Annotated in this window: 58 protein-coding genes and 1 tRNA gene (2 of these 59 cut by a window edge); 30 read left to right on the forward strand and 29 right to left on the reverse strand. The window is 69.8% G+C overall.

From position 1 onward, the window contains the following. The 5 genes in view from SB754_RS18225 to SB754_RS18245 are tightly spaced (at most 55 nt apart) and all read left to right on the forward strand, a layout consistent with a single transcriptional unit that may run on beyond the window. Positions 1-190: the 3' end of a helix-turn-helix domain-containing protein gene (locus tag SB754_RS18225; protein ID WP_410783816.1), read on the forward strand. 533 nt of this gene lie to the left of the window's left edge; the window shows 190 of its 723 coding nt (coding positions 534-723); the start codon falls outside the window, past its left edge; the stop codon is at positions 188-190. 55 nt (positions 191-245) lie between these two features. Then, on the forward strand, positions 246-1064 hold the full coding sequence (locus tag SB754_RS18230) for an alpha/beta fold hydrolase (protein ID WP_410783817.1): 819 nt from the start codon (positions 246-248) through the stop codon (positions 1062-1064). 1 nt (position 1065) lies between these two features. Continuing rightward, complete coding sequence (locus tag SB754_RS18235) at positions 1066-1629, forward strand: dihydrofolate reductase family protein (protein WP_410783818.1); 564 nt, start codon at positions 1066-1068, stop codon at positions 1627-1629. A gap of 26 nt (positions 1630-1655) precedes the next feature. Next, positions 1656-2771, forward strand: a complete 1116-nt coding sequence (locus SB754_RS18240; RefSeq protein WP_410783819.1) for an epoxide hydrolase family protein — start codon at positions 1656-1658, stop codon at positions 2769-2771. A gap of 35 nt (positions 2772-2806) precedes the next feature. Further along, a complete protein-coding gene (locus tag SB754_RS18245; protein ID WP_410783820.1) occupies positions 2807-3319 on the forward strand; it encodes an AAA family ATPase in 513 nt (170 codons plus the stop codon). 308 nt (positions 3320-3627) lie between these two features. Here SB754_RS18245 and SB754_RS18250 read toward each other — a convergent pair whose 3' ends face one another. From SB754_RS18250 to SB754_RS18265, 4 genes are all read right to left on the reverse strand, one after another. Beyond that, positions 3628-4002 (reverse strand): VOC family protein, encoded by a 375-nt coding sequence (locus tag SB754_RS18250; protein ID WP_410783821.1) that lies wholly within the window; start codon positions 4000-4002, stop codon positions 3628-3630. 61 nt (positions 4003-4063) lie between these two features. Then, the gene (locus SB754_RS18255; protein ID WP_410783822.1) at positions 4064-4714 is read right to left on the reverse strand and encodes a hypothetical protein; all 651 of its coding nucleotides are present in this window, start codon (positions 4712-4714) and stop codon (positions 4064-4066) included. Positions 4715-4733: 19 nt separating this feature from the next. Continuing rightward, positions 4734-5180, reverse strand: coding sequence for a hypothetical protein (locus SB754_RS18260; RefSeq protein ID WP_410783823.1), 447 nt, complete (start codon positions 5178-5180; stop codon positions 4734-4736). Beyond that, the gene (locus SB754_RS18265; RefSeq protein WP_410783824.1) at positions 5177-6208 is read right to left on the reverse strand and encodes a glycoside hydrolase family 6 protein; all 1032 of its coding nucleotides are present in this window, start codon (positions 6206-6208) and stop codon (positions 5177-5179) included. The genes SB754_RS18260 and SB754_RS18265 overlap by 4 nt, the downstream gene beginning before the upstream one ends. Positions 6209-6435: 227 nt before the next feature. Here SB754_RS18265 and SB754_RS18270 point away from each other — a divergent pair, with 227 nt between their 5' ends. Both SB754_RS18270 and SB754_RS18275 read left to right on the forward strand, forming a co-directional pair. Next, complete coding sequence (locus tag SB754_RS18270) at positions 6436-6906, forward strand: hypothetical protein (RefSeq protein ID WP_410783825.1); 471 nt, start codon at positions 6436-6438, stop codon at positions 6904-6906. 124 nt (positions 6907-7030) lie between these two features. Continuing rightward, the gene (locus SB754_RS18275) at positions 7031-7681 is read left to right on the forward strand and encodes an IclR family transcriptional regulator (protein ID WP_410783972.1); all 651 of its coding nucleotides are present in this window, start codon (positions 7031-7033) and stop codon (positions 7679-7681) included. Positions 7682-7789: 108 nt separating this feature from the next. On the opposite strand, the gene SB754_RS18280 is transcribed toward SB754_RS18275, so the two are convergent. Then, positions 7790-8698, reverse strand: coding sequence for an MBL fold metallo-hydrolase (locus SB754_RS18280; protein WP_410783826.1), 909 nt, complete (start codon positions 8696-8698; stop codon positions 7790-7792). Positions 8699-8843: 145 nt separating this feature from the next. Next, entirely contained in the window at positions 8844-10733 is a 1890-nt protein-coding gene (locus tag SB754_RS18285) for an FAD-binding monooxygenase (RefSeq protein WP_410783827.1), read from the reverse strand. A gap of 206 nt (positions 10734-10939) precedes the next feature. On the opposite strand from SB754_RS18285, the gene SB754_RS18290 reads away from it, so the two are divergent. After that, the gene (locus SB754_RS18290; RefSeq protein WP_410783828.1) at positions 10940-12259 is read left to right on the forward strand and encodes an alpha/beta hydrolase; all 1320 of its coding nucleotides are present in this window, start codon (positions 10940-10942) and stop codon (positions 12257-12259) included. Positions 12260-12275: 16 nt separating this feature from the next. Here the strand turns inward: SB754_RS18290 and SB754_RS18295 are convergent, their stop codons facing one another. Next, positions 12276-12557, reverse strand: a complete 282-nt coding sequence (locus SB754_RS18295; protein ID WP_410783829.1) for a DUF4190 domain-containing protein — start codon at positions 12555-12557, stop codon at positions 12276-12278. 150 nt (positions 12558-12707) lie between these two features. On the opposite strand from SB754_RS18295, the gene SB754_RS18300 reads away from it, so the two are divergent. From SB754_RS18300 to SB754_RS18310, 3 genes are read left to right on the forward strand one after another with little or no spacing between them, the layout of a single operon-like run. Further along, positions 12708-14087: an O-acetylhomoserine aminocarboxypropyltransferase/cysteine synthase family protein gene (locus SB754_RS18300; RefSeq protein ID WP_410783830.1), complete on the forward strand. Its 1380-nt coding sequence runs from the start codon at positions 12708-12710 to the stop codon at positions 14085-14087. 9 nt (positions 14088-14096) lie between these two features. After that, entirely contained in the window at positions 14097-15416 is a 1320-nt protein-coding gene (locus SB754_RS18305) for an NtaA/DmoA family FMN-dependent monooxygenase (RefSeq protein WP_410783831.1), read from the forward strand. Between the two features lie 5 nt (positions 15417-15421). Next, positions 15422-16411 (forward strand): EamA family transporter, encoded by a 990-nt coding sequence (locus tag SB754_RS18310; protein ID WP_410783832.1) that lies wholly within the window; start codon positions 15422-15424, stop codon positions 16409-16411. Positions 16412-16417: 6 nt separating this feature from the next. Here the strand turns inward: SB754_RS18310 and SB754_RS18315 are convergent, their stop codons facing one another. After that, positions 16418-16891 (reverse strand): DUF1990 family protein, encoded by a 474-nt coding sequence (locus SB754_RS18315; protein WP_410783833.1) that lies wholly within the window; start codon positions 16889-16891, stop codon positions 16418-16420. A 28-nt stretch (positions 16892-16919) separates the two neighbouring features. Further along, positions 16920-17474, reverse strand: a complete 555-nt coding sequence (locus SB754_RS18320) for a CGNR zinc finger domain-containing protein (RefSeq protein WP_410783834.1) — start codon at positions 17472-17474, stop codon at positions 16920-16922. A 70-nt stretch (positions 17475-17544) separates the two neighbouring features. Here SB754_RS18320 and SB754_RS18325 point away from each other — a divergent pair, with 70 nt between their 5' ends. From SB754_RS18325 to SB754_RS18345, 5 genes are all read left to right on the forward strand, one after another. Continuing rightward, entirely contained in the window at positions 17545-18522 is a 978-nt protein-coding gene (locus tag SB754_RS18325) for an EamA family transporter (RefSeq protein WP_410783835.1), read from the forward strand. Positions 18523-18600: 78 nt separating this feature from the next. After that, on the forward strand, positions 18601-18876 hold the full coding sequence (locus SB754_RS18330; RefSeq protein WP_410783836.1) for a hypothetical protein: 276 nt from the start codon (positions 18601-18603) through the stop codon (positions 18874-18876). A 53-nt stretch (positions 18877-18929) separates the two neighbouring features. Continuing rightward, a complete protein-coding gene (locus SB754_RS18335) occupies positions 18930-19460 on the forward strand; it encodes a hypothetical protein (protein ID WP_410783837.1) in 531 nt (176 codons plus the stop codon). 140 nt (positions 19461-19600) lie between these two features. Then, positions 19601-19993: a hypothetical protein gene (locus tag SB754_RS18340; RefSeq protein WP_410783838.1), complete on the forward strand. Its 393-nt coding sequence runs from the start codon at positions 19601-19603 to the stop codon at positions 19991-19993. Positions 19994-20094: 101 nt separating this feature from the next. After that, positions 20095-20349, forward strand: a complete 255-nt coding sequence (locus SB754_RS18345) for a DUF3072 domain-containing protein (protein ID WP_410783839.1) — start codon at positions 20095-20097, stop codon at positions 20347-20349. Positions 20350-20390: 41 nt separating this feature from the next. On the opposite strand, the gene SB754_RS18350 is transcribed toward SB754_RS18345, so the two are convergent. Then, positions 20391-21776 carry a GH1 family beta-glucosidase gene (locus SB754_RS18350; RefSeq protein ID WP_410783973.1) on the reverse strand — a complete coding sequence of 462 codons (1386 nt, stop codon included), beginning with the start codon at positions 21774-21776 and terminating at the stop codon, positions 20391-20393. A gap of 220 nt (positions 21777-21996) precedes the next feature. Here SB754_RS18350 and SB754_RS18355 point away from each other — a divergent pair, with 220 nt between their 5' ends. Then, on the forward strand, positions 21997-22782 hold the full coding sequence (locus SB754_RS18355; protein WP_410783840.1) for a hypothetical protein: 786 nt from the start codon (positions 21997-21999) through the stop codon (positions 22780-22782). Between the two features lie 110 nt (positions 22783-22892). On the opposite strand, the gene SB754_RS18360 is transcribed toward SB754_RS18355, so the two are convergent. From SB754_RS18360 to SB754_RS18380, 5 genes are all read right to left on the reverse strand, one after another. Then, positions 22893-24014 (reverse strand): trypsin-like serine protease, encoded by a 1122-nt coding sequence (locus tag SB754_RS18360; RefSeq protein ID WP_410783841.1) that lies wholly within the window; start codon positions 24012-24014, stop codon positions 22893-22895. A 109-nt stretch (positions 24015-24123) separates the two neighbouring features. Continuing rightward, on the reverse strand, positions 24124-25893 hold the full coding sequence (locus SB754_RS18365; protein WP_410783842.1) for a beta-galactosidase: 1770 nt from the start codon (positions 25891-25893) through the stop codon (positions 24124-24126). Between the two features lie 65 nt (positions 25894-25958). Continuing rightward, positions 25959-27305 carry an ABC transporter substrate-binding protein gene (locus SB754_RS18370; RefSeq protein ID WP_410783843.1) on the reverse strand — a complete coding sequence of 449 codons (1347 nt, stop codon included), beginning with the start codon at positions 27303-27305 and terminating at the stop codon, positions 25959-25961. 69 nt (positions 27306-27374) lie between these two features. Then, positions 27375-28334 (reverse strand): carbohydrate ABC transporter permease, encoded by a 960-nt coding sequence (locus tag SB754_RS18375; protein ID WP_410783844.1) that lies wholly within the window; start codon positions 28332-28334, stop codon positions 27375-27377. Next, positions 28334-29257, reverse strand: a complete 924-nt coding sequence (locus SB754_RS18380) for a carbohydrate ABC transporter permease (protein ID WP_410783845.1) — start codon at positions 29255-29257, stop codon at positions 28334-28336. The genes SB754_RS18375 and SB754_RS18380 overlap by 1 nt, the downstream gene beginning before the upstream one ends. A gap of 115 nt (positions 29258-29372) precedes the next feature. On the opposite strand from SB754_RS18380, the gene SB754_RS18385 reads away from it, so the two are divergent. Continuing rightward, positions 29373-30431, forward strand: coding sequence for a LacI family DNA-binding transcriptional regulator (locus tag SB754_RS18385; RefSeq protein WP_410783846.1), 1059 nt, complete (start codon positions 29373-29375; stop codon positions 30429-30431). Between the two features lie 74 nt (positions 30432-30505). Here the strand turns inward: SB754_RS18385 and SB754_RS18390 are convergent. The 3 genes from SB754_RS18390 to SB754_RS18400 all read right to left on the reverse strand — a co-directional run bounded on the left by SB754_RS18390 (position 30506) and on the right by SB754_RS18400 (position 31781). Next, positions 30506-30578, reverse strand: a tRNA-Arg gene (locus SB754_RS18390). A gap of 28 nt (positions 30579-30606) precedes the next feature. Beyond that, positions 30607-31005: an MmcQ/YjbR family DNA-binding protein gene (locus tag SB754_RS18395; protein ID WP_410783847.1), complete on the reverse strand. Its 399-nt coding sequence runs from the start codon at positions 31003-31005 to the stop codon at positions 30607-30609. Continuing rightward, entirely contained in the window at positions 31002-31781 is a 780-nt protein-coding gene (locus tag SB754_RS18400; RefSeq protein ID WP_410783848.1) for a dienelactone hydrolase family protein, read from the reverse strand. The genes SB754_RS18395 and SB754_RS18400 overlap by 4 nt, the downstream gene beginning before the upstream one ends. 165 nt (positions 31782-31946) lie before the next feature. On the opposite strand from SB754_RS18400, the gene SB754_RS18405 reads away from it, so the two are divergent. Then, positions 31947-32240 carry a GNAT family N-acetyltransferase gene (locus SB754_RS18405; RefSeq protein ID WP_410783849.1) on the forward strand — a complete coding sequence of 98 codons (294 nt, stop codon included), beginning with the start codon at positions 31947-31949 and terminating at the stop codon, positions 32238-32240. Then, on the forward strand, positions 32230-33249 hold the full coding sequence (locus SB754_RS18410; RefSeq protein WP_410783850.1) for a hypothetical protein: 1020 nt from the start codon (positions 32230-32232) through the stop codon (positions 33247-33249). Before SB754_RS18405 ends, SB754_RS18410 begins: the two co-directional genes overlap by 11 nt. A 42-nt stretch (positions 33250-33291) precedes the next feature. Here SB754_RS18410 and SB754_RS18415 read toward each other — a convergent pair whose 3' ends face one another. Then, positions 33292-33657 (reverse strand): hypothetical protein, encoded by a 366-nt coding sequence (locus SB754_RS18415; RefSeq protein WP_410783851.1) that lies wholly within the window; start codon positions 33655-33657, stop codon positions 33292-33294. 63 nt (positions 33658-33720) lie between these two features. Next, a complete protein-coding gene (locus SB754_RS18420) occupies positions 33721-33945 on the reverse strand; it encodes a hypothetical protein (RefSeq protein ID WP_410783852.1) in 225 nt (74 codons plus the stop codon). A gap of 162 nt (positions 33946-34107) precedes the next feature. On the opposite strand from SB754_RS18420, the gene SB754_RS18425 reads away from it, so the two are divergent. Then, positions 34108-35118, forward strand: a complete 1011-nt coding sequence (locus SB754_RS18425) for an SDR family NAD(P)-dependent oxidoreductase (protein ID WP_410783853.1) — start codon at positions 34108-34110, stop codon at positions 35116-35118. A 99-nt stretch (positions 35119-35217) separates the two neighbouring features. Here the strand turns inward: SB754_RS18425 and SB754_RS18430 are convergent, their stop codons facing one another. Together SB754_RS18430 and SB754_RS18435 are read right to left on the reverse strand one after the other, a co-directional pair. Continuing rightward, positions 35218-36189, reverse strand: coding sequence for an SDR family NAD(P)-dependent oxidoreductase (locus SB754_RS18430; protein WP_410783854.1), 972 nt, complete (start codon positions 36187-36189; stop codon positions 35218-35220). A gap of 123 nt (positions 36190-36312) precedes the next feature. Then, entirely contained in the window at positions 36313-36699 is a 387-nt protein-coding gene (locus SB754_RS18435) for a hypothetical protein (protein WP_410783855.1), read from the reverse strand. A gap of 215 nt (positions 36700-36914) precedes the next feature. On the opposite strand from SB754_RS18435, the gene SB754_RS18440 reads away from it, so the two are divergent. From SB754_RS18440 to SB754_RS18450, 3 genes are all read left to right on the forward strand, one after another. Continuing rightward, positions 36915-38273, forward strand: a complete 1359-nt coding sequence (locus SB754_RS18440) for a YibE/F family protein (RefSeq protein ID WP_410783856.1) — start codon at positions 36915-36917, stop codon at positions 38271-38273. Positions 38274-38359: 86 nt separating this feature from the next. Beyond that, entirely contained in the window at positions 38360-38875 is a 516-nt protein-coding gene (locus SB754_RS18445) for a DUF2231 domain-containing protein (RefSeq protein WP_410783857.1), read from the forward strand. Between the two features lie 38 nt (positions 38876-38913). After that, the gene (locus tag SB754_RS18450; protein ID WP_410783858.1) at positions 38914-40542 is read left to right on the forward strand and encodes a RecQ family ATP-dependent DNA helicase; all 1629 of its coding nucleotides are present in this window, start codon (positions 38914-38916) and stop codon (positions 40540-40542) included. Positions 40543-40571: 29 nt separating this feature from the next. On the opposite strand, the gene SB754_RS18455 is transcribed toward SB754_RS18450, so the two are convergent. Both SB754_RS18455 and SB754_RS18460 read right to left on the reverse strand, forming a co-directional pair. Further along, positions 40572-41570, reverse strand: a complete 999-nt coding sequence (locus SB754_RS18455; protein WP_410783859.1) for an Abi family protein — start codon at positions 41568-41570, stop codon at positions 40572-40574. A 128-nt stretch (positions 41571-41698) separates the two neighbouring features. Next, the gene (locus tag SB754_RS18460) at positions 41699-42478 is read right to left on the reverse strand and encodes an MBL fold metallo-hydrolase (protein WP_410783860.1); all 780 of its coding nucleotides are present in this window, start codon (positions 42476-42478) and stop codon (positions 41699-41701) included. Positions 42479-42626: 148 nt separating this feature from the next. Between SB754_RS18460 and SB754_RS18465 the strand changes: the two genes are divergently transcribed. The 3 genes from SB754_RS18465 (at position 42627) to SB754_RS18475 (ending at position 47121) form a co-directional block, all read left to right on the forward strand. After that, the gene (locus tag SB754_RS18465) at positions 42627-43184 is read left to right on the forward strand and encodes a dihydrofolate reductase family protein (protein ID WP_410783861.1); all 558 of its coding nucleotides are present in this window, start codon (positions 42627-42629) and stop codon (positions 43182-43184) included. A 108-nt stretch (positions 43185-43292) separates the two neighbouring features. After that, the gene (locus SB754_RS18470; protein ID WP_410783862.1) at positions 43293-45026 is read left to right on the forward strand and encodes an ABC transporter ATP-binding protein; all 1734 of its coding nucleotides are present in this window, start codon (positions 43293-43295) and stop codon (positions 45024-45026) included. Position 45027: 1 nt separating this feature from the next. Next, positions 45028-47121 (forward strand): ABC transporter ATP-binding protein, encoded by a 2094-nt coding sequence (locus tag SB754_RS18475; RefSeq protein WP_410783863.1) that lies wholly within the window; start codon positions 45028-45030, stop codon positions 47119-47121. Positions 47122-47262: 141 nt separating this feature from the next. On the opposite strand, the gene SB754_RS18480 is transcribed toward SB754_RS18475, so the two are convergent. Then, positions 47263-47829, reverse strand: coding sequence for a hypothetical protein (locus tag SB754_RS18480; RefSeq protein WP_410783864.1), 567 nt, complete (start codon positions 47827-47829; stop codon positions 47263-47265). A 14-nt stretch (positions 47830-47843) separates the two neighbouring features. Then, positions 47844-48992 carry a zinc-dependent alcohol dehydrogenase gene (locus SB754_RS18485; RefSeq protein ID WP_410783974.1) on the reverse strand — a complete coding sequence of 383 codons (1149 nt, stop codon included), beginning with the start codon at positions 48990-48992 and terminating at the stop codon, positions 47844-47846. Positions 48993-49149: 157 nt separating this feature from the next. Here SB754_RS18485 and SB754_RS18490 point away from each other — a divergent pair, with 157 nt between their 5' ends. After that, positions 49150-49569 (forward strand): hypothetical protein, encoded by a 420-nt coding sequence (locus tag SB754_RS18490; RefSeq protein WP_410783865.1) that lies wholly within the window; start codon positions 49150-49152, stop codon positions 49567-49569. A 54-nt stretch (positions 49570-49623) separates the two neighbouring features. Here the strand turns inward: SB754_RS18490 and SB754_RS18495 are convergent, their stop codons facing one another. After that, positions 49624-49905, reverse strand: a complete 282-nt coding sequence (locus SB754_RS18495; protein WP_410783866.1) for a Fe-S cluster assembly protein HesB — start codon at positions 49903-49905, stop codon at positions 49624-49626. 95 nt (positions 49906-50000) lie between these two features. Then, complete coding sequence (locus tag SB754_RS18500) at positions 50001-50552, reverse strand: type 1 glutamine amidotransferase domain-containing protein (protein WP_410783867.1); 552 nt, start codon at positions 50550-50552, stop codon at positions 50001-50003. 58 nt (positions 50553-50610) lie between these two features. Between SB754_RS18500 and SB754_RS18505 the strand changes: the two genes are divergently transcribed. Further along, positions 50611-51435 carry an aldo/keto reductase gene (locus SB754_RS18505; protein WP_410783868.1) on the forward strand — a complete coding sequence of 275 codons (825 nt, stop codon included), beginning with the start codon at positions 50611-50613 and terminating at the stop codon, positions 51433-51435. Between the two features lie 122 nt (positions 51436-51557). Then, positions 51558-53225, forward strand: coding sequence for a cell wall-binding repeat-containing protein (locus tag SB754_RS18510; protein WP_410783869.1), 1668 nt, complete (start codon positions 51558-51560; stop codon positions 53223-53225). A gap of 18 nt (positions 53226-53243) precedes the next feature. On the opposite strand, the gene SB754_RS18515 is transcribed toward SB754_RS18510, so the two are convergent. Beyond that, on the reverse strand, positions 53244-54569 hold the 3' portion of the coding sequence (locus SB754_RS18515; protein ID WP_410783870.1) for a S9 family peptidase. 813 nt of this gene lie beyond the right edge of the window; only the last 1326 of its 2139 coding nucleotides appear in the window; its start codon lies off the right edge, out of view; the stop codon is at positions 53244-53246.

Genomic DNA, 54569 nt, shown 5'->3' on the forward strand with positions numbered 1-54569 from the left:
CGCAGCGCTGCTCGAAGAGGGGACGCCGGCGCTGGAGGTCGTCCACCGCTGCGGGTACTTCGATCAGCCGCACCTGGCCAGGTCGCTGCAGCGTTTCATCGGCCGCACGGCCACGCAACTGCAGCGCCCGGATGCCTCCGCACATCCCCTGTCGCTCCTGTACAAGCCCCGCGCTCTCCCGGATTCCTAGTCTGCTTCCAGGCGCTCCACCTGGAGGCCGCACAGAACCTCGAGAAGGGCAGAAGATGCACAACGGAACAGTCACCTCCCCGGACGGCACCACCATCGCCTACTCCGCGTGGGGTAGCGGTGAGCCGATCGTCATCATCGACGGGGCGACGGCTCATCGCGCCACGACAACCGAGAACGCGGCGACGGCCGAGCTCCTCGCCGACGAGTTCCTGGTCATCAACTACGACCGCCGGGGACGCGGCGAGAGCGGAGACACCGCTCCCTACGAGAAGGAGCGCGAGTTCGAGGACCTGGCCGCGATCATCGAACAGGCGGGCGGCGGCCGACCCGCGACCGTGTTCGGTTGGTCGTCGGGCGGAAACCTCGCCCTCAATGCGGTCGACGCGGGCGTCCCGGTCGCCCGGGTCGCGGTGTTCGAGGCGAACGCACTGGCGGACGACTCGCGGCCACCGCTGCCCGCCGACTACGTCGACCGCCTCGAGGCGGCGGTCTCGGCGGGGCGGCCGGGCGACGCCGTCGAGATCTTCCTGACCGACGCCGTCGGGATGCCGGCCGAATTCGTGACCGGAATGAAGCAGGACCCGGACCTCTGGGGCAGGCTGGAGGCGATCGCCCCGACCATCGCCTACGACGGACGGCAGGTGGGCGACGCCATGTCCGGCGCGCCCCTCGCGACGAACCGGTGGTCTCGGATCGACGTCCCGGTGCTCGTGATGTACGGCGAGAACACCTGGCCCGCCCTCGCGGGAGGGGCCAAGGCGATCGCCTCCGTGCTGCCGACGGCGACCCTGCGGGCAGTCCCCGGCGAGAACCACTCGACCAGCCCCGACGTGCTGGCCGCTGCGCTGCGCGCCTTCGTGAAGGAGAACTGACATGGGCACGATCGTCGTCACCGAGTTCATCTCCCTCGACGGTGTCGTGGAGGCGCCGGGCGGGGAGGACTTCGAATACCCGAACTGGAGCTTCGAGGTGGACCGCGGGCCCGAAGGCGAGCGGTTCAAAGAGGTCGAGTCACTGCAGGCGGCCGCGCTGCTGCTGGGGAGGAAGACCTACGACGGCTTCTCCGCTGCCTGGCCGCAGTTCGAGGGTGAAATCGCCGACAAGTACAACACGATGCCCAAGTACGTCGTGTCCCAGACGCTCACCGACCCGGAGTGGACCAACACCACGGTGCTTCGGGGCGACCTCGTCAGTGCGGTGACGGAGCTGAAGGAGGGGGTCGACGGGGAGATTTCGGTCGCCGGCAGCATCCAGCTCGTCCAGAGCCTGCTCGCCCACGACCTGGTCGACGAGATCCACCTGATGGCGTTCCCGCTCATCCTGGGCCACGGTCGCCGGCTGTGGACGGACACCCCCGACAAGACGCGCTGGTCGCTGGATGAGGCGACGGTCTACGGCGACGGGGTTCTCGTCACGGTGCATCGACGCGTCCGCTGATCAGACACCGCCCGGGAGGAGAACTGATGAACACGACCGCGATCTCGCCCTTCACCGTCCACCTGGCCGACGACGTCCTCGTCGACCTGCACCAGCGGCTCGAGCGGGCGCGGTTCCTTCCGAGCATCGGGACCACCGAGCGTCCGGCCGGCCTCGGCGGCGAGCGGCTGGGTGCGCTCGTTCGACGGTGGCGGGAGTTCGACTGGCGGGCCGAGGAGGCTCGACTCAACCGCTACGAGCAGTTCACTGCAGAGTTGCCCGGGCACCGCCTCCACTTCGTCAGGGTGCGGCCGGCGAGGGCGGCGGCCAGGGTCGTCCCGCTGCTCCTGCTGCATGGATGGCCGAGTGCGTTCACCGAGTACCTCCCGCTCGCGGACGCGCTCGCCGAGGCCGCGACGGACGAGCTCGCGTTCGACATCGTCGTCCCGTCGCTCCCTGGCTTCGTCTTCTCGTCGCTTCCGGGAGGGCCGCTGACCCGGGCCGCCATCGCCGAGGACCTCCACGCGCTGATGACCGGCGCGCTCGGCTTCGATCGCTACGCGGCCTTCGGGGGCGACATCGGTGGAGCGGCGGCCACCTGGCTGGGAGCGCTGCGACCCGACGCCCTCATCGGCCTCCAGGTGTTCCATCCGCCGTTCCCGGCCGACCCGACACCGCAGACCGACGAGGAGGCGGACTACCTGCAGGCGCTCGACGAGTTCGACGAGGCGGACGGCGGCTACAGCGCCATCATGGGCACCCGGCCGGACACGATCGCGGCGGCCCTGGCCGACTCCCCGGCCGGGCTGCTGGCGTGGATCGCAGACAAATGGGACGCGTGGGCGGACGGCGGCCTGGCCGCGATCGACGAGGCGGAGCTGTTCCGGGTCGCCACGCTCTACTGGGCGACGGGAACCGTCGCGACGTCGTTCCAGCAGTACTTCGACTGGCCGTTCAACGGCCCCCGCCCGCCCATCACGGCGCCCACCGGCGTGCTGCTCACCCGGGAGGAGGCCTTCCGCGACTTCCCGCGGTCGCTCGCGGAGCGCGCTGCCCCGAACCTCGTCTCCTTCGAGCGCGCGAAGGTCGGCGGCCACTTCCTGGGCCTGGAGCAGCCGCAGCGGACAGCGGACGCGATCGGCCGCTTCTTCTCGCGGCTGTGATCCTCCGAGGGGCATGAGGTCGATAATGGGTGGTCATGACGGATGTTCTCGTGCTGCACGGCTCTCCCGGTTCGGGGAAGAGCACACTGGCGCTGGCCCTCGCCGACGCGCTCCGGCTCGCTGACGTTCCTCACGCTGTCATCGATCTGGACGAGTTGAGCCTGGTGCACCCGCACCCCGGCTCGTCGTTTCCACGGGAGAACCTCCGTGCCATCTGGCCGCACTATGTCGCCGTCGCCCCGGATATCAAGGTGATCATCCCGATGGTGTTCGACGACGAGCAGGAGGTCGAACTCATCCGGGATGCGCTGCCCGGGGCACGGCTCACGATCGTCGAGACGACCGCGCCGATCGAGGTGCTGAAAGCGCGAGTGACCGAGCGCGAGCCCACCGACGAGTGGCGCGAAGGGCTGCGGAAGTGGATCGACGTCTACCACGCCCGATCCGATCACGAGCGGATCCGGCACTTCCAGGTGAGCACCTACCCGGCGACGGTCGAAGAGTCCGCTCGGGAGATCCTCCACCTGACCGGCTGGGCGGTCGGCTAGCCCCAGGCGAACTCGGCCCGCACCTCGGCCGTGCTGCCGAGCTCCTCCTGCAGCCGGGTCGCCAACCGGTGTCCTTCGTCGAACCAGTCAGCGCTCGGTCCCTCCTTCAATGTCACCGGTTCCCACTCGTCGTACCAGCGGCGCAGGCCGGCGGTCAGCTCCCGGGAGAGGCCGAGGTCGGCGGGAGCCCGTATGTACTCCTCGGTGAAGCTCTCCCAGAGCGGCCACGGGTTGCCGTGATCGGGGACGAGGCGGATGACGCGTCGACCTCGAACACGCGCATGCAGCCACGCTACCGAGAGAGGTGCTTACGCGAGCGCGGTGACGGAGAAGACGTTGCCGTCCGGGTCGCGGAAGGCGAACATGGGCGGCACGCCCGGCCAGCGCAGGACCTCGTCCACGTCGACGCCGCGCCGGATGAACTCCGCGTGCGTGCCGTCGACATCGTCGGAGATGAAGCGGATGCCGATGGCGCCACGCACGATGTCGGGCGACGCGGGTTCGAGCGTGACGATCACACCCTCCGCCCCTGGGGCGAGCTCGATCCACCGGCCGCTCGGGGTCGGCATGTCGCGGAGCACGGTGAAGCCCAGCGTCTCGGTGTAGAAGGCGAGCGCAGCATCCTGGTCGTCAACCGGGATGCTGACCGTCCTGATGCCGTTGATGTGGGTCGAAGTGGTCACGGCGAAACGGTAGCGAAGGACGCGCACCGTGGCTACAGGGCCGGTTGCCACTGCGCGTTTGCTACTGGCCCGCCACCGCGCTGCCGGTCAACTCGTGGCGCGAGAACGTGTAGACGATGCAGTAGTAGGAGCGGTCGCCGGTCGCCCACTTCTCGGCCGTGTCCGGGTAGCGGAGGTCCAGCTGGACGTCCTCGCCCCAGATGGCGACCCAGTGCCAGTTCAGGAAGGGTTCGCAGAGGTCGCTGACCTGGCTGTCCAACGATCCCGTGCCCGGGAAGGCCGCCCCGACGGCCTGGGGGAGCGTTCCTGAGGTCAGCAACTGCGCGATGTGCGGCGCCGAGCAGTCGACGACCGGGTAGCCGTCGGCCCACTTGGAGTCGTAGGTCTGGAGACAGTCCCCGTCCTTCAGGGAGGCGATGGGTTGGGAGGGGACCGTTGCGACGTGCGTGGCGGTCGGCCGGGGAGGCAGGCCCAGCCGTCTCGGCGCGTTCTCCAGGTCCGGGGTGTGGGCCGGGACCGCAGGAGGCGCCGACGATGCGGCCGCTCCGCCGTTCCCCGTGAGAATCCCCGTTGCCAGGACCCCGACGACCAGCAGGCCGAGGCCCACCGCGACCGTCGCCGCGACGACGAGGAACCAGCCGCGCCGCGACAGTCCGCCCGTGGCGCCACCGGTCTCCGGCGCCGGCCGCTCGCCGGACCGACCGTCGTTCACTCGCTTCTCCTCCACACCTCTATCGTGCCGTCAGCCCGCTGCCCTGACCGCAGACCGTCTGCAGCACCCAGCTCTCGCTCCCCGACGGGGTCAGCTCGCCCGCCCGCACCAGACGGACGAAGTCCAGCGCGTGGTCCGTCAGCATTCCGTCCGCCGACTCTGGCGCGTCGCGGCCGACGTGGATGGACAGCCACCGCGTCGCGCGCGTGCCCAGCCGGGCGGCGACGGCGACGATCCCGGCGAAGTGACGCGCCTGACCGTCCGTCCCGTCGTCGACGTGGCGGCGGAAGCCCCGGCCGCGGATGCGGTTGGAGCCGCCCCGCCCGGCGTCGAGCGGCCACTGCAGGCCGCGCCGCACACCGGCCGCCTCGCGCCCGAGCTCGCGGAGGAACTCAGCCGGCGTGGAGGTGCGCGCGGCGACCCGCGAGCAGGCGGCGGCGAGCTGGGCGCATCCGTCCGCCGTCATCCCTTCCCGCCGCGGACAAGCGCGTCCGCGCCCTCCTGCCACCAGACGCCGGCCGCCGGGCCGCCGTTGCAGCTGCCGTCGCTGACCCCGGGGTGCTTCACCCAGAGCAGCGCATCCAGTTTGCTGCCGTCGCCCTCCGTGACGCTGGGGTCGTCACCGAGCTTCGCGCCCGGCGGGTTGCACCAGGTCCCGGTCCAACCGTTGCCATTACGGGAGACGTCGATGACGTAGTGCTTCCAGCCGATCTTCGACGACAGCTTGCCCGCATAGTCGCGCTCGCGGCTGGTGGTGTCGAAGTTGGACACGTTCGTGAAGAACCCGTGCGCGGCCTCCACACCGGCCTTCTTCAACCAGGAGGCCTGGGCGTCCGGCGAGAGCCAGCGGGCGTTGCCGCCGTCGAGATAGGTGGCCACCCCGGCCTTTTCGAGGATGGCGACCGACGCCTTCAGGAGCGGCAGCCGGACGGTTGCGGAGTCGCCGCACTTCGGGTCGGCGAGCATGCCGAGGGAGTCCGGCTCCAGCAGGACGACGGCGTGGCTGCCCTGCAAGGTGGAGGCGATGGTGCTGATCCATGGCAGGTACTGGTCGGGGGCGAGCCCGCCCTTGGAGTAGCCGCCGCAGTCGCGGTTCGGGATGGCGTAGGCCACGAATACGGGAGTGGCTTGCTGACTGCGGGCGTCGGCGACGTCGTTCCGCAGTTCGGTGACCAGCCGGTCGCCCTGGAACCACTCGCCCAGCCAGACCGCGGTCGGGACCTCGGCGATCCGCGCGGCGATGAGCGCCGAGGCGGTGTCCCCCTGCGCATCCATCCTGGCCTGGGCCGCGGCCGCCTCCGTGTTCGGGTCGAGATAGAGGCGTGGGGACGCGAAGGCCTTCGACGCCTCGGCCGTGCTCGCCGGTGTGGCCGAGGCCGCGGCGGAGAGGGAGGAAGCAGGCGATGCCGTCGGCCGCGTGAGCCCGAGCGCGATGCCGGCCACGGCGACCACAGCGATCACGGCGAGCACCGCGATGACGACCGGCTTGCGCATCCGTTTCCCCTTTCGGACCTGCGAATTCCACACCCTAACAGCGCCGGGTGGATGCTCAGCGTGTCGCCCGGATTGGGGTACAGATTTGTGTCCTCCAAATGACCCACAGAACGGTCTTTCTGGCTATGCTCGCCATGTCACACACCCGAGTTACTGCCTGTAGCCCCGCGGACGCCGACCCGAAACCCGGCCATGCGGGAGAACCCGAACGCTGCAAAGGACGTATCGTGCACACCACTTCCTACAACGCTGCCCACGACAAGGCGCAGCTGCTCGCCCGCCGCCACGAGCGCGACCTCCACTGGGCAAAGGAGCGCCGCAGGCAGCACGAGCGCGAGACCGCAGAGGCGCGCGCCCTGCTCGCCATCCGTCCACTCCGCGCCGCCGCGCCGACGCTGTGGGCCTCGGCGGGAGCGCTGGCGGTCACCGCGGGGGCCTGGCTCGCCGCGCTCGCGGCGCTGTCGCCGTCCTGGGCGGTCATGGGCGACGGAGGCGCGGCTGCGGTCGCCGTCGTGATCCTCCTGGTGGCCGCTGCCTCGCTCGGCCGGCTCCGGGCCCGGCGTGCTGCGGCCCGGGAACTGCTGCGGATCCGGGATGCCCGTCTGTCGCACACGCAGTACCACATCCACGAGAGCGTCCACTCGTACATCGGCGCTCGCGTGGATGTGGTGAACACGCGGGAGTCCGTGCCCGCCTGAGTGCCGACGCCGCGGGGTGCGGTCGACTGTTTCTATAATCGAACACGTGCCCTCCACCGATGACGCCGAGCCCCCGAACACCTCCGCGGCCCCGCCGTTGCAGACACTCTCGCGCGGCATCCGGATGCTCGAACTCCTCGCCGACGCGGGGGAGCCGCTCAGCATCCCGGTGATCGCGGCGCGGCTCGGCCTCCACCGGTCGATCGCGTACCGCATCCTGCGCACCCTGGAGGATCACGGGCTGGTGGTGCGCGACGCCGCGGGGGCGGCAGAGCTCGGGCCGCGGATGGCGAGCCTGGCCCGGTCGGTGTCGCGCGACCTGCAGTCCGCCGCGCTTCCCCAGCTGACGGGCGTGGCCAACGAGCTCACGATGACGGCCTTCCTCGCCGTGCTCGACCGGCACGAGGTGGTCACGCTGGTGACCGTGGAGCCGGCCCACGCCCACGCAACCGTGGCGCAGCGGCCGGGCACGCGGCACCCGCTCGCCTCGGGGGCGCCCGGGATCGCGATCCAGTCGGTCCTGACCGATGCGCAGTGGCGGGCGCTGCCCGGCGAGCATCCGCGCGATGATGCGACCCTCGCGCGGGAGCGGGGCTACGCCACCAGCCACGACGAGGTCATCGCGGGGCTGGCCTCCATCGCGGTTCCCGTACAGGCGCCCGGCCAGCCCGTTGCGGCGCTCGCCGTCGTGTACGTCACGAACGACGTCGACACCGCCGCCATCGGAGCCCGCCTGCGCGCCGCCGCTTCCGCGATCGAGCTCGACCTCCGCTGACGCGCGCTCCTCCGCCCACCGTCGAGTACACGATTTCTGCACGGCCGCGCGGCGTGTCGCGTGCAGAAATCGTGGACTCGACGGGGGGTGGGAGGCCCGCGGGCGGGGCTAGGTGCGGGCGACGAAGTCGCGGTGGAGGGCGGTCTGCGAGAGGGCGGAGAGCAGAGTGAAGCCGCGGAGGGCCTCCCAGCCGCCGGTCCAGGTGAGGGTGCTCGCCACCTCCCAGACGGTCCCGCCGGGATGGGCGGCGACCTCACGCGCGCGGCGCAGGTGGTGCTCGGCGAGGGCGGCGCAGCGCTCGGCGAGGCCGGTGAAGGGCTGCTCGTGACCCGGAAGCGCCAGCGCGTCGAAACCGGCGATGCGGTCGAGGGCGGCGAGGTAGTCGGCGATCGGGTTGGTGTCCGTCGGGCCGCCGAGGCCGAGTCCCGGGTTCACGGTCGGGAGGACGTGGTCGCCGGTGAACAGCAGACCGGCCTCCTCGTCGTGCAGGCAGAGGTGACCGGGTGTGTGACCGGGCGTCCAGAGCACGCGGATGCGGCGGCCGGGGATGTCGAGCAGGTCGCCGTCGGTCAGCAGGACGTCTGCGGGGACGGCGCCCGGGGCGATCGGCGCGCGGACCGCCGCCAGCAACTCCGGTCGGCGGTCGGCCGGCACGCCCCACCCGTCCAGGTCGGGCGCAGGGAGGCCGTGACTCAGCTTCACCGCAGCGGCCGCCTCCCGCTCGTGCATCAGGACCGGAGCGCCGCTGAGCGACCGCAGAGCAGTGGCGCCGCCGGCGTGATCGGTGTGCAGGTGCGTGACGACGATGGCCGCGACGTCGCTCGGCCCTCGACCGAGGGCGTCGAGAGCCGCGAGTAGTGCACCGCCGGCCTCGTCCGTCGGCGAACCCGGATCGACGATGTGCACCCGGCCCCGGTCGTCCTCGATCAGGTACGCCAGGCTGTCCGGCAGCCCGCCGGCCGGCATCGGGACCCGCACGGCGTGCACCCCGTCGGCGACGGTCGCAAAAGCGCTCACCCCGCCAGGCTAACCGCCCTCAGCGCACCTCCGCCGGTCGCTCCGCTCCTCTGCCGCCGAGGTGCACGTCGTTGTCTACGACACGCCGGGCGGGTGCGCAACAAGGTGCACTTCGACGAAGTGGGGGAACGCGGTGGACGGAGGATCAGGCGGTGACCGTCGCGCGCAGGATCGGGCGGAAGAAGGCGGCGAGCTCGTCGGTGGCGGTGAGCGGCAGCACGTTCGCGACGTACTGGTCCGGGCGAACGACGACGATGGCGCCGGCGCGGTCGATGCCGCGCTGAGCGAAGATGTCCTGCGCCGGGTCGGCGGCGTACACCTTCTCGTAGTCGATCAGACCGAACGGGCCGACTCGCGGGAGGAAGAGCTCGGGCACGACGCCGAGGTCGACGGCCGTGTGGTCCTGCTGGTAGACGACCTTCACGTCGAACCAGGCGTCGGGATCGGCGTCCCCCGGCGTGCTCGCGAGCGGCGACTCCTGAGTTGTCGCCAGCCATTCGGCGAGGTCCGCGACAGCCGACGGCTCCCCGGCGGCGGCCCGGTCGGCGAAGACGTAGATCCGCCAGCGGCCGTCGGCGCGCGCATGGTGACCCAGCTGCACCGGGTTGCCGTCGCAGACCCGCTCGACCGGCGCCGACTTGAAGCGCTTGCCGATCGGGAAGCCGGAGGCGAGCTCCTGGTGCGCCGCTTCGCCGACGATGAGCGACGGCGTGTACTGCGTCATGAATCCGGCCGGGAACTCGGCCGTCCGGACGTAGAAGTCCTCCAGCTCGGAGGGGCTGGCGAACTCCTCCGGCTTCTTCGCCATGAGCGTCGACCACTGCTTGTCGAAGTCGATGAGATCTTTCGCGACCACTTGGCGCTCGGCGGAGTAGGTGGCGAGCAGTGACTCAGGAGCACGGCCGTCGAGCACGTGCCCCAGCTTCCAGCCGATGTTGAACCCGTCCTGCATCGAGACGTTCATCCCCTGACCGGCCTTGGCGCTGTGCGTGTGGCAGGCGTCGCCGGTGATGAAGACGCGCGGGGTGCGCATCCCGAGCTCCTCCGGCAGGACGTCGTCGAACCGGTCGGTCAGGCGGTGGCCCACCTCGTAGACGCTGTGCCAGGCGACGTTCCGCACGTCGAGCGTGTACGGGTGGAGGATGTCGTTCGCCTTGGCGATGATCTGGTCGATGCTGGTCGAGCGGACGGCGCCGTTGTCGTCCGGCTGCACCTCGCCGAGGTCGACGTACATGCGGAACAGGTAGCCTCCCTCGCGGGGGATGAGCAGGATGTTGCCGGCCTCCGACTGGATCGAGCACTTGGTGCGGATGTCGGGGAAATCGGTCACGGCGAGGGCGTCCATGACCCCCCAGGCGTGGTTGGCCTGGTCGCCGGCGAGGTGGCAGCCGATGGCCTCCCGGACCTTGCTGCGGGCTCCGTCGGCGCCGACGACGTACTTCGCGTGGACCACCCGCTCCGCGCCCTCGTCGTCTCCCGCGGCGCGGCGCAGGGTGACCGCGACGGGATGCTCGCCCTCCCCGACCTGCAGGCCGACGAACTCGTACCCGTAGTCGGGCGTGAGCCGCGACGGCGAGTTCGCGGCGACCTCGGCGAAGTAGTCGAGCACACGCGCCTGGTTGACGATGAGGTGCGGGAACTCGCTCACCCCGGTGGGATCGTCGACGGGTCGCGCCGTGCGGACGATGCGGGAGGGGTCGGCCGGGTCCGGCTTCCAGAACGCCATCTCGGTGATCCGGTAGGCCTCGGCGATGATCCGCTCGGCGAAGCCGAACGCCTGGAACGTCTCCACGCTGCGCGCCTGGATGCCGTCGGCCTGGCCGATCGCGAGCCGTCCGGGGCGCCGCTCGACGAGCCGGGTGACGACGTTCGGGAACTGTGCGAGCTGCGCGGCCGCGATCATTCCGGCCGGTCCGCTGCCGACGATGAGCACGTCGACCTCGTCGGGCAGCTCGGCGGGCCTGCCGATCCCGGTTCCTGCAGGCTCGTGGATGCGCGGGTCGCCGGAGACGTAGCCGTGGTGGTGGAACTGCACGGGATCCTCACTTCGTCGTAAGAGTTCATTATGCGAACGGCGCGTTCGCATATCGCACCCACTATAGCGCGCTCACATTCCCTCGCGCTGTGGCGTCATGCGCGCGCGACTTCTGCGTCTTCACAAGTGGCGGGGTCGTCGCATCACCCTGCGGGCCCGGCCTCGAAGGTCGGTTCGCCCGTCCACGGAGTGAGGAGCGCAGGGTCATGGTTGGGCACGGACGGCACCGGGGACGGCGCACCACCCGGATTCTGGGTATATCACTGACGGCCGTGCTGGCCGGTGTGCTGGTGCTCACCTCGCCGAGTCACGCACCCATCCGCCTTGCCGCCTCCGGCAGTGCAGTGCAGGGCCGCGCACCGGGCGCCAAGGAATCGCTGGATCCGGCTGACGTGGAGAACCTGCAGCAATCGAGACCCGACGAGGTCGCGGCAGAATGGAGGGCCATTCCCGTCGCCCAGAGAGCCGACGCCGCCCAGACGCTCCCCACCGCCCTCGGCAATCTCGACGGGCTGCCCTTCGGGCTACGGGACAAGCTCAATCGTCGTGCCCTGAAGGAAGCGACGGACGAGGCGCGTCGCAAACTCGCCACGCGTCCGTCGGACACGGAGACGCGCCGATCGCTTCAGGCCTACACAGCGATCTCCATCGCCCTCAAGCCGACGAAACCACGTCGGCAACTCATCACCCTGACGGCCGACCAGCCTCCGCTCGCCGCGATCAGCGTCGGTGACCTCGACGCGGCGGACCTCGTCACCTGGCAGGTCCCCGGCATGGGGACGTATACGACCGATATGGCCCTCTGGACTCTGGCGGCGGCGAACCTCCACGCGGCGCAAGGCGCTTCGGGTGCTCCCCGAGCCCGGGCCGTCATCGCCTGGATGGGCTACGTGCCGCCGCCTCCTCCTCCGAGCATCGAAGCCTCGCGAGGGGTGTACGTCCTTGCGGGCGCCCCGAACCTCATCCGCGACGTGTCAGCAGTGAATGCTGTCCGTCCGGGTGGCCGTCGGAAGCTCCACATGAACATCGTCGCCCACTCGTACGGGACGACAGTGGCCGCTAACGCACTGGCGAGCGCAGACCTGGGCATCGACGCGTTCGTCATGCTCGCGTCCGCCGGCGTCGAACCGGGCATCGGGAACGCCTCGGCACTCCACGCGCAGCATGTCTACGCCGGCGAAGCGCGCCGCGACGGATTGGCGGACTTCGGACGGCTCTCCCGGATCGATCCGAGCGCACCGACCTTCGGGGCCACTCTGTTCGGTGTGGATGGCGTGCGCTCCGCGCGACTCGCCGCTGTGACGGGTCACGAACCGATCCTCCACTCGGCCTGGAACGACAACCCGCGATCCAGCATCTGGACACGCATCACGGATGTGGTGCAGCGGCTGCTGCGGTATCGCGAGCACAAGCAGAGATTCGGATACCTCGACCGCGGCACCGAGTCCCTGGCCAATACCGCCTGCGCCACCACGCCCGGCGCGACCCGGCAGATGACCGGGCTTCGCACCGCCGCCGGTCGCTGAGGGAGACGATCGCCCGTCAGAAGTTCACGGCGTCCATGGCCGACAGGATGAGTGCGGGCACGATGCCGATCACCATCACCGCGAAGGGGAGGGTGAAGGCATAGCCGAGGATCGTGCCGGCGAGAGCGAGCCCACGCCCCTGCTCGCCGGTGCGGGAGATCTGACGCAGCGCCACGTGACCGCACACGATCGCGGGAACGGTCAGCACGAAGGCGAGCACGAAGGAGACGATGGCCAGCGGGTTCGTGGAGGAGGAAGTCGAAGTGGATGCGGGGGTCGTCTCGACGGGGAGGGGCATGTGCGGGCCTTTCTGGTGTGGGGGTCGGGTTCGAGCGTGGAGGTCGCTCCCAACCGTTAAGACGGCACTCGGACCCGTTTGATGACTCGAGCGCCGTAGCTTTCCGCAATAGAAGGGGTGTGGGCGGAGGGCGTGCCGCACCATAGGGGGATGCCGGAGTTCACCACTGCCCAGGTCCATGCGGGAGAGTCCCGCGACGCCGCCCACGGCGCCCGGGTCACGCCGATCTATCTCACCGCGGGGTTCGAGTTCGACAGCTTCGCCCAGGCGGCGGGCCGCTTCGGCGGCGAGGAGGCCGGCTACACCTACAGCCGGTCCGGAAACCCGACGACGGCAGCGCTGGAGCGCCGCGTCGCCGAGCTCGAGAACGGGCGGGAGGCCATCGCGGTCGGCAGCGGGCAGGCGGCACTGACCGTCGCGCTGCTCGGACTGGTGCAGGCGGGCGACCACATCCTCTCGGCGCAGAGCATCTACTCCGGAACCCGCGGGCTGTTCGAGAACGGCCTCCGCCGCCTCGGCATCGAGATCGAGTTCGTCACCGATCCGACCGACGCGGCGGAGTGGCGCAGGCGCATCCGCCCGAACACGCGGGTGCTGTTCGGCGAGTCCATCGCCAACCCGGGCACGGAGATCCTCGACATCGCGGCCGTCGCCGCGGTGGCGCACGAGGCCGGGCTCCCGCTCGTCGTCGACAACACCCTCGCGACCCCGTACCTGCTGAAGCCGGGCGACCACGGAGCGGACATCGTCGTGCACTCCGCCAGCAAGTACCTCGGTGGCCACGGCTCCACCCTCGGCGGGATCGTCGTGGACCAGGGCAGCTACGACTGGGCGTCCTCCCCGTTCCGGCACCTGACCGGTCCGGACGAGTGGCTCGACGGCGCCAGCTACGTGGGGGCCCATGGCGACGGTGCCTACACCGCCTTCGCACGCACGGTGGTTGCTGCCCTGTTCGGCCCGGTGCTGTCGCCGATGAACGCGTTCCTCATCCAGCAGGGCATCGAGACGCTCTCGCTGCGGGTGCAGCGCCAGTCGGACACGGCGCTCGCGGTCGCCCAGTGGCTGGAAGCGCAGCCGGAGGTGCTCGGTGTCGACTACGCGGGTCTCCCGTCGCACCACGCCCACGGGCTCGCGCAGCGCTACCTGCCCCGAGGTCAGGGCGCGGTGCTCGCCTTCACCATCACGGGCGGCGCCGCGGCGGCTGAACGGTTCTACGACTCGGTCGAACTGTTCAGCCGGATGACGCACATCGGCGATGTGCGGTCGCTCATCCTGCACCCGGCATCCACCACCCACACGCACCTGTCGGCTGAGGTACGCGAAGACCTGGGGATCGGCGGCGGCCTGCTGCGGCTCTCCATCGGACTCGAGGACGCCGACGACCTGATCGCCGACCTGGCACGCGGAATCGCGGCTGTGACGGCGGCGGCGCAAACGCTCGACGTGGATGCGGTGCCCGTACCGACCTCGCCCGCCCCGACCTCGCCCGCCCTGACTTCGGACGCGGTGCCTGTCGCCGCGGCCCTGTAGGAGGAGACCATGGCACGCCTGCAGCACTTCGGCTGGTTCTTCAGCCGCGGCTTCGGCCCGCAGGGCTGGGGCCACCCGTACTGGGACTGGGGCTACGACTGGACCCGCCCGGACCTGTACCAGCAGTCCGCCCGTGAACTGGAGCAGGCGGGGCTCGACCTGGTCATCATCGAGGACGCGCTGTCGCTCGGCTTCCCGGAGACGCTCGACCTCCGCGTCCGCGAGGCGTACGGCGGCCCGAAGCACGACCCGCTGATCCTGTCGCCGTACCTTCTCGACGCCACCAGGCACCTGGGGGTCGCGCCGACCATCAACGCCGGCGCCTACCCGCCGTATGTCGCCGCGCGCCAGTTCGCGTCCCTCCACCACCTGAGCGATCACCGGCTCGGCGTCAACGTGGTCACCGATGTGGGCAGCGCGCGGCACCTCGGCCTCCCGCAGCTCTCGCACGACGGCGCCTACGACCGGGCCGAGGAGTGGCTGACCGTCATCCGCCGGTTGTGGCACAGCTGGGACGACGGCGCCCTGATCGGGGACGCTGCGACGCGGCACTTCGCAGACGGGTCGAAGATCCGGCCGTTCGAGCACGAGGGCGAGTACTTCACGCTGGCCGGTCCGCTGAATGCGGTTCCGTTCTCGCAGGGCGACCCGGCGATCGTGTCGCCGGGCGGATCACCGCGCGGGATCGCCTTCGCCGGCACCCACTCCGACGTGCAGCTGGCCCTGGCGCCGCTCGACGCGCAGAGCATCCGCGACTACCGGGCGAAGGTGCGGGATGCGGCCGCTGCGGCCGGACGCAACCCGGACAGCATCAAGGTGCTGTTCGTGTTCAAGCCGGAGGTCGTCCCGAGCGACGAGGAGGGCCGCCGCGTCGTCGAGGCGTCGAAGCATCCCACCGATGAGGAGCTCTACCGGGCGCTGGCCGGGCAGTCCAGCGACCTGGAGACCGACCTCACCGTGCTGCCGCTGGACGAGCCGTTCGAGGTCTCGGTGTTCGGCGACCACGTCTCGCAGGGCAGCATCAAGGGGCTGTTCGGCAAGCAGGGCATCCGGGAGGGTGTGACCCTCCGCGACCTGATCGCACCCAAGGTGGTCAAGGGGCGCATCGCCGACCGCGCCGGCTTCGTCGGCACGGCCGAGCAGATCGCCGACTTCATCGAGGAGATCGGGGAGGAGGCCGACAATGACGGCTTCATCTTCTCGGGCGACCTGCACCCGGTGACGCTGCACCGCTACCTGGATGAGCTGGTCCCGGTGCTCCGCCGGCGCGGCATCCTGCGTCGGGAGTACGGGAACGGCGGCATCCGCGCCAACCTGACCGACTTCTGACCGGGGTGGGGCGCCAGGCGGAGGCGGGCCAGGCGGCCGAGGGCCGGTTCAGGGGCGGTCAGGCGGCCGGCCTCGCAGCGATGCTGTTCGCGCAGCTGTCGTTCAGCACGAGCAGCATCCTGCTGAAGCCGCTGCTGGACGCTGGATGGTCGCCCACCGCCGCGGTCGCCGTCCGTGTCGCGCTCGGCGGGCTGATCCTCGCGGTGCCGGCCCTGGTGGTCCTTCGCGGGGATCTTCGTCCGCTGCTCAGCAACGGGCGGCTCGTGCTCGGCTACGGCTTGGTGGCGGTCGCCGGAACACAGGTGCTGTACTTCGCGGCGGTGCAGCGGCTGCCGGTCGCGGTCGCCCTCCTCATCCAGTACTGCGCTCCTGTGCTCATCGTGGTGCTCGGCTGGCTGCGTGGGGCGCCGGTCCGCCTGCTTGTGGTGGCGGGCGCGGTCGCGAGTGTGGTGGGCGTGGTGCTCGTCGTGGATCCGTTCGGCGGCGGAGGCCCGGGTGGATCGATGGACGCGGTGGGCGTGCTGCTCGCGGCGGCCGCGGCGGTGTGCCTGGCCGGGTACTACCTCCTCTCCGCCGCGCCGGCGCCCGGACTGCCGCCGGTCGCGCTCGTCAGTTCGGGGCTGCTGGTCGGCGCCGCCGCCACCGCCGGCGTCGGGCTGACCGGGCTCCTGCCGCTCACCGCGTCGACGGACGCGGTGTCGCTCGGGGGAGCGACGCTGCCCTGGTGGCTGCCTCTGGCGGTGGTCGCCGTCGTCGGGACCGCGATCGCCTACTCGCTCAGCCTGGCGGGCTCGCGGAGGCTGGGGTCCCGCCTCGCGTCGTTCGCCGGACTCACCGAGGTGGTCTTCGCGACGGTGCTCGCGTGGCTGCTGCTCGGGGAGCGTCCCGGCCCCGTGCAGCTGCTGGGCGGGGCGTGCATCCTCGCGGGCATCGTGCTGGTGCGATCGGACCGCGAGCCTGTCACTGCGTCGACGCGTGCCGAGAGCGTGGTCTGACGCACATCAGCGCAGGGCTCGGAGGTATCGCCGTCTGGCCACCCGTTGCGCGAGGAGCAGCAGCGGGAAGAGCGCGCGCCACGGCTGCTGCGGCGCTCGCCGCGTGAGGGAGCGAACCGTGAGACGGATCTCGTTGTCGCGGCGATGGAGGATGAACGCCTCCTCGCCGTCGACAGGATGCCCCGGGAGTGTGCGGTACGAGAAGCCGACGCGGTTGGAGGTGGTGACGACTTCGACGACCTCCACGGGCTCGACGATCCGGACGCCCAGCACCGTCGCCTTGATGGTGACCCGCTGACCGGGCTCGACGGGAGCCTCCGTGCCGACCGAGAAGCCGCTGGCCGTTTTCACGCCCCAGCGCAGGAGCTCCCGCGTGGCGCGCTCCCAGGTCGGGGGCCCGTGGCCGATGACGGCGGACACCTCCGAGCGCCGGTAGGCAGGGTCCGTCGCGGCCCAGGCGGCAGTCGCGGGGTCGGTCACGGTGCCATCGTAGAAGAAAGGCCGCCGGTCAGGCGTCGTGCTCCTTGCGGGCGCGGAACGCGATCATGTTCATCCGGTTGCCGCAGCGCACACTGCAGAAGCGCTTCGAGCCGTTGCGCGACAGGTCGAGGAGGAGTCCGGTGCAGTCGTCGGCCGCGCACACGCGCAGCCGGCCCGTCTCGTCCGAGCGGATGACGTCGACCAGGGCCAGCGCGATCTCGACGCGGATGCGCTCGGCGAGGGGCGCATCCTGGGCCGTCGCGTGCAGGTGCCAGTCGAAGCCGTCGTGCCGCATGAGGTACGGGAGGGCGCGCGCCTCCGCCAGCATCGCATTCACTTCCAGCGCCGCCGCGTCACGGTCGAGCGACCACGTGCGCCGCAGCCGCTCCCGAGTCTCGTGCACTTCACGCAGCTCGGGCTCGTCTCCGTCGACCCGGCCGGAGTAGCTGTTCTCGGTGAGCAGGGCGACCAACTGGGAGGGCGTCGCCAGCTCGTCCTCGCCGCTCCGGGAGGCGTCGGGCGCGGTGTTTCCGAGCACCACCGCGAACTCCAGCGCATCCACTGTGTCAGGGGCAAAATGCAAGTTGACTCCTTACTCACGACGAGACTAGCGTCAGGACCATCATCTCTTACGATCCTGACAGGTGAGTCCTATGCAGCACCGCCACCCGACCTCCCTCGGTCTCGTCATCGCCGTCGTCGCGGCGGCCAGCTTCGGGATGTCGGGCGCGTTCATCAAACCGCTGCTGGAGAGCGGGTGGTCCCCGGTCGCGGCCGTGACCGTTCGCGCCCTGACCGGCGGGATCGTGCTGCTGCCGTTCGCGCTGTTCGCCGTCCGCGGGAAGTGGGCGGCGGTCTGGCGCGGCCGGTGGCGGCTGCTCGGGATGGCCCTGGTCGGCGTCGCCGGAACGCAGGTGCTGTACTTCGCGGCGATCCAGCGCATCCCGGTCAGCACCGGCATCCTGATCGAGTACCTGGCGCCGGTGCTCCTCGTCCTGGTGGTCTGGGCTCGGACACGAAAGGCACCGCGCGTCGTCGTCCTGGCCGGTTCGGCGGTCGCCGTCGCCGGACTCGTCCTGGTCGTCTCGCCGGGCGGGGGAGGCGCGCTCGACCCCGTCGGCCTGGCGCTCGCGATTGTGGCGATGGTCGGCTGCGCTGCCTTCTACGTGATCGCCGCGCGGCCGAGCGACGGCCTCCCTCCGGTCGCGCTGGCTGCGGGCGGCCTGCTGCTGGGCGGCATCGCCCTCGCCGCCGTCGGCGCCACCGGACTCCTGCCGGTCACCGTCAGCTTCGCCGACGTGACCCTCTTCGGCCAGGCGACCGCCTGGTGGGTGCCGCTCGCGGTCGTGGGCATCGTGGCCACGGCGATCGCGTACGCCACGAGCATCACGGCGACGGAGATCCTCGGCTCCCGGCTGGCCTCCTTCACCGGGCTCCTGGAGGTCGTGGCCGCCACCCTCTACGCCTGGCTGCTGCTCGGCGAGCGGCTGGGACTCCCGCAGCTGCTGGGCGGGCTGCTCATCCTCGGCGGGATCGCCCTCGTCCGCGCCGACCGCGGCGACGCTGCGCTGCCTGCGCGTCGCACCGCACCGGACGCGCGTTCGGCGGAGCAGACCCTCCCGCTGAGCTGACGGGCGAGGCACCGTCCGGGCGGAAGCAAGCGTGCCTGACCCCTTGCCGTGGCACCTGCTCGCGCCGAAGGTGGGGGCATGGATGCGGCGAGCAGTGACGAGACCCGCCGGGGTCACGACGAGGACAAGTCGACGATCGACGAGCGCCTGACCGGCGTCCGCGATCCGCAGGACCCGGACGGTCTGCTGACGGTGGAGGAGGACGCCCACCGCCCCGACCCGGCCCGCTACGGCGCACCGGAGACGGACACCCTCGAGCGCGAGCGGGCGCACGTCGCAGAGCTCGGGGACGACGGCTCGTCGGACGAGCTCCCGGAGGTGCCGCGGAAGCGCGGGGTGACCGGGCTGGGCTAGGCGACGGACGCGGCCGGCGGGGTCCAGGTCGCCTGCGGGGGGAGAATGGCACGATGGCCCTCCCCGCGACAGAACGCATCGTCCCGGTCCCGGTGAACCGCATCGAGCTGGAGGTGGCGGTCCCATTCGGGACGCTGCGCCGCGCCTTCGAGGCCGAGGTCCCCCCGGTCGACGCGGCGCGCGTGCGGGAGCTGGTGGCGGAGGGCGCCGAGTGGCGCCGGCTGACCACCGAGGCGGCCGGGCCGGGCATCCACCGTTTCGTCCGCTTCTGGACCGATCACCCGACTCCCGTGATGCGCGTCGGCGGGGCGGACATCGCGAGCGCGGTCTACCTGATCGGGGACTACTCCACGGCGGCCCGCATGTTCCGGCACGACCCGGGCGCGCTGCTGTACACGCCGCTGCGCGTCGAACTGCACGCCTCGCGCTCGGGAGGGACGATCCTCAGCGTCGACCAGCCCAGCAGCCGGCTCGGCAGCTACGGCAACAACAAGATCGCGCAGGCCGGCTTCGAGCTCGACCGGATGCTCGGCGACCTCCTGGAGGAGCTCAGCCTCCCGCGCCCGAGCGTCCTGCGCCGCTGAGCGCGCGCCGAGAACCGGTGGTCCCGACACGCCGCCAACGCCCAGCCGTAACGGCATGTCCGGGCCACTCGATGCTCGGCAGGGCCAGCGGCAAGTGATGAGCGAACGTCCGTCATCCTCGCTCTGCTAAGGTGCGAGCCGTGAGCATGCAGCAGTTCGGGCCGGGCCCGACTCTCGTCCAGGTCGGCAACGTCACCGCCAATGAGGCATGGATCGTGACGCCCGCCGGGACCTGGCCGATCGCCGACGTCAATGTGACCAGCGTCGATCAGACCTCGACGACGACCCATACACCCGCCTGGGCGATCATCCTCGTGGTCGTCTTCATCTGGTTCTTCTTTCTGAGCCTGTTGTTCCTGCTCGCCCGCGAGACACGCGTTGCAGGCTACATCGCCATCCACATCTCCGCCCGCAATGGCCAGTCCTACACCGAGCAGGTGCCGGTGCACGACGCGCAGCAGCGCGCAGTGGTCCTGTCGCGGGCCGGATACCTGCAGGCACTGATCGGTCACGCCCGCGCCATTCGCGGCTGACCTGCGCCGCTGAGCGTGTGCCGTTGAACGTGTGCGGCTGAGGGTGTGCGGCTGACCGCGTGCGGCTGACGGTGCCGGTGCGGCGGCGTACTGTCTGCGGCATGACCGACACCAGCGACACCACGAACGGACCCGGCGGCGACGTGCTCGGCGCCCGCGACGACGACGACAACCCGGCGAGCAAGGACCCGTCGGAGTGGGTCACGGGCGACGAGCCGATGACCGCATCCCAGCGCAGCTACCTCGACACGCTGGCGAGGGAAGCCGGGGAGGAGCTCCCCGCCGACCTCACCAAGGCGCAGGCCTCCACCGAGATCGACCGGCTGCAGCAGAAGACGGGCCGCGGGCAGGGCTGACGCCCTCGGCGACCCGTCGGACCCGCCCGCCGCGGCTCTTCTCAGGCCCGGGAGGCGGGAACTGCGTCGCGCAGGAAGTCCGCCACCCAGCGGGCGCTCCGCTTGGGGGTGCGTTTCTGGGTCCGGTAGTCCACGTGCACGATGCCGAACCGGCGCGAGTACCCCCACGCCCACTCCCAGTTGTCCATCAGCGACCAGATGAAGTAGCCGTGGAGCGGGATCCCCTCGGCCACGGCATCCCGAGCGGCCTCGAAGTGAGCCTCCAGGTACTCGGCCCGCGCGCCGTCGTCTATGGAGCCGTCGTCCTCCACCCGGTCGGGGTAGGCCGCGCCGTTCTCGGTGATGTAGAGGGGCAGGTCGGGGGCCAGCTCGTGCGCCTGGCGCAGCACATCCACCATTCCGTCCGGGTGGATCTCCCAGCCCATCTCGGTGACCGGCGCTCCGGTCTTGACGAACTGGACGTGCCCGCTGCCCGGGTAGGCGCTGGCCGGGGCGTCGACGGCCGGGATGGACCCCGAACGGACCGTGTGCCGGCTGTAGTAGTTGATCCCCAGGAAGTCGATGGGCGCCGAGATGCGCTTCAGGTCGTCCTCGGTCGCGTTCTCGGCGAACCACTGCGTCTCGCCCAGGTCGTCCAGCACGTCGGCCGGGTAGCTTCCGCGCAGCACCGGGTCGAGGAAGAAGCGGTTGCTGAGGCCGTCGATGCGCCGTGCGGCGTCCGCATCCGCGTCGGAGTCGCCTGCCGGCCGGACCGAGTACAGATTGAGCGTGGTCCCGACGCGGGCGTCGGAGCGGGTCGCGCGGAGCGCCTCCAGCGCGTGGCCGTGGCCCAGCAGGAGGTGGTGCCCGGCGTGCGCTGCACGCGAACCGAGCCGTCGCCCGGGCGCGTGATGGCCGCTGGCGTAGCCGAGGAAGGCCGAGCACCACGGCTCGTTGAGCGTGATCCAGTCGGTGACGACGTCGCCGAGCTCCTCCGCGACGATGGCAGCATAGTCCGCGAACCGCAGGGCGGTGTCCCGCTGCAGCCAGCCGCCCCGGTCCTCCAGCGCCTGGGGGAGATCCCAGTGGTACAGCGTCGCCCACGGCGTGATGCCGCGGTCGCGGAGCCCACCGGCCAGTCTCCGGTAGAAGTCGATGCCCGCCCGGTTGGGAGCGCCCGTGCCGTCCGCCTGGATGCGCGGCCACGCGACCGAGAACCGGTAGGCGTCGACCCCGATGTCCGACATCAGAGCCACGTCCTCCGCCCAGCGGTGGTAGTGGTCGTCGGCCACGTCACCCGTGCTGCCGTCAGCGATCGCGCCGGGGACGCGGGCGAACGCATCCCAGATGCTCTCGCCCCGGCCGTCCTCGCGGGTCGCGCCTTCGATCTGATATGAGGCCGTCGCGGTCCCGACGACGAAACCGTCGGGGAGGTCGCTTCTCTGCATGGTCACTCCGGGAGAGTACTCCGTTGTCCCGTTGGAACCTGTTTTCAGGAGATGGTGGTGCGTGCGCCGAACCTCAACGACAGATTCGTGAGGAATGTGGCGAAATAGGCGCGCGGAACCCCGATTCGTCACGAATCGTGCGAGCCCAACCTCTGAGGGCTCTCAGCGGTTCGCCCCCGTCGCACAGGGTGGGGCACCCGCGATTCGGGATGCTGGGAGGATGCGCAACACCGTTCCCGCCGTCACTGCCCTGTTCTGGGTGACCAAGCTGCTGACGACGGCGATGGGAGAGACGGCGTCCGATTTCCTGGTGAAGACCATCGACCCGGTCGTCGCGGTGGGCGGCGCGTTCATCCTCTTCGCCATCGCGCTCGGGCTGCAGTTCGCCGTGAGGAGGTACATCCCCTGGGTGTACTGGTCGGCGGTGCTCATGGTGGCGGTGTTCGGCACGATGGTGGCGGACGTCCTCCACGTCGAGCTCGGGGTGCCGTACCTGGTGTCGACGGTGGTCTTCGCGGTGGTGCTCGCCGTCGTATTCGTGCTTTGGTACGCGACCCAGCGGACGCTGTCCGTCCACAAGATCGATACCCCCGCGCGGCAGGTCTTCTACTGGTGCGCGGTGCTTGCGACCTTCGCGCTGGGCACGGCGGTCGGCGATCTCACTGCGACGACGCTGGGACTGGGGTACTTCGCCTCAGCGCTGCTCTTCGGCATCCTGTTCGCGGTGCCGGGCGTCGCCTACCGCTGGTGGGGGCTCGGGGCGACCGCTGCATTCTGGACCGCATACGTCCTGACACGCCCGTTCGGTGCGTCCCTCTCCGACGGGTTCGCGGTGTCGCACGCCCGCGGAGGGCTGGCACTCGGCACCGCCCCTGTGAGTCTGGTGCTGCTCGCGGCGATCGTGGTGTGCGTCGCCGTGCTGAGCGTGCATCATCGCCGGGACGCGCGTCCGCTCGGGGTGATGCCGATCCCCTCAGGGGCTGGGGACGTCCGCGCGGACTCGTAGCGACAGATGCCGTACACGGTCGACGCCTGCTGCGACGGCCCCCGCCTTCCGTCGTACGGGAGGGAAGCCGGAGGCCGTCGTCGCGTATCACCGCCCGGGGGCGAACCCACTCAGTTCAGAAGGAAGCTGCTCGCGATTCCGATCGTCGTGCTGGTCGACACCACGGTGTTCATGTCTGCCGCTACGGTGACGTACTTGCCCGTCGACATGGCCCGCAGGCTGATCGTGCCATTCGAATTCGAAACGAGGACGAACTTCTCCCACGTATCGTTCCAATCGCGATTGGCGTCCAGGACAGCGGAGGGCGGTGCGGTGACGAACTTGCCGTTGGACTCCGCGCGAAGGCTCACCGTGTAGTCGTTGTTGTGGACCAGCGTGAAGTGCTCCCAGGTGAATGCAAGGGTCTGGTTGTTGCCGGCAACGATCGGAGCGTCCGGTCCGGACCCCCGTGCCGAGACGTACATCCCCGTCCATGACGAACGGAGAGTGATCGAGCGGTCGAGAGGGGCGACCGCGGTCTGAGTGGTGCGGGCGAACCAGTCGCGCAACGGCTGATTGGAGGCGATGTCGACGAAGGCGGTTACCGAGTCGCTGCAGGCGGAGACCACTCCGGCAAGCCGGGGGCCGGACGGGGTGTCCATGAAGAATGCGCTGCCCGAGTCGCCAGCGCCGTTGTGCGTTCCCGCGACAAGCGGGGTTGCTCGCGTGAGGGAGCCGCCGGGCATATGACTGAGGAAGCGGAACTGTGTCGTCGAGAGGTGTCCATCACTGCCGGCGCCCATTCCGGCGCTTCGCAGGATGCTCCCCTCATCGACAGCATCGCCGAGGGGGATGGGGCGCACGCCCACCGGGTCGATGCGCAGTAGTGCGACGTCGGGGATCTGCGGATCGAGCCCTGGGATGTTGGGCTGGACGATGTCGCGAACAGTGGAACGGACATCGGAGGAGCGTTCGTTGTAGTCGTACGTATTGACGGCGACCTGGCTGGAGCCGACTTTCAGTCCTCCTGCGCAATGCCCTGCGGTGATCACCCAGTTCGGGGCGACCAGCGCACCCCCACAACCGGGCACGTCGGTGTAGAACGGGTAGACGCCTTTCGCGACCTTCGTCCCGCCGGTGACCGCATGAGCGGGCTCGCTCGCAACGAGGTCCGCGGCGACGCCGAGACCGACGACGACGGCTGCCATAGTGGTGACTGCCCGGATTCTCATCCAGGTGCGATTGCTCTTCATCCAGTTTCCTCTCGAGAGACTGCGCGCGGTGGCGCGCATCCCGAAAGGCTAGATACCTGACGATCCGGACAGCCAGTCCGAGCCGCCCAGGGGTGGCCGCAATAGCCGCCTACACCTCCGTGTGCCCCAGCCGCGGCTCCGGCACGAAGGCGGCGGTCGCCTCCGCGGCCGACTCCAGTTCGAGCACGATCAGCTCGTTCGTCCCGGCGCGCAGCACGCCGCGCGGGACGTACAGCGTCTGCTGCGGCCCGCGCGTCCAGTACCGGCCCAGGTTGAAGCCGTTGATCCAGGCGACGCCCTTGCCCCATCCGGTCGTGTCGAGGAACAGGTGGCCGGGCTCCTCGACCTCGAAGACAGCCCGGGCGAACACCGGACCGGCGAGCCGTTCCGGTGCCGCGCCGCGACCGACCGCCGCGACCAGCGCCTCCCGCACCGGCTCGATGGAGGACAGCTCCAGCGGGAGCACGCTCCACCTCCGCAGCTCCTCGCCGTTGAGCTGCACCGGGCCGATGAGTCCCTTCGGCTCGCCGATGCGTGGACCGTAGTCGACGCGGCCCTGGTCTTCGACCAGCACCGTCAGCGTCCCGCGGCTGGGGGAGAGGGCGATCGCGGAGTCGTGGTGGTCGCGCGCCAGCACGCCGAGGCGGCTGGTCCCGACCGAGACGTAGGCGCGGTCGCGCACCTCACCGAACTCCAGCACGGCCGGCTCGGACGTGTCGATCTCGGTCCGGTAGAGGCCCAGCCCGCTGTAGTGGCCCAGGTCGTCGAAGGTCGGAAGCGCGTCGGTGTGCGACCATTCTCCGAGCCGATCCGTGACCGCCCACAGCGGGACGGCGGCGTCGAACGGGACGGTGAACGCCGGAGCGGCCGCCGCGGATACGGCATCCAGCTGCGGCACCGGTGCGTACTTCGCGATGACGTCGCGGAATGCCCAGAACTTCTCGGTCGGCTCGCCCGCCTCGTCCAGCGGGGCGTCGTAGTCGTAGCTGGTGACGATCGGTTGGTAGACGCCCTTGTCGTTCGCTCCGTTGGTGAAGCCGAAATTGGTGCCGCCGTGGAACATGTACAGGTTGACGGACGCGCCCAGCGACAGGAGCTCGTCCAGGTCTGCGGCCGACTCGGCCACCGGCGTGGTGTGGTGGTGGGTGCCCCAGCTGTCGAACCAGCCGTCCCAGAACTCGGAGCACATCAGAGGGCCGGTCGGCTGGTGCCGCCGCAGCGTCGCAAGACGCTCCCGAGAGCGGGAGCCGAACGACGCCGTCTTCAGGAGGCCGGGCAGCGATCCGTTCTCGAGCATGTCGTCCTGCGGCTGGTCCACGGTCGTCAGGGGGACCGTGATCCCGGCCTCCCGCATCACCTGCACCAGGTGGCGGAGGTACTCGGCGTCGTCGCCGTAGGCTCCGTACTCGTTCTCGACCTGGACGAGGAGGACCGGACCGCCCTCGGTCACCTGCAGCGGCCGGACGATCTCCAGCACGTTCTGCAGGAAGCGCGAAACCGCGGCGACGAACGTCGGCTCGGAGCGGCGGATGCCCACCGCCGGGTCGGTGAACAGCCATGCCGGGAGGCCGCCGTTGTCCCACTCCGCGCAGATGTACGGGCCGGGCCGGACGATGGCGTGCATCCCCTCGTCGGCGACCGCGAGCAGGAAGCGACGGAGGTCCAGCCAGCCATCCGCCCGCCACTCGCCGGGCTGCGGCTCGTGCGCGTTCCACGGCACGTACGTCTCGATCGTGTTCAGCCCCATCAGGCGCGCCTTGCGGATGCGGTCGGCCCAGTCGTCCGGGTGCACGCGGAAGTAGTGCAGCGCGCCGGAGAGGATGCGGTGCGGCTCGCCGTCGAGGACGAAGTCGTCTCCCACGATCTCGAAGCTGGTCATGGTTCTCCTCCAGGATGGGGCGTGGCCGGCCGCGACGGATCGCGACCGGCCACGGGTGGGATGGGCTACTTGCCGGTGACGGTGAAGCCCTGCTGGTTGCCGTAGTCGACGAGCGCCTTCTGCCAGGCCTGCAGGCCGCCGTTCAGGCTGGTGTTCGACGTGTACGACTGACCGACGGTGTCGCCGTAGATGCTGTTCGCGTAGACCTGGAACGGCAGGTACTGCCATCCGGTCGACACGTTCTTCGCACCGTCGACGAGCACCTCGTTGATCTTCTGGCCGCCGAAGTAGTCGGGCGCCGTCGCGAGGAAGTCGGACGACTCGAGGTCCTTCGTGGTCGACGGGAAGCCGCCGGACTTGAGGAAGACCTTGATGCTCTCCGGGTCGTTGTTCAGCCACTTCAGGAAGCCGGCCGCGAGCGCCTGGTTCTTGCTCTGCTTGAGCACGACCTGCGCGCCTCCGCCGTTCTCGGCGTTCACGGGCTTGCCGTCGTAGGTGGGGATCGGAGCGACCCGCCACTGCCCCGCGCCGTCCTTCACGGACGACTCGAGCACGCCGGGCATCCAGGCGCCGGTGACGAGGGTGGCGATGGAGCCGTTGCCGAGCGCCTTGAACCAGTCGTCACTCCAGCCGGGCACGGTGGAGAGCAGCTTGCCCTCGACCAGCTTGTCCCAGGTGGCCGTCCACTTCTTGGTGCCCGCGTCCTGCAGGTTGATCGTCGCCTTGGTGCCGTCGACGCTGAACGGGCGGCCGCCGGCCTGCCAGATCATGGAGGTGGTGAAGCCCGAGTCGCCGGAGTCGCTGGTGATGTAGGCGTTCGGGTCGGCGGCGTGCAGCTTCTGGGCCGCGGCGACGTACTCGTCCCACGTCTTCGGAACCGCGATGCCGTACTTGTCGAACAGCGTCTTGTTGTAGAACATCGCCATGGGACCGGAGTCCTGGGGGAGGCCGACGAGCTTGCCGCCGACGTTCACGGAGCCCCACGGTCCGGGCGTGTAGTCGTTCTTCAGCGAGTCGAAGCCGTACTTGGACAGGTCGACGAGCGAGTCCGACAGGGCGAACTGCGGGATGGCGTAGTACTCGACCTGGGCGACGTCCGGTGCGCCGTTGCCCGCCTTGATGGCGTTCTGGAGCTTGGTGTACTCGGTGGTGTTGGTGCCGGCGTTGACCAGCTTGACCTTCACCTTCGGGTACTTCTTCTCGAACGCGGCCACCTGTGCCTCGGCGGAGGGGGTCCACGACCAGTACGTGATGGTGCCGCCCTGCTTGAGGGCCGCGTCGATGTCCGAGGAGCTTCCGCCGCCGGCGGAGGTTCCGCCGGAGCAGGCGGCGAGCGAGATGCCGACGACGGTGCTGACGACTGCTGCGGCGATGGCCCTGCGCAGGGTGCGGGACCCGAGTGTGCGCTTCATGAGCTTCCTTTCACTTCTTCGTGGAATGAGGGTGCGTGTGGTGGGGGGTTGGGATGGGGATGGACGGTGTCACTGCTTGACGCTTCCGGCGGCCAGACCCGACTGCCAGAAGCGCTGGAGCACCAGGAACGCGGCCACGATCGGGACGATCGTGATGAGCGATCCGGTGATCACGAGGTTGAAGATCGGCTGCGCGCCGACCCCGGTCGCCTGCGCGCTCCACTGGCTGAGTCCGACGGTGAGGGGGTACCAGGTCGGATCGCTCAGCATGATGAGCGGCAGGAAGTAGTTGTTCCAGGTGGCGACGATCGCGAACAGGGCGACCGTCACGACGCCGGGGGCGAGCAGCCGGAGCGAGATGGTGAAGAAGGTGCGGAACTCGCCGGCCCCGTCCATCCGCGCCGCCTCCAGCAGCTCGGTCGGCACGGCCTCCGTCGCGTAGGTCCAGATCAGGTAGAGACCGAACGGGCTGATCATCGACGGCAGGATGATCGCCCAGGGCGTGTTGGTGATCCCGGCCTGGCTGAACATCAGGAAGGTCGGGACGGCAAGCGCGGTGCCGGGAACGGCGATCGCGCCGAGTACGACGGCGAAGACCGCGCGCTTGCCGGGGAAGTTGTACTTGGCCAGCCCGTAACCGGCGACGGTGGCGAGGAGGGTCGCCCCGCCCGCGCCGACCACCACGTAGAGCAGCGTGTTGCCGAGCCACTGGACGAAGATCCCGTTGCGGTAGGTGAAGGTGTCCGCGATGTTCTGGAACAGGTTGAAGTTCTTGCCGAACCAGAGCCCGAAGGTCGAGTACAGGTCGGGCTGGCTCTTCGTCGCGTTCACGATCAGCCAGATCAGCGGCACGAACGAGTAGATGACGAACAGGACCATCAGGACGGTCAGCAGCGGCGACTTGCGCACCCGCCGGCCGGAGGAGGCGCCGGCGTTGCTGCGGGCGGCCGCGCGGGAGGGCGCACTGTGGGGACGGAGCCGGCTGCTCCCGGTGTTCCCGGTGCTCCGGGTGTCGGTCAGGGAGGCCATCAGCGGAGCTCCTTCCTCGAGCCGCGCAGCTGCACGGCGTAGGCGATCACCGCGGTGAGCACGCCCATCACGATCGCGACGGTCGCCGCGTAGTTGAACTGCTGGCCGGCGAACGAGAGGTTGTAGGCGTACATGTTCGGGGTGAAGTAGCTGCTGATCGCGTTGGGCGCCAGCTGCTTCAGGAGGTGCGGCTCGTTGAAGAGCTGGAAGCTACCGATGATCGAGAAGATCGTCGCGATGACGATGGCGCCGCGGATGGCGGGCAGCTTGATGCTGAACACGGTGCGGAACGCGCCGGCGCCGTCGATCTCCGCCGCTTCGTACAGCTCGGTCGGGATCACGCGCAGCGCTGCGTAGAAGATGAGCATGTTGTAGCCCATGAACTCCCAGGTGACGATGTTGCCGATGGAGGCCAGTACCCACGGGCCGCTGAGCGGCGCGAGTCCGGTGCCGAGCAGCGCGTTGACGCTCGCCGTCAACCCGAACTGGTCGCCGTAGATGAAGCCCCAGATCAGGGCGGCGACGACGCCGGGGACCGCGTAGGGCAGGAACAGTGCGATCCGGAAGAAGCCGGCGCCGTGCAGCCGTGCGCTGTCGAGGGCGAGCGCCGCGAGCAGCGAGAGGAGCAGCATGATCGGCACCTGGACGACGAGGAACAGGGTGACCCGGCCGAGCGACTCCCAGAACTTCGCGTCCTGGAAGACGGCGATGTAGTTGCCCAGCCCGACGAACGCGTTGCCGCCGATGAGCTGCTGGCGGAAGAGGCTGAGGTACAGCGCGTAGAGCACGGGGGCGATGATCATCGCGGCGAAGACGATCATGAACGGCGCGACGAAGGCCCAGCCGCGCCAGTCGCGGCGGGCTCGTCGCGGCCGGCGGGTGCCGCCCGCCGTGCCGGCCTGCGTGAGGGACGTCGTTGTCATGTCATTCCCGGGTTTTGCGGACAATGGGCGATGTTTACGTCAACATCGTGCGGCCTACCCTAGCATGTTGACGTCAACATGCCGCAAGGTCGAGTTGCAACGAGAAGTGGAGACCATGACAGAGTCCCTCGCCGATACCCCGCCCGGCCGCACAGCCTCCCGAAAGCGCGGGCCCTCGCTGGGAGACGTCGCGCTGCACGCCGGGGTTTCGACCCAGACCGTCTCCCGCGTCGCGAACGGGCTCAGCAACGTGGAGGACTCCACTCGCCGTCGGGTCCTCGCCTCCATGCAGACGCTCGGCTACCGGCCCAACCACGCCGCGCGCGCGTTACGGTCCGGCCAGTTCCGCAACATCGGCGTCGTGATGTTCACCCTCTCGTCGTACGGCAACATGCGCACCCTGGACGCCATCGCCGTCTCCGCGGCGAAGGCCGGCTACTCGATCACGGTGGTGCCGGTCGAGCATCGTACCGAGCAGGACGTCAGCCTCGCCTTCAGCCGGCTCCTCGAGCAGGCGGTCGACGGCATCATCGTCGTCATCGAGGCGCACATCGTCGACCGCTCCGACGTCGAGCTGCCGCCTGGCCTGTCCGTCGTCGTGGTCGACTCCACCGAGCGCTCCGACTACCCGCAGGTCGACACCGACCAGGCGGAGGGCGCCCGCCAGGCCACCCAGCACCTGCTCGACCTCGGCCACCGGACGGTCTGGCACATCTCCGGTCCCGCGGACTCGTATTCGGCCGCCCGCCGCGAGGAGTCGTGGCGGCGGACCCTGGAGGAGGCCGGCGCTCCCGTTCCGGAGGTGTTCCCCGGCGACTGGTCGACGGCCGCCGGCTACCGCCACGGTCAGGAGATCGCCTCCCGCCCTGAGATCACGGCGGTCTTCGCCGCGAACGACCAGATGGCCCTCGGCGTGCTGCGTGCGCTGCACGAAGCCGGCCGCCGTGTCCCCGAAGATGTCAGCGTCGTCGGCTTCGACGACATGGCCGAGTCGGACTCGTTCTGGCCGCCGCTGACGACCGTCCACCAGGAGTTCGAGTCGATCGGCCGCCGCGCCCTCGACCTGCTGATCGCCGAGATCGAGGAGCGGCCGGAGCCCGTGCGCTCCTCGGTGCTGCACACTCGGCTCGTGGTCCGCGCCAGCACGGCGGCCCCGCCTGCCGGCCGGGCCTGACCGGCAAGCGAAAAGCCCCGCTTCTCTGGCGCAAGGCCTGTTCAGCGGGGCTTTTCTACTGTCTCAACACAGTGTGCGCCACGAGGGATTCGAACCCCCAACCTTCTGATCCGTAGTCAGATGCTCTATCCGTTGAGCTAGTGGCGCATGATCCGCACGCGGACCGGATTAGAGCTTACATGACGCTATCCAAGACCGCCAATTGCCGCCGCAGCGCTACCTGCCGGTAGGAGGTCTCGATCAGTTCGGCCGCCTCCGACCAGTCGGAGGTCGAGCGGTCCAGCCGGATCGCGAGCCAGCCGCCGGGTCCCCAGTACTTCGGGACGAACACGCGCGGGTCCTGCCGCCACGCCGGATCCTCGGCAGGATCCGGCTTGAACAGCAGCGTGTCCGGATCGTCCATGGATGCGCCCAGCACGGCGAACGTCCGCCCCTTCTCTCCCGCCTTCCACAGTGGACGGCCGTGGCTGAGCGTCTCGACGGCCTCCGGGAGTCGCAGGCACAGGGCGCGGATGCGCGAGACCAGCGCATCCCTCTCGTCGAACAGGTGCGGGTGCTCCATCGTCGGCGTCACTGGAAGATCTCGTCCAGGAAGCAGACCAGCGCCCGCCAGCTGCGCGCGTCCGCCACCGGCCGGTAGCGGTCGGTGCCCGGGATGGTGAAGGCGTGCGGCGCTCCGGAGTACGTCGTGATCTGCCAGTCCACGTGCGGTGCGCCCCGCAGTTCCTCCTCGAAGGCGACGACCGCCTCGTCGGGCACGACCGGGTCCGACCCGCCGTTGAGCACCAGCAGGGAGGCGGCGATCTGTCCCGCATCGGACGGGTCGTGCGCGACCAGCCCGCCGTGGAAGGAGACGACGCCACGGGCCGGCGCTCCGGTGCGGGCGAACTCCAACGCCGCGGTGCCCCCGAAGCAGTAGCCGATGACGGCAAGCCGTGCCGGGTCGACGGCCGGATGCTGCTGCAGGAGGCTGAAACCGGCCGCCACGCGCGAACGCAGCAGCGGCAGGTCGCGGTAGTACTTGCCGGCCTCGGCGGAGGCGGCGTCGCCGGTCGGGCGGACGTCCGCGCCATAGAGGTCCGCGGCGAACGCGACGTATCCCCGCCGCGCCAGCATCTGCGCGCGCATGCGGACGTTGTCGGCGACCCCGAACCAGTCGTGCAGCACGAGGATGCCCGGCCTCCGCTCATCCGCCTGCACATCGCGGGCCAGGTAGCCCTCCAACGGAAGCCCCTCGTGCTCGTAGGGCACCTTCTCGGCCTCTATGACCGAGTGCTCACCGATGGGGACCTGCTCGAGCAGGGCCTGGAAGGAGGGGGCGAGAGAGGGCGACGGGGTATCGAACGTCACGGTGAAGCTCCAGAATCGTCACGTCGCCGCCGACGGGCGCCGGCGGCGGCCTGGGCTGCTGTGCCTCGGTCGCGGAACGCGCGGGAACCCTCGGGTGCGGGTCGGGATCCCACGGTTTCAGCCTACCCCGCGACCTGCGCGGCATGGCGGACGTACGATGGGCGCATGGCCACCGAGTTCAGCGATCAGACGGAAGAGAACCGCTACGCGATGCACGTCGACGGCGAGCTGGTCGCCGTGCTCGACTACCGCATCCTCGGCGATGCGATCTCGCTGACGCGCGCGTTCACGATGCCGGACCAGCGGGGCAAGGGCTACGCCGGTCAGCTGGTGGAGTACGCGGTCGACGACATCGAGAAGAACGGCACACGCCACATCGTGCCGATGTGCTCGTACGTCGGCGATTGGTTCGACGCGCATCCGGACCGCGCCGCTCTGCTGCAGCGTCGTGCCGGCTGACGAGCCGATGGAGGCGGAGGGCGGCATCCGCCCGTCCCGTCTCGTCGCCCGCGTGTCGCGTTTCGGCGATCCGACCGCGATGGTGCTGGTCCGTGAGCCGCTCAGGGCTCCTCGCGGCAACGGGGTGATCGTGCGGGTCACCCATGCCTCCCTCGGAGCCACCGAGCTGCTGGCCCGTCGCGGCGGGTACGTGCTGCAGCCCCTGCCCGGGTTCATCACCGGCTACGACTTCGTCGGGGAACTACTGACCGAGTCCGCCGTTTCGGTGGCGCTGGGCCTGCGGGAGGGAGCGACCGTTGCGGGCGTTCTGCCGCGGATGGGCGCGCATGCGACGTTCCTCACCGTCCATCCGACCTTCCTGGTCGCCGTCCCGGACGGCCTCGATCCTGCGAGTGCGGCCGTTCTGCCGCTCGACGGCGTGACGGCGGCCCGCGCGCTCGAGCTCGCCGGTCCCGGCCGGCGCTTGCTGGTGCAGGGCGCCTCGGGCGCGGTCGGCGCACTCGCGGTGCAGCTGGCCCAGCGCTCCGGGCGGACGCTGGTGGGCACCGCGTCTGCGCGCACGGCCGACCGGGTGCGCGACCTGGGCGCCGCCGTCGTCGATCACACCGACCCCGAGTGGCCGGCCCGTGCTCGGGAGGCGGCGGGTGGCCCGTTGGATGCTGCGATCGATCACACCGGGTCGAGCCGCGTGTGGGAGGCGCTGTCCGACGATGGCGTCCTGGTCCGCACGGCGTTCGCCGGCCGGCCGGGACACGAGCGAGCCGACGCGATCCGCGGAAGCGCGATCGCAGCAGGCCACCGGCGCGAGCGCGTCTGCAGCACTCCTCTGTATGTCGCGACCCAACGGAACGATTACCGGCGCACGCTCGCCTCTTTGCTCGCGCAGGCTGCCGACGGTTCCCTCCTCGTCTCGGAGCCGGTGATCCACCCGCTGGCTGAAGTGTGGGAGGCGCACCGCGCGGCCGAGGAGGCTGCGCCGGGCACCAAGGTCGTGCTCGCGATCGGCTGACCCGGCCGTGGCCCGCCGCCCGTGGCCGTCGGGACGACCGGTTCAGAACGCGAACATCTGCCCCAGCACGACGACGGCGATGATGAACAGCACCACGATCGCCGCGATGGTGATCACGGCCCGCGACGACAGGCGTGCGATGCCGAACCCGACGATGAACGGCAGCGCCAGGCAGCCGAGCGCGAGCACCCACCAGAACGCCGCGAACCCTCCCTCGGATGCCGACTCCAGGCGGCCGCCGAACAGCTTCTGCGTGGTCGGGTGCGTCGCGAATGCGATGCAGGCCGATAGGGGATAGGCGATGAGCACCGCGGTTATGAGTCCGGCGAAGGCGCCCCACAGCCCGCGCTTGTCACCGAGCTGCAGTGTCTCCTCGTGGTGCGGCGCCTGACGGCTCTTGGTGCTCATGGCGCACACCATAGCCTGCGCGCTGTGCGGCGCGGGAGGGCTCAGATTCGCGGCACTGGACGGTCAGAAGTCGTCCAGAGAGCCGATGACGACCGGGACGCACTCCGTGAACCGGTAGCGGATGAGTTCCGGCCACAGCGTGGAGTCGCAGAGGTCGAAGACGTCGACGACCGCCGCGCCGCCGATATGCGAGGGAAGCCGCAACTCGAAGGGCGGCTCGCTGGTCCGCTCGAACTCGATCTCGTAGGCGGTGTCCTCCCGCTCGAGCACGGCGAGTACGGTCTCCATGGTCCCCTCCTTCGGCTGCCGCGGATGCTCTGCACCCACGGATACGCCGCCTGAAGGCGGTGACAAGCCCCCTCCCGGGATCCGCCCTCACTCCGTACTCTCAGCGCACTATCTGACACCGGGTGCCATAATCGGTCTCACTACCGATCCAGGAGGACGACGATGACCGATCCCAAGCCGTTGACGGCGCACAGCACCATCGGCGAATGGCTTTCGCACCCCACGGGCGCGCCGCTCATCCAGGGGCTGCTCGCGCAGTCCGGAGTGAACGAGGACATGCTCGCGCCGGTGCGCGGACTGCCGCTGCAGCAGTTGGTGGCGCTCAGCCAGGGCCAGATGCCCCAGTCCGTGGTCGACGACCTGGTGCTTCAGGCGAACGACGGCGTGATGCCGGAGGACGTGGTGACCGGCTGGGTCGAGAAGGTCACTCCCGGCCGATTCGAGGGACGCACGGTCATCGTCACCGGCGCCGCCTCGGGTATCGGCCGTGCGACCGCATCCCGCGTCGCGCGCGAGGGCGGCCGCGTGGTCGCCGTCGACATTTCCGCGGAGCGTCTCGCCGACCTGGCGTCGTCGGTTCCTGAGGGCTCGGTCGTCACCGTGGTCGGCGACATCACCCGCCAGGAGGACATCGACAGCATCGTCGCCGCGGCGGACGGTCGCATCGACGCGCTGGCGAACGTCGCGGGCGTGAACGACGACTTCTCCCCGGCGCACGAGACCTCGGACGCCGTCTGGGACCGCACCATCTCGATCAACCTGACGGGAGGCTTCAAGCTGACCCGCGCGGTGCTGCCGGTCATGCTGGAGGCCGGCGCCGGCTCCATCGTCAACGTCGCCTCCGAGGCGGGCCTGCGCGGCAACTCGTCGGGCACCGCCTACACGGTCTCCAAGCACGGCGTCGTCGGCCTGACCCGCAGCGCGGCCTTCATGTACGGGCCGCAGGGCATCCGCGTGAACGCGGTGGCGCCGGGCGGAGTCGCCACGGGCATCCCGATGCCGGCGCACCCGTCGGAGGCGGGGACGGCTCGGCTGGCCCCGTTCCAGCAGCAGATCCCGACCATCGCGACGGCCGAGCAGCTCGCCGCGTCGATCACCTTCCTGCTGAGCGACGACGGCGTCAACATCAACGGCGCAGTGCTGCCGAGTGACGGCGGCTGGTCGGTCCAGTAGTCGACACAGCAACTCGCCCGTCCTCGCCTGCAGCGGGATGCGGCTCGTGCGGTGAGTCGACCCGGGACCTGGGGATCGTCGTGGTGTCGCCGGAGTGCGTCAGCTCCGCGCGCGGGATGCGCGCACCAGGTACGCAACGCCCGCGGTGAGCGCCGCGGCGGCGAGGACGCGCCGCGTCTGCTTGCGCCGGCCCGCCCATCCACCGGTCACGGAGAGCGGCTCGCCCGATGGAGCGAACAGGTTGCCCGTGCTGGGCGCCGCCGGAGCGTTCCGGAACTGGCCGAGCTCGGTCTGGCGCGCCATGGCCGCCTCGACCACCGGAGGCCGACGCCGGTGCTGGTGCACCATCGCCTTCCCCGCGGCGCTGACCGTCCGCTCCGGCTTTCCCGGGCGCTTCCAGGCGGCGAGGATCTCGGCCACGGTCTCCGACGCGGGATAGACGGGCGGGAGGGCGTTGAGGGCCCGGCCCGTTCGGTTGCCCGCGTGCTGGAAGATCGGCGTGTCCATGGTGGGCGGCAGCACGGTGACGACGTGAACCGGCGACTTCGTCAGGGCCAGCTCCGAGCGGATGCTCCGGCCGAGCGCGATGATCGCCGCTTTCGACAGGGAGTACGGCGACGTATACGGCTGGGGCACCTCGCCCAGGATGGACGAGACGTTGACGATCAGCCCCGAGCGCTGCGGAAGCATCACCCGCAACGCGCTGCGGACGCCGTTGGCGTAGCCGTGGATGTCGACGTCGACGACCCGCCGGAACTCCTCCTCCGGCAGCTCCCAGAACTTCCCGTAGGCACTGACGGCCGCGTCGTTGATCCAGACGTCGATCCGTCCGTGGCGGGCGATGGCGCTGTCGCTGGCGCGGTCGGTCGTCGCCGAGTCGGCCGTGTCGCCGGGGACGACCACCGCATCCCGTGCACCGCACGCGAGGCATTCCTCGGCGACGTCGTCGAGCGCTGCCGCGTTGCGCGCCACCAGCACGAGTCTGGCGTGCCGCTTGGCGAAGGCGAGGGCGGTCGCCCGGCCCAGTCCGCTGGAGGCTCCGGTGATGACGACGACGGGCGATGCGCTCATGCCCGAGACGCTAAGCCGGCGATCCGTGCGCCGTGAGCCCTTGACAGGTCCCCTCCCGAGCAGGCGGCGTGAGTGCGCCCTCCCGTAACATCTGCGCCTGGGCGCGCAGCCGCAGACGTGACGTCAGGGCGCGGTGAGCGAGATGTCCCACGACCCGGCCTGGACGGACGGATCGAGTTCGAACTGGCAGCTCAGCCTCTTCGACGAATCGGCTTTCGCCGTGCCGGACAGAATGTCGCCGACGCCGAAAGGGGAAGCCGGATAAGTCACCACTTTCGTCGTTCTCCCGTGGGGACTGATCGCCGAGCAGGCGTCCCACACGTGATCCCGGAGCTGCGACGGCGTGTAGGGGTAAAGGGCGTCGAAGGTCACCCGCCCCTCGGAGTCGAACCCGGCCAGCGTCTCCTTCATCTGTTCGCGATACGCAGAGTGGGGGTTGCGATCGAAGTCCGGCGAATCATCCTGAGTTGCGGACAGCCAGATGAAGAAGCCGACCACGGCGACCACCACGAGGAAGAGGGAGCCGCCGAAGACGACCGCGACCGTCCGGCCTACCCGCGCTCGACTCATCCGCTCTCCTCGATGGCGCCCTCCCGCTGGTGAGCGCAGGACGAACCTATCGGGAGAACGCCGGTGCTCGCATCCACACGTAGGTCGAGCCGAATCGTTGAGCCGACTGTCAACCTGGCCATTGTAGGGTGACGTGTCGACCGCCCGGAGGTGCCATGTCCCACGCCTATCCGAACCAGAACCGCCGGCCCCGCGGTGGCGGTGGGGCCGGCCATCTCGCGCGGAATGTCGTCATCGTGGTCCTGCTCGCAGCGGCGCTGGCCACCGCGGTGGGGTTGGCGGTGCTCTGGCCCGACCACGCGAAGGTCGCCTCGGCCTCGTCGGGCCTGGAGTTCGCGGCGAAGGGCACGACCTTCCCGACGGGGAAGATCGTGGCGCTGTCCCCGAGCTGTCCGGGGTACTTCTCGTCGAAGGCAGCGGCCACGTCGTCGCCGGGCGACACGCGAGCCTGTCAGCTGGCGAAGGTGGAACTGGCAAGCGGACCGAGTGCCGGGCGTACTGTCTCGCTGCCCCTGCTGTGGCCGTGGGCGACGGCAGGCCTCCATGTCGGGGACGAACTCGAACTGATCGTGCCGCCTCAGCCCTCGGGAGGCAACGCCGCTGCCGGGACCGCGACCGGGACCGGGACGCAAGGCATCACCGTGAACGGCGTGATCCGGGACGACTCGCTTCTCCTCTGGGCTGTGGTGTTCGTGGTGATCGTCGTCGCCGTCGGCCTTCTGCGCGGGTTCATGGCGCTGGTCTCCCTGGGTTTCAGTGCCTTCATGCTCATCGAGTTCATGCTCCCGGCGCTGATCTCCGGGCGGCCGGGGCTGGCGGTCGCGGTCGTCGGCGGTTCGGCGATCATGGTCGTCGTGCTGTACCTCTCGCACGGCGTGTCGATACGCACCAGCGCGGCGCTCGCCGGGACTCTCATCGGCATCGTCATCACGGCGGGGCTCGCCCAGCTGGCCGTTTCCACGACTCACTTGACCGGCGTGAGCGGAGATGTCGGCGGGATGCTCGCCGGCGTGACCCAGATCGACTTCCGCGGCCTCCTCACGTGCGCGATCGTCATCGCGGGTCTCGGTGTGCTCAACGATGTCACGGTGACCCAGGCGTCGTCGGTGTGGGAGTTGCGCGCTGCCTCCCCGGAACTCACGTGCCGCCAGCTGTTCACTCGTGCGATGCGAATCGGCCGGGACCACATCGCCTCCACGATCTACACCATCGCGTTCGCCTACGCGGGCGCCGCGATGGTGGTGCTGATCGTGATCTTTCTCTACAACCGCACAGCTCTGAGCCTCCTGTCGCAGGAGGACCTGGCCGCAGAAGTCGTGCGGACCCTGTGCAGCGGTATCGGCCTGGTGCTGGCCGTGCCGATCACCACCGCGATCGCGGTTCTCCTGGTCCCCGCGACCGTCACAGAACCCGAGCAGAACCGGCTCCTCAACGAGCTCAAACTGCGGTGGTATTCGTTCATCCCCCGGTCTGCGCCGGAGGCATCGGCGCCGGTGACCGGGCCGGGGCGCTGACCATACGCGCCGGATCGCCGCTCCGGAAGGGTCTGCACGGCTGCGGCCCGCGAGCCGACGATGCAGGGGTGAGGAGAGGAGCAGCCATGACCGCCCCCGACATCGATCCCGGTTTTCGGCGCGCCAAGCGCCCCCGCGTGGGTCTCGCCGGTCCGTACGGCCACCCGTTCCACGCCACCGTCGTCACCATCCCGATCGGTGCGTGGACGGGCGCCGTCGTCTTCGACATCGCCGCACTGCTCGGCGCCGCACCGCACGCGCTGGCGACCGGAGCGCTCTGGCTGGTCATCATCGGCGTGATCGGTGCGCTGCTCGCCGCGGTCTTCGGCTTGATGGACTTCTCGCAGCTCCCGGCAGGCACGAAGGTGCGGCGCACCGCCGTGTGGCACCTCGCCTTCAACTCGACCGCGATCGTCCTCTTCGTCGTCAGCGCGATCGTGCGTGCCGGGAACCCGGACGATCCGAGCGTCGGCGGTTTCATCCTCGCCCTGATCGGCATCGTGGTGGTCGGCGTCTCCGGCTTCCTCGGCGGCGAGCTGGCCTACCGTCACGGCGTTCGCGTGGCGGACGAGACCGATCAGGAGCGCGCGTACACGCGATGACGCAGGGCACCACCACACCGAACGGCTACGGTGACCGTATGTCGCGCATTCAGGACGTCGCCCGCGACTCTTTCGGCTGGGACGAGCTGCGCCCGCGGCTGGCGGAGGCGATGGAGGTCCTCCTCGACGGCGGGGATGTGCTCGCCGTCATGCCGACCGGGTACGGCAAGTCGTCGCTGTACCAGGTGACCGGAACCATCCTGGGCGGTGTCACGATCGTCGTCTCGCCGCTGATCTCGCTGCAGGAGGACCAGGTGCGGTCGCTGACGGAGGCGACGGACGTCCCGCCGGCGTTCGCGATCAACTCGTCCGCCGGTCAGCGGGAGCGGGAGAACGACTGGGAGGCGCTCGAGTCGGGGCAGCCCGCGTTCGTCTTCCTCGCCCCCGAGCAGCTGGCGAACCCGGAGGTGCGGGAGCGGCTGCGCGGCCTCCACGTCTCCCTGTTCGCCGTCGACGAGGCGCACTGCGTGTCGTCGTGGGGTCACGACTTCCGGCCCGACTACCTGCTCCTCGGCGACGTCATCGAAGAACTCGGTCATCCTCCGGTCGTCGCGATGACGGCCACCGGAGCTCCGCCGATCCGCGCCGAGATCGGGCAGCGTCTCGGGCTGCGGCGGCCACGGCTGTTCGCCACCGGATTCGACCGGCCCAATCTGCGGCTCGAAGTGCGTCGCTATGAGGAGGACTCCGAGAAGCGCGCCGCCGTCGTGGAGCAGGTGCGCGGGCTCGATGGATCGGGCCTCGTCTACACGGCGACCCGCAAGGACGCCGAGCACTACGCCGAGCAGCTGGAGGCGGAGGGCGTGGCGGCCGCCGCCTACCATGCCGGCCTGCGTCGGGCCGAGCGGGACGAGGTGTACGAGCGCTTCATGGATGACCGCGCGCGTGTCGTCACCGCGACCAGCGCCTTCGGGATGGGCATCGACAAGCACGACGTGCGGTTCGTCGTCCACGCGTCCGTCACCGACTCGCTGGACAGCTACTACCAGGAGGCGGGACGCGCGGGACGCGACGGCGAGCCTGCGCTGGTCACCCTCCACTACCGGCCCGAGGACTTCGCCCTCACCAAGTTCTTCTCGGGAGGCGGCCCGGAGCCGGACGATCTGGCCCGTGTCTTCGGCGCGGTGGCCGACGAGCCCGGGATCTCACGCGCCGATCTGGCCGAACGCACCGGGATCAGCGTGCGGTCGCTGGGCCGCCTGCTCGGCCTGCTGCGTGACGCGGCCGTGCTCACCGGCAGCGATGACGAGCTGCGGGCGGAGGCCGTCCCGCCCGGAAAGGCCGCCGCGCGGGCCGTCGAGGAGGCGGAGGCACGTCAGCGCATCGAGCACTCCCGCGCGCAGCTGATGCAGGAATATGCCGAAACGGGAATGTGCCGCCGGCAGTTCCTCCTCGGCTACTTCGGTGAAGAGCTGCCGGAGCCCTGCGGTAACTGCGACACCTGCACGTCCGGCAGTGCCTACCGGTGGGCCGAGGAGCATGACGCGGCCGGCGACGACCCGTTCCCACTCGCCGCACGCGTCACCCACGAGACGTGGGGCGCGGGTGTCGTGATGCACACGGAGGCCGACCGGCTGACCGTCTTCTTCGACGACGCCGGTTACAAGGTCCTGTCGCTGTCGGCCGTCACCGACGGCGGCCTCCTGGAGGTGGTCGGCCCGTCCTGACGGGGGCGCAGCCTTCTCGGAGATCCTGCTTAGGCAAGATGCCGACTCCAGAAGGGGTCCTCGGCCCAATGCGGCGGGACGCCCATCACGGCGAGGTTCATCGGTGGACGTTCGCTCATCAATCCGCGAAGGCGAGCGGCCCAACTGCTCCGAGGAGAGACACAGCTCAGGACGGACTGGAGCGAAACCAGGACCGGGTACAGTCGCTGCCTCGAGCGCTCTGGCACCGAATCCGGGGCTTCGAGCCACGTGATCGTCGAGGACGATGGGATCGCAGGGTAAACGCCGAGGCCGACGTTCCACAGCCGGCCGTGATGAGCGCAGATGTTCCGCACCCGGGCGAAGGTCTGGATCCAGGACTCCAGCACTGGAGCGGTCAGTCCCAAAGCTGCGGCTACTGCTGTGCGGTCGCCGCGGGACTTCAGGTTGCGGTATGCGCTGGAGAGTTGGCCTATCGTCAGGCTTTCGACCATGAGCCACGACGGTGGAAGCTCCGGCGTTCGATATGTCGTGAGGTAGTGCTCGAGCGCCGATCGGTGAACAAGCGAGTCCTGCCCGGGGTCAGGTGCGCCACGGAGCCGGTCGTCGATCGTCGCTCTCACGAGCTTCAGCAGCCCCGCGTGGTGCCGTGATTCCCGGAAATGGCCACCGTCCACGTACCAGTGCGGGTCATCGTAGGTCGTTGACATGTGGTCCGTGAGCGCTGCGCGCAGCGCGATCTCCACGCGCTCCACGGCGTCGATGACGACGAGACGCAGCATCCGGTCGAACACGTAGAGGTCGATGACATCATCAAATCTCGCGCCCGCTCGGAAGAGGTGGGACTGGCGGCTCCTATGAAACGGGATCGTGTACGGGGAGAGCCGGTAGTAGCCGATGTGTCGAAGGTGGTGAGCTGCTCGTTCCCGATCGGCGATATTGAGTCCCCTCTCGCTGAGACGTTGAATCAACTCGTCGAGCGACAGCGCCGGCTTTGTATACTGCAGCGTTCCCCGAGGCCGCGTTGGCCTTCGCCCATCGTGCGGCATAGGGCTCCTGGGTTCGGGATAAAGAAAATCCCCCAAGTGCGCTTCTACGAGAGGCGTGGGGGATGTGGTGAATCCAAAGTAGCACGTTCAGGGCGGCTGGACATGGACGGTGATCGGCTCGCCCGACGTCAGCTGCGACCGATCGCGCGCGCCGACGCCACCGCCGCCTCCACCCCGTCGCGCCACGGGTCGCCGTGGCCCGGCAGCAGCACGCGTGCGCCCGTCGCGACGATCGCATCCAGCGACCGCAGCGCCTGGTCGGAGTCCGCCGTGGCCGCGCCCGCGATGATCTGCGCGCCCGGGATGCCCTTGTACGGGTCGAGGGTGACGATCGCGTCGCCGCTGAGCAGCGCCTCGCGGTCGCGGAGCAGGAGCCCGCAATGCCCGAACGTGTGGCCGGGGGTGAACACGACCTCCGGGCGTCCGGGCATATCGAGCGTGCCCGAGCCGGGCAGTTCGGAGATGTCGTGAACCCCGCGAACGTTGAGTGCGCCGGCGCGGACCATCGAGACGACCGGGCCGGCCGACCGCGGGTAGATGAGCGGGTAGACGAACGGCGTGTGCTCCCTCTTATAGCTGTAGGGATGCGCTGCCAGCTCCTTGTCCCCGGCGTGCACGTAGACCGGCACACCCAGCTCCTCGACCGCCCGCTCCGCGAAACCGACGTGGTCGAAGTGTCCGTGCGTGAGGACGATGCCCTGCAGGTCGCGCATCCGAAGGTTCAGCTCGTGCGCCGCGCGGATCAGCGGCCCCCAGGTGTTCGGGAAGGCGGCGTCGACGAGCGTCCAGTTGTCGCCGTCCACCAGCAGGTAGCAGTTGGTGAACGCATGCTCGAGCCGATGGACCCCCGGCACGACCTCCGGTGTCAGGCGCGGTGCTCCGCGCCGACGGTCCGGTGTCAGGGTCATGGTTCGGTTCATGGCGGCCTCCCGTCGCTCTGACCCGTGTCTACGCGTGACCACGGCCGCGGGGCAGGGGTTGACAGTCCAATCCGGCCAGCGCCGTTCCGTCCGGGGACGGCAGCCCCTAAGCTGTTCGGCGAGAAGGGGGATTCTTATGGGTGCCATCGCTGTGCACGAGTTCGTCTCGCTGGACGGTGTGTTCGAGGACCCGAGCTGGACGGCCGACTACGGGTTCGACCCGGAGATGGGCGACGACATCGGGCGGCTCACGCGCTCGTCCGACGCGATCCTCCTCGGTCGGCGCACTTTCGAGATGTTCGCGCCGGCCTGGTCTCAGCGCACCGCAGCCGACGACCCGGGGGCTCCGTTCTTCAACGACAGCCCCAAGGGGGTGGTCAGCTCCAGCCTCGACGACGACACCGCAGAACGGACGTGGGGCAACTCGCGGTCGCTCGGCGCATACGACGCCGGGCGCATCCGGGAGTTCGCCGACTCGTTCAGCGGCGGCGTGTACGTCAGCGGTTCCGGCTCGCTGGTACGCTCGCTGCTCGCCGACGGCCTCGTCGGATCCCTCCACCTGTTCGTCTACCCCGTGGTCCGCGGGACGGGCGCCCGCCTGTTCCCCGAAGGCAGCGCGCCCGCACAGCTGCGGCTGCGCCACCACGACGCCTACGACAACGGCGTCCTCCACCTGCACTACACCGCTGCCTGACCGTCACTATTGAGGACAGCACCCGTCCTCAATAGTCGATAGCGTCACCTTGTGCGACGGCACCGCCGGCGCCACCATCCACACACACAGCACACCCGGGAACCCACTGTGACTCTGCTTCGCCTTTCGCTCCGCTTCGTGCGCCCCTACTGGCGCGCGGTGACGGCGGTCGTGATCCTTCAGCTGATCGCGACCATGGCCGCCCTCTACCTGCCCACCCTCAACGCCGACATCATCGACAAGGGCGTCGTCAAGGGCGACACCGACTTCATCTGGCGGACGGGCGGCACGATGCTCATCGTCTGCTTCGTCCAGGTGATCGCCGCCGTCGCAGCGACCTACTTCGGCGCCCGCGCCTCGATGTCGGCCGGCAAGGACATCCGCCGCTCCTTCTACCGCAAGGTGGATGCGCTGCCGTCGCTCGACCTCGCCCGGTGGGGGATGCCGACGCTCATCACCCGCAACACGAACGACGTGCAGCAGGTGCAGATGCTCCTGCTGATGACGTTCAACTTCATGGTGTCCACGCCGATCATGTGCATCGCCGGCATCATCTTCGCGGTACGGGTCGACGCCGGGCTCTCCTGGCTGATCTGGGTGTCCGTCGCGGTGCTCTTCATCGTCGTCGGCATCCTCGTCACCCTGCTGCTCCCGATGTTCCGGGTGATGCAGGAGCGCATCGACGGGGTCAACGGCGTGATCCGAGAGCAGATCGTCGGCATCCGGGTGATCCGGGCCTTCGTGCGGGAGCGGTTCGAGACGAAGCGCTACGACGATGCGAATGCGGCGCTGACGCGCATCTCGGTCAAGGTCGGCAACGTCTTCGTGCTCATGTTCCCGATCATCATGCTCATCCTGAACGCGGCCACGGTCGCGGTGCTCTGGTTCGGTGGTCACCGGGTCGCTGACGGTGACATCCAGATCGGTGCGCTCACCGCGTTCCTCCAGTACCTGCTGCAGATCCTCGTCGCGGTGATGATGGGCGTCTTCATGGCGATGATGATCCCGCGTGCCATCGTGTGCGCGGAGCGTCTCCAGGAGGTGCTGGGCGCCGTGCCGAGCTCCACCGTGGAGGGCGTGGGCACGTCGGCCGTCCCCGCGGACGGACGCGTGGAGGTGGACGGAGTCAGCTTCGGCTACCCCGGTGCTGAGAAACCAGTGCTCAACGATGTGTCGTTCACCGCGGAGCCTGGAAAGGTCACGGCGATCGTCGGGTCTACCGGGTCCGGGAAGACGACGCTGGTCTCGGTGATCGCCAACCTGTTCACGCCGCAGCAGGGTCACGTCCGCATCGGCGGTGTCGCCGTCGACGGGCTGACCCGTCAGCAGATCGCGGGCGTGCTGGGCTTCGTGCCGCAGCGGCCGTACCTGTTCTCGGGCACCATCGCCTCCAACCTCCGCTTCGGCCGGCCCGATGCGACCGACGAGGAGCTGTGGGAGGCGCTGCGCGTCGCGCAGGCGGCGGACTTCGTGCGCGCCAAGGAGCGCGGTCTCCATGAGCGCATCGCGCAGGGCGGCACCAACGTGTCCGGAGGCCAGCGGCAACGCCTCTGCATCGCTCGCGCGCTCGTCGCGCGACCGAAGGTGTTCCTCTTCGACGACTCGTTCTCGGCGCTCGACGTCGCCACCGACGCCCGGCTCAGACGGGCGCTCGCCGAGTCCACCGGAGACGCTGCGGTCGTCGTGGTCGCACAGCGGGTCTCCACGATCCGGGAGGCCGACACCATCGTCGTCATGGACGACGGACGGGTAGTCGGGCGCGGGACGCACGACGAACTGGTCGAGACCAACGAGACGTATCGGGAGATCGTCGAGTCGCAGTTGAGCTTGGAGGTGGCCTGAGATGGCGCGCACCACGGAACGCAAGAAGCGCGGCGGCCGCCCGGAGGACGGGCAGACGCCGACCGCGAAGGACATCGTCCTGGACGAGCTGGAGGAGGAGTACGACTTCACTCCCGGCGAGGCCGACGGCGACATGTTCGGCGGCGCACCCGCCAAGAAGGCCGAGAACTTCTGGCCGTCGTTCAAGCGGCTGATGGGCCTCCTCAAGCCGGAGTGGCTCGGGATGGCCTGGGTCACGCTGCTCACAGTCGTCTCGGTGGTCCTCGTGGTCATCGCGCCGAAGATCCTGGGCGACGCGACGAACGTCATCTTCCAGGGCGTCATCTCGTCGCAGCTCCCGAAGGGGGTCCCGGTCGACCAGGTGATCGAGCAGCTGCGCGCCGCCGGGCAGAACCAGCTGGCCGACGTGATCGCCGGGTCCGGCGTGACCACCGGGGAGGGCATCGACTTCACCCAGCTCGGGCGCCTGCTGCTCATCGTGCTGGCGATGTACCTGGTGGCCTCTCTGCTCCAGTGGTGGCAGGGCTTCCTGCTCAACGCCCTGGTGATGCGCGTGGTCTACGGCCTCCGCAAGGACGTCGAGGCCAAGCTGAACCGGCTCCCCCTGAGCTACTTCGACACCCGCCAGCGCGGCGACCTCATGTCGCGCGTGACGAACGACGTGGACAACATCCAGACGGCGCTGCAGCAGGCGTTCTCGCAGCTGATCCAGTCGGTGCTCACGGTCATCGGCATCGGCATCATGATGTTCGTGGTGTCGTGGCAGCTGGCGCTGATCGCGCTCATCTCCATCCCGCTCTCCGGCGTGATCGCGGGACTGATCGGTTCGCGTTCGCAGAAGCTGTTCAAGACGCAGTGGGCATCGACCGGTGCGCTCAACGGGCACATCGAGGAGTCCTACTCGGGCCTCGACCTGGTCCGCGCGTTCGGGCGGGACGAGGTCATGCTCGCCGAGTTCGATTCCCGCAACGCGACACTGCACAAGGCGCAGACGGGGGCGCAGTTCGTCTCCGGCAGCATCATGCCGGCCATGAACTTCGTCTCATACCTGTCGTACGTCCTGATCGCGGTCGTCGGCGGCCTGATGGTCGCCGCCGGTCAGCTGACGATCGGTGCGGCGACGGCGTTCATCCAGTACTCGCGCGAGTTCTCGCAGCCGATCGGCCAGATCGCGGGCATGGCGAACATGCTGCAGTCCGGCGTCGCGTCCGCCGAGCGCACGTTCGAGTTCCTCGACTCGGAGGAGCAGGACCCGGAGACGGCGACCGAGCACCTTCCCGAGCGGGCGGACGGTCGCGTCGAGCTCGACCACGTCGACTTCTCGTACGACCCGGAGACCGAGCTCATCCGCGACCTGTCGCTGAGCGTGCAGCCGGGCAGCACCGTCGCGATCGTCGGTCCGACCGGCGCGGGCAAGACGACGCTGGTGAACCTGATCATGCGGTTCTACGAGCTGACCGGCGGAACCATCCGCCTCGACGGCATCGACACCACGCACCTCTCTCGCGACGAGCTCCGCGGCCAGGTCGGAATGGTGCTGCAGGACGCGTGGCTGTTCTCGGGGACCATCCGCGAGAACATCCGCTACGGCCGGCTCGACGCGACCGACGACGAGGTGATCGAGGCCGCGAAGGCGACGATGGTCGACCGGTTCGTGCGCCAGCTGCCCGATGGGTACGACACGGTGATCGACGCGGAGGGCGGCAACGTCTCGGCGGGCGAGCGCCAGCTCATCACGATCGCGCGGGCGTTCATCGCGAACCCGTCGCTGCTCATCCTCGATGAGGCGACGTCGTCTGTCGACACCCGCACGGAGCTGCTGGTTCAGCACGCCATGGCGGCGCTCCGCACAGACCGCACGTCGTTCGTCATCGCCCACCGGCTGTCCACTATTCGTGATGCGCACACCATCCTGGTGATGGAGAACGGCCGCATCGTCGAGCAGGGCGACCACGCGACGCTGCTGGAGCGGCGCGGACCGTACTACGACCTCTACATGACGCAGTTCCGCGGCGACGACGCGGAGGCCGAGACCGACCGCGAGGCCGAGCAGCAGGAGAAGGGCGAGGTCGTCGAGGAGGTCGCGGCACCGTAGGACCGGTCGGGACGAGGGTGGTGCGCGAGCCGCCAGAGGGGGTTGAGGTGGCTCGCGCACCGGACCCAGTGAACGACCGCCGCCGCGCGAGCGCTATCGCGTTGACACCGGTTCGGCGGCGTGCGGCTAGAACGACCTGTCCTAGCGCCGCGCGATCTTCACGATGGTGCGGACCGCCATCACCCCGGCGAGCACCCACGGGCCGGCCACGATGATCGGGTCCAGCCAGGTGTGCTTCCAGTCCGCGCGGCCGACGCCGTAACGAGACGAGATCGGATGGCTCCCGGCCTCCGCGAGGACGCCGGTCTCCGTAACCGGGTTGTCCGGGTGCAACGTCGCCAGCGACTTCAGGTGCGCGCCGATGGCGTCCGCCCGGTCGCCGACCACCAGCAGCAGCCAGTGCGCGGTGCGGCCCTCGCTGTAGCGGTCGTAGGCGAAACGGCGGATCATCCCGGAGACTCCGTGCAGCGGCTGCGCCGTGCCGAAGACCGGCGTGAGCATCTCGTGCTCGACGGAACGCTCGCGTCCCTCCCGGGGCTGCTGCAGCTCCGGGAGGTCCCAGTGGGCGCCGAGATCTTCGGGCTCCGTCCGCTCCTTCGGGAACGACGGCCGGTCGGCCGGGTCGCTGTCGACGCCCCAGCCGGGGATGCGCTGACGCAACGCCTCCGGGTCGAACTTCTTCCTGTGGTCGCTCGCCACGTACGGCATGCTGATCTCCTCCCTCAGGCGGCGCTCGGGACGACGAGCGGCTTGATGATCCCGTCGAGCTTCGCCGAGAACAGGTGGTACCCGTCCTGGATGTGCTCGAGCGGGATGCGGTGCGTCACGATGTCGGAGGGCTTCAGATAGCCGTTCTGGATGTGCTCGAACAGCCGGGGCCACTGCCGCTTCACCGGGCATTGGTTGGTGTGGATGGTGACTCCTTTGTTCATCGCGTCGCCGAACTTGACGGCGCTGAACAGGGGACCGTAGGCGCCCATCACCGAGATGGTGCCGCCCTTGCGGACCGAGTCGATCGCCCAGTTGAGCGCGACGGGCGATCCGCCCTGCAGCTTCAGCTTGGAGGCGGTGATGTGCTGCAGTGCCGAGCCGTCGGCCTCCGCGCCGACGGCGTCGATCACGACGTCCGCTCCCAGCCCGTCGGTGGCGTGCTTGAGCATGTAGACGATGTCCCCGACGTCGGTGAAGTTGTACGTCTCGGCGTGGGCGAACTCCCGCGCCTTCGCGAGGCGGTAGTCCAGGTGGTCGACCACGATCACTCGGCCGGCGCCCATGAGCCAGGAGGACTTGGCGGCGAACAGGCCGACCGGGCCGGACCCGAACACGACGACCGTGTCGCCCTCCCTGATGTCGCCGAGCTGGGCTCCGAAGTACCCGGTGGGCAGGGCGTCGGTGAGCAGGACGGCATCGTCGTCGGACATCCAGTCGGGGATGATCGTCGGCCCGACGTCGGCGAACGGGACCCGCACGTACTCGGCCTGGCCGCCGTCATAGCCGCCGGTCGTGTGCGAGTACCCGTAGATGCCGCCGACGGCGGTCGCGTTGGGGTTCACGTTGTGGCAGTTGGAGTACAGGCCGCGCACGCAGAAGTAGCAGGTGCCGCAGAACACGTTGAACGGCACCATGACGCGGTCGCCGACCTTGAGGTTCTGCACGCCGGAGCCGACCTCGTCGACCACGCCGATGAACTCGTGCCCGAACGTGTGACCGACGCGCGTGTCCGGCATCATGCCGTGATAGAGGTGCAGGTCGGAGCCGCAGATCGCCGCGAGAGTGACCCGGACGATCGCGTCCCCGGGATGCTCGATCTTCGGCCGGTCCTTCTCCTCCACCCGGATCTTGTACGGGCCGCGGTACGTCATCGCCAGCATGTGCGTCCTTCCCTCGTTCGTGAACGCGACCCAGTCGATTCCGATCGCCCGCCGGTTTCCAGCAGTTGACACCTCCTGCGGGCGGTGTAGCCGTACACCGTTTTGTTAGGCAAGTGAACGAGTTGTGGAGGCGGCCCGCCCGCCGTAGAACGGAGGCATGACCAAGGATGAGCGCGCCTCCCTGCCGCCCGGGCCCGACTTCAAGTACGGCGGGTACACCGTCCGGCTGGAGGCCGAGCACGGACGCACCGGACGCTGGCGCGTCGTGGACGACGACAATTACTACGGGCTGATCGCGGCCTCCGACCCGATCAACGGCGACCCGGAGGTGCACTTCGCGGCGCACTTCCCCGGCGAGGAGGAGATTCCGCCGATGAAGATCGTCCCGTTGTGGACGCTGGCGGTCGAGTTCCTCCTCGATGCCGGGGAGGGCGAGCCGCTGTGGGGCCTGCCGGAGGACCGCACGGCGCCGCACCCCATCGTCGCGGATGCGCTGCCGGACCCGGACGAGGAGCAGGACGGGAGTGAGACCGAGAACCGGGACGAGACCTCTGGCGAGACCACGACCTCCCGCTGAAACCGCGGAGGCCCGGAACCGAACGGTTCCGGGCCTCCGTGCGTCGGGCGTCCGCTAGGCGGTCACGCCGATCGCGAAGCTGACTCCGCCCTGCTCGTCGACCTGGGCGTCGAGCACCTTGTCGTCGAGCACCTCGGCGGCCTGCGTCTCCAGGAAGATGCGGGCGCCTCCGGACTCGACCACCTGGTCCGAGACCTCGGGCTCCGGGGTGATCGCCGCCGCGAAGGCGGTGCTCTCGGGGTTGCTGCTGCTGATGCGCAGCCCCGCGGTGTCATCCGGGGACTGGTCCGTCAGGGTCTTGACGATCGTGCTGGCGTTCTCGGTGAGGGTGAGCATGTGCTCTCCTTCCGTTCGATGGGTCCAGGAGCGCCCTACGTTCCCGCGACCTCCGCTGCAGCGCAACCGGCGTGGAGGTCATTGCCAGGGAACGCTCACGCCTGCGATTCGAACGCCTTCACCAGCTCACGTCCGAACGCGTCCAGGTCGTCGGGCTTGCGCGAGGACACGATGGTGAACGGGCCGTCGTCGACCACGACCTCCTGATCCACCCAGGTCGCCCCGGCGTTGCGGTAGTCGGTCTGCAGGCTCGGCCAGCTGGTGAGCGTCCGGCCCTGCACGATCCCGGCTTCGATCATCACCCAGCCGCCGTGGCAGATCACCGCGATGGGCTTGCCGGCGTCAGCGAACGCCTTCACCAGCGAGACGGCCTCCGGGAACGTCCGCACCTGATCGCCGTTCGCGACGCCGCCCGGCAGCACCAGGGCGTCGAACTGGTCAGCGCTCGCCGCGTCGAGGGTGAGGTCGACCGGGAAGGTGTCCGCCGGGGTCAGGTGGTTGAAGGCCTGAACCTCGCCGTCCTCCTTCGAGATCAGCTTCGGGGTCCCTCCGGCCTCACTCACCGCCTTCCACGGCTGCACCAGCTCGGCCTGCTCGATGCCCTCCGGGCCCACCAGGAACGCGATCGTCTTGTCGTTCAGTGCCATGTGTGGTTCTCCTTCCAGTCCCCCCACCCGTACGCTCACGGCGCGGCAGAATGAACCCATGGCGAGCATCCCGCAGCTGACTCTCAACGACGGCAACCGCATCCCGCAGCTGGGCTTCGGCGTGTACAAGATCCCGGAGGCCGAGACGGCCGATGCGGTGCTGACGGCTCTGGAGGCGGGGTACCGCCACATCGACACCGCCGCGTTCTATGCGAACGAGCGCGGGGTCGGGGACGGTGTACGGCGCAGCGGGCTGGACCGGTCGGAGGTGTTCGTCACCAGCAAGGTGTGGTGGACCGATAACGGGTACGAGTCGACCCTCCGGTCGTTCGACGCCAGTCTGGAACGGCTCGGCTTCGACACGGTCGACCTCTTCCTCATCCACTGGCCCGCACCCCAGAGCGACCGGTACGTCGAGACCTGGCGCGCGTTGGAGCGGGTGCGCGAGGAGGGCCGGGCCCGGTCGATCGGCGTCGCCAACTTCCACACCCACCACCTGGACCGCCTGGCGGCCGAGACGGACACGGTGCCGGCCGTCAACCAGGTGGAACTGCACCCGTGGCTGCCGCAGCAGCGGGTGCGGCAATACGACGCCGCGCACGGCATCGTCACCGAGGCCTGGTCGCCGCTGGCGCGCGGCCGCATCCTCGGCGACCCCACCCTCGACCGGCTCGCCGCGAAGCACGCTGTCACGCCGGCGCAGGTCGTCATCCGCTGGCAGCTGCAGCTCGGCAATGTCGTGATCCCGAAGTCGACGTCGCCGGAGCGCATCCGCTCCAACCTCGACGTCTTCGGGTTCGAGCTCGATGGGGATGACCTGGCGGCGATCGCGGCGCTGGAGTCGGGGGAGCGGACCGGCAAGGACCCGGACGACCTCGGCTGACCCTCCGCTGAACCAAGCGACCGGAATCGTGGCAGCGGCCCGCTAGGCTCTCCCCAGCGACGGTCGGCGCGTGCACGGTGCACGTGAGGGGCCTCCCGGGGGACGCGTCGCGAGGAGTCTCGATGAAGGTCCGTCTCGCCGCCGGTGGAGCCGGGCTCGCCGTTCTCGCCGCTGCACTGCTTCCTGCTGCGCCCGCCTCCGCCGGGGTGGTGCTCCCGCTCGCACCCGTCGGCTCGATCGATACGGTCGCCGTCTCCTACGACACGGGGGGTTCCGCCCCGACGCTCCACCTCACCGGCTGGGCGGCCGACCTGAACGATCGCGGCGCCAACGGGCTCACCACTGCAGGAATCGAGTTCACCGCCGCGTCGCCGGGAGGCGCGCGCGTCTCGATCGGCTGGGCGGAGCATTCCGACTTCGCCTACCCCCGGGCCGATGTTCCTCGCGTCTACCCGGCCGCCGGCCCCAACCAGGGCTTCGACATCCACACCGGGCGGCTTCCGATGACCGGCCCGGTCAACGTCTGCGCCCGCCTCTACAACATCAACGCTCAGCCGTATACCGCGGTATTCACCTGCATCAACGTCACCGTGCCCTCTGCGCGTCCTCCGGCGGCCTCCATCAGCGGCTCGGCGGTCGCCGGCTCACCCCTGACGGTGGCGCTCGCCGCCCCGAGCGGCGGCACGGACAGCTACGCCTGGACGAGCTGGAACCCGAACGGCGGGAACCCGTCCGGGTACGTCGAGCCGATCCCCGGAGCCACCGCCGCCACGTACACCACGGCACTCGGCGACGTCGGCCGGGAGCTCCGCGCCATCGTCACCAGCCGACTTCCTGGCGTGACGATCGAGCAGCAGACGGACCCGGTGAACGTCACCTTCCCGCTCACGGACGGCTGGACCCGGGTCGCATCCAGTGACCGCTTCGCGACCTCCGTCGCGGTGTCCCAGAGCGCCTTCCCCGACTCCGCCGCGGGCGTCCCGGTCGCCTACATCGCCTCGGGCGTGACCTTCCCGGACGCGCTCTCGGCCGGTGCGGCGGCCGCCAAGCAGCACGGCACGCTGCTCCTGACCCGGCCCGGCGCGCTCGACGCCGGTGTCGCCGCTGAGCTCGTGCGGCTCCACCCGCAGAAGATCATCGTGGTGGGCGGCGTGCAGGCGATCACGGAGGACGTCGTCGCACAGCTCCGCGCCCTCCCGTTCGAGCCGGACGTGGTCCGCATCGGCGGGGCCGACCGCTTCGTCGTGTCGCGGGCGATCATCGACGACGCCTTCGGCCGGAACGTACCCGACCTCTACCTGGTGACCGGCAACGCCTTCCCCGACGCGCTCTCCGCGGCCGCCGCTGCGGCTCAGACGGGACGTCCTGTGCTGCTGGTGAACGGGTGGATGGCCGCCGCAGACGCTGCGACGGCCGACGCCCTCCACCGCTGGGGCACGACCCACGTGACCGTCGTCGGCGGGTCGGACGTCGTCACGAACGGCATCGCGTCGAGCCTCGGCGTCGCGGTCGACCGCGTCTCAGGGTCGGATCGTTTCGCGACCGCTGCCGAACTCGCCCGCACGCTCCCGCGCACCGGCGTGACGTACATGGCAAGCGGTCTGAACTTCCCGGATGCCTTGACCGCAGCGGTGCTGGCGGCAGCGCATCCCGGACCGCTCCTGCTCGCGACCGGATGGTGCGCTCCGGTGACCGCCCTGTCGGCCATGCGCGACACGGGCGTCACCCGACTGGTCGCCGTCGGCGGAGACGCGGTGCTGAGCACCGACTCCTGGTACTACGCCTGCTGAGCCCTGCGGCCGGATGCGTCACTCGCCGGACGGGTGCGCACCGACGACGTCGAGCAGCCACGCCAGCGCGAACGCCCGCTCCCGCCACGCGGCGTAGCGCCCGGACACACCGCCGTGGCCGGCGGCCATCTCGATCTTGAGCAGGGCGTCGGCCTCCACCTCGCGCAGCTTCGCCACCCACTTGGCGGGTTCGACGTAGAGGACGCGGGTGTCGTTGAGGCTCGTGATCGCGAGGATGCGCGGGTAGCGCGTGTCGTGCACGTTCTCCAGCGGTGAGTACGACTTCATGTAGTCGTAGACCTCCGGGTCGTGCAGCGGGTCGCCCCACTCGTCCCACTCGATGACCGTGAGGGGAAGCGAGGGGTCCAGGATGCTGGTCAGCGGATCTACGAAGGGCACCTCGGCGAGGATGCCGGAGAAGTCCCGCGGCGCCAGGTTGGCGACAGCGCCCATCAGCAGACCACCGGCGCTGCCGCCCTGGGCTGCCATGCGCGACGGCTCCGTCCACCCCCGGTCCACCAGGTGGCGAGCGGCCGCGACGAAGTCCGTGAACGTGTTCTTCTTGTGCAGCTTCTTGCCGTTCTCGTACCAGAGCCGCCCGAGCTCGCCGCCGCCGCGCACGTGCGCGATGGCGAAGACGACGCCGCGGTCGAGCAGGCTGAGGCGCGGGATGCTGAACGACGGGTCCATGCTCGCCTCGTACGACCCGTAGCCGTAGAGCACCAGCGGCGCCGGCTCGCCCGGCGTGACCAGGTCGTTGCGGTAGACGAGGGAGATCGGGATGCGCGCACCGTCCGGTGCGGTGGCCCACTCCCGGCGCTGCTCGAACAGCGAGGGGTCGAAGCCGCCGAGGACGGGCTGCTGCTTGCGCAGCGCCAGCTCTCCGGTGCGCACGTCGTAGTCGTACACGGTCGACGGCGTCACGAAGCTGCCGTAGCCGATGCGCAGGAACGGCTGTGTCCATTCGGGGTTGCCGGCGACGCCGACCGTGAACAGCTGCTCGTCGAAGTGCAGCTCGTGCGGGGTGTCGTCGCCGGGGTGGTCGCCGTGAGTGTCCGGAACGCGGGCGACGGCGACTCGCGTCATCCCCTCGCGTCGGTACTCGACGCTGACGAAGTCGCGGAACGCATCCACTCCATCCAGCCTCACGGCGGGGTCGTGCGGGAGCAGCACGCGGCGGGCGCCCTGCGGGTCGTCGGCGGCGACGCTGACCAGCTCGAAGTTGACGGCCTCGTGATTGTGGACGATCAGCAGCCGGTCGTGGCCGCCGACCACGGCGTGCTCGACGTCGTATTCGACGCCCTCGACGCGCGGCCACACCACCGTGAACTCCCCGGTGGGGTC

Source organism: Leifsonia sp. SIMBA_070, assembly GCF_046534635.1.
In the GTDB taxonomy this organism is placed as follows: Bacteria; Actinomycetota; Actinomycetes; order Actinomycetales; family Microbacteriaceae; genus Leifsonia.

Bases quoted from the DNA above. Each gene is read 5' to 3' on its own strand.
- SB754_RS18230 (WP_410783817.1), top strand. From the start codon at position 246: ATGCACAACGGAACAGTCACCTCCCCGGACGGCACCACCATCGCCTAC.
- SB754_RS18235 (WP_410783818.1), top strand. From the start codon at position 1,066: ATGGGCACGATCGTCGTCACCGAGTTCATCTCCCTCGACGGTGTCGTG.
- SB754_RS18240 (WP_410783819.1), top strand. From the start codon at position 1,656: ATGAACACGACCGCGATCTCGCCCTTCACCGTCCACCTGGCCGACGAC.
- SB754_RS18245 (WP_410783820.1), top strand. From the start codon at position 2,807: ATGACGGATGTTCTCGTGCTGCACGGCTCTCCCGGTTCGGGGAAGAGC.
- SB754_RS18260 (WP_410783823.1), bottom strand. From the start codon at position 5,180: ATGACGGCGGACGGATGCGCCCAGCTCGCCGCCGCCTGCTCGCGGGTC.
- SB754_RS18265 (WP_410783824.1), bottom strand. From the start codon at position 6,208: ATGCGCAAGCCGGTCGTCATCGCGGTGCTCGCCGTGATCGCTGTGGTC.
- SB754_RS18275 (WP_410783972.1), top strand. From the start codon at position 7,031: ATGCTCGAACTCCTCGCCGACGCGGGGGAGCCGCTCAGCATCCCGGTG.
- SB754_RS18290 (WP_410783828.1), top strand. From the start codon at position 10,940: ATGGTTGGGCACGGACGGCACCGGGGACGGCGCACCACCCGGATTCTG.
- SB754_RS18295 (WP_410783829.1), bottom strand. From the start codon at position 12,557: ATGCCCCTCCCCGTCGAGACGACCCCCGCATCCACTTCGACTTCCTCC.
- SB754_RS18300 (WP_410783830.1), top strand. From the start codon at position 12,708: ATGCCGGAGTTCACCACTGCCCAGGTCCATGCGGGAGAGTCCCGCGAC.
- SB754_RS18305 (WP_410783831.1), top strand. From the start codon at position 14,097: ATGGCACGCCTGCAGCACTTCGGCTGGTTCTTCAGCCGCGGCTTCGGC.
- SB754_RS18325 (WP_410783835.1), top strand. From the start codon at position 17,545: ATGCAGCACCGCCACCCGACCTCCCTCGGTCTCGTCATCGCCGTCGTC.
- SB754_RS18330 (WP_410783836.1), top strand. From the start codon at position 18,601: ATGGATGCGGCGAGCAGTGACGAGACCCGCCGGGGTCACGACGAGGAC.
- SB754_RS18335 (WP_410783837.1), top strand. From the start codon at position 18,930: ATGGCCCTCCCCGCGACAGAACGCATCGTCCCGGTCCCGGTGAACCGC.
- SB754_RS18345 (WP_410783839.1), top strand. From the start codon at position 20,095: ATGACCGACACCAGCGACACCACGAACGGACCCGGCGGCGACGTGCTC.
- SB754_RS18350 (WP_410783973.1), bottom strand. From the start codon at position 21,776: ATGCAGAGAAGCGACCTCCCCGACGGTTTCGTCGTCGGGACCGCGACG.
- SB754_RS18355 (WP_410783840.1), top strand. From the start codon at position 21,997: ATGCGCAACACCGTTCCCGCCGTCACTGCCCTGTTCTGGGTGACCAAG.
- SB754_RS18360 (WP_410783841.1), bottom strand. From the start codon at position 24,014: ATGAAGAGCAATCGCACCTGGATGAGAATCCGGGCAGTCACCACTATG.
- SB754_RS18365 (WP_410783842.1), bottom strand. From the start codon at position 25,893: ATGACCAGCTTCGAGATCGTGGGAGACGACTTCGTCCTCGACGGCGAG.
- SB754_RS18370 (WP_410783843.1), bottom strand. From the start codon at position 27,305: ATGAAGCGCACACTCGGGTCCCGCACCCTGCGCAGGGCCATCGCCGCA.
- SB754_RS18375 (WP_410783844.1), bottom strand. From the start codon at position 28,334: ATGGCCTCCCTGACCGACACCCGGAGCACCGGGAACACCGGGAGCAGC.
- SB754_RS18380 (WP_410783845.1), bottom strand. From the start codon at position 29,257: ATGACAACGACGTCCCTCACGCAGGCCGGCACGGCGGGCGGCACCCGC.
- SB754_RS18385 (WP_410783846.1), top strand. From the start codon at position 29,373: ATGACAGAGTCCCTCGCCGATACCCCGCCCGGCCGCACAGCCTCCCGA.
- SB754_RS18405 (WP_410783849.1), top strand. From the start codon at position 31,947: ATGGCCACCGAGTTCAGCGATCAGACGGAAGAGAACCGCTACGCGATG.
- SB754_RS18415 (WP_410783851.1), bottom strand. From the start codon at position 33,657: ATGAGCACCAAGAGCCGTCAGGCGCCGCACCACGAGGAGACACTGCAG.
- SB754_RS18420 (WP_410783852.1), bottom strand. From the start codon at position 33,945: ATGGAGACCGTACTCGCCGTGCTCGAGCGGGAGGACACCGCCTACGAG.
- SB754_RS18425 (WP_410783853.1), top strand. From the start codon at position 34,108: ATGACCGATCCCAAGCCGTTGACGGCGCACAGCACCATCGGCGAATGG.
- SB754_RS18430 (WP_410783854.1), bottom strand. From the start codon at position 36,189: ATGAGCGCATCGCCCGTCGTCGTCATCACCGGAGCCTCCAGCGGACTG.
- SB754_RS18440 (WP_410783856.1), top strand. From the start codon at position 36,915: ATGTCCCACGCCTATCCGAACCAGAACCGCCGGCCCCGCGGTGGCGGT.
- SB754_RS18445 (WP_410783857.1), top strand. From the start codon at position 38,360: ATGACCGCCCCCGACATCGATCCCGGTTTTCGGCGCGCCAAGCGCCCC.
- SB754_RS18450 (WP_410783858.1), top strand. From the start codon at position 38,914: ATGTCGCGCATTCAGGACGTCGCCCGCGACTCTTTCGGCTGGGACGAG.
- SB754_RS18455 (WP_410783859.1), bottom strand. From the start codon at position 41,570: ATGCCGCACGATGGGCGAAGGCCAACGCGGCCTCGGGGAACGCTGCAG.
- SB754_RS18460 (WP_410783860.1), bottom strand. From the start codon at position 42,478: ATGACCCTGACACCGGACCGTCGGCGCGGAGCACCGCGCCTGACACCG.
- SB754_RS18465 (WP_410783861.1), top strand. From the start codon at position 42,627: ATGGGTGCCATCGCTGTGCACGAGTTCGTCTCGCTGGACGGTGTGTTC.
- SB754_RS18475 (WP_410783863.1), top strand. From the start codon at position 45,028: ATGGCGCGCACCACGGAACGCAAGAAGCGCGGCGGCCGCCCGGAGGAC.
- SB754_RS18480 (WP_410783864.1), bottom strand. From the start codon at position 47,829: ATGCCGTACGTGGCGAGCGACCACAGGAAGAAGTTCGACCCGGAGGCG.
- SB754_RS18485 (WP_410783974.1), bottom strand. From the start codon at position 48,992: ATGCTGGCGATGACGTACCGCGGCCCGTACAAGATCCGGGTGGAGGAG.
- SB754_RS18490 (WP_410783865.1), top strand. From the start codon at position 49,150: ATGACCAAGGATGAGCGCGCCTCCCTGCCGCCCGGGCCCGACTTCAAG.
- SB754_RS18495 (WP_410783866.1), bottom strand. From the start codon at position 49,905: ATGCTCACCCTCACCGAGAACGCCAGCACGATCGTCAAGACCCTGACG.
- SB754_RS18500 (WP_410783867.1), bottom strand. From the start codon at position 50,552: ATGGCACTGAACGACAAGACGATCGCGTTCCTGGTGGGCCCGGAGGGC.
- SB754_RS18505 (WP_410783868.1), top strand. From the start codon at position 50,611: ATGGCGAGCATCCCGCAGCTGACTCTCAACGACGGCAACCGCATCCCG.
- SB754_RS18510 (WP_410783869.1), top strand. From the start codon at position 51,558: ATGAAGGTCCGTCTCGCCGCCGGTGGAGCCGGGCTCGCCGTTCTCGCC.